This window comes from Tateyamaria omphalii (genome assembly GCF_019802125.1).
Lineage (GTDB): Bacteria > Pseudomonadota > Alphaproteobacteria > Rhodobacterales > Rhodobacteraceae > Tateyamaria > Tateyamaria omphalii_B.
On record NZ_JAHVHT010000001.1, the window covers coordinates 1,235,840 to 1,292,812 of the forward strand.

General features: G+C 59.6%; 54 protein-coding genes and 1 tRNA gene (1 of these 55 running past the window's edge). 14 read left to right on the forward strand and 41 right to left on the reverse strand.

What is annotated here, in order from left to right; translation table 11 throughout:
• From KUV51_RS06170 to KUV51_RS06230, 13 genes are all read right to left on the reverse strand, one after another.
• On the reverse strand, positions 1-801 hold the 5' portion of the coding sequence (locus KUV51_RS06170; protein WP_222520692.1) for an MFS transporter. 489 nt of this gene lie to the left of the window's left edge; the window shows 801 of its 1,290 coding nt (coding positions 1-801); the start codon lies at positions 799-801; its stop codon lies off the left edge, out of view.
• A 799-nt stretch (positions 802-1,600) separates the two neighbouring features.
• Positions 1,601-2,290 (reverse strand): phosphate regulon transcriptional regulator PhoB, encoded by a 690-nt coding sequence (gene phoB / locus KUV51_RS06175; RefSeq protein WP_222520693.1) that lies wholly within the window; start codon positions 2,288-2,290, stop codon positions 1,601-1,603.
• Positions 2,291-2,302: 12 nt separating this feature from the next.
• Entirely contained in the window at positions 2,303-3,004 is a 702-nt protein-coding gene (phoU, locus tag KUV51_RS06180) for a phosphate signaling complex protein PhoU (protein ID WP_039686968.1), read from the reverse strand.
• Between the two features lie 12 nt (positions 3,005-3,016).
• Entirely contained in the window at positions 3,017-3,814 is a 798-nt protein-coding gene (pstB, locus tag KUV51_RS06185; protein WP_222520694.1) for a phosphate ABC transporter ATP-binding protein PstB, read from the reverse strand.
• Positions 3,815-3,824: 10 nt separating this feature from the next.
• Positions 3,825-5,153, reverse strand: coding sequence for a phosphate ABC transporter permease PstA (pstA, locus tag KUV51_RS06190; protein ID WP_222520695.1), 1,329 nt, complete (start codon positions 5,151-5,153; stop codon positions 3,825-3,827).
• Positions 5,153-6,625, reverse strand: a complete 1,473-nt coding sequence (gene pstC, locus KUV51_RS06195) for a phosphate ABC transporter permease subunit PstC (RefSeq protein WP_222520696.1) — start codon at positions 6,623-6,625, stop codon at positions 5,153-5,155. The genes pstA and pstC overlap by 1 nt, the downstream gene beginning before the upstream one ends.
• Before the next feature lie 111 nt (positions 6,626-6,736).
• Positions 6,737-7,777 (reverse strand): substrate-binding domain-containing protein, encoded by a 1,041-nt coding sequence (locus KUV51_RS06200; protein ID WP_222520697.1) that lies wholly within the window; start codon positions 7,775-7,777, stop codon positions 6,737-6,739.
• Positions 7,778-7,907: 130 nt separating this feature from the next.
• Positions 7,908-8,969 (reverse strand): sensor histidine kinase, encoded by a 1,062-nt coding sequence (locus tag KUV51_RS06205; RefSeq protein WP_222520698.1) that lies wholly within the window; start codon positions 8,967-8,969, stop codon positions 7,908-7,910.
• Between the two features lie 12 nt (positions 8,970-8,981).
• Positions 8,982-10,169 carry a trans-sulfuration enzyme family protein gene (locus KUV51_RS06210; protein WP_261385667.1) on the reverse strand — a complete coding sequence of 396 codons (1,188 nt, stop codon included), beginning with the start codon at positions 10,167-10,169 and terminating at the stop codon, positions 8,982-8,984.
• Positions 10,166-10,489 (reverse strand): hypothetical protein, encoded by a 324-nt coding sequence (locus KUV51_RS06215; RefSeq protein ID WP_222520699.1) that lies wholly within the window; start codon positions 10,487-10,489, stop codon positions 10,166-10,168. Before KUV51_RS06215 ends, KUV51_RS06210 begins: the two co-directional genes overlap by 4 nt.
• Positions 10,489-11,016, reverse strand: a complete 528-nt coding sequence (locus KUV51_RS06220) for a gamma carbonic anhydrase family protein (RefSeq protein ID WP_222520700.1) — start codon at positions 11,014-11,016, stop codon at positions 10,489-10,491. Before KUV51_RS06220 ends, KUV51_RS06215 begins: the two co-directional genes overlap by 1 nt.
• Positions 11,013-11,663 (reverse strand): guanylate kinase, encoded by a 651-nt coding sequence (gene gmk / locus KUV51_RS06225; RefSeq protein WP_222520701.1) that lies wholly within the window; start codon positions 11,661-11,663, stop codon positions 11,013-11,015. The genes KUV51_RS06220 and gmk overlap by 4 nt, the downstream gene beginning before the upstream one ends.
• Positions 11,664-11,667: 4 nt before the next feature.
• A complete protein-coding gene (locus KUV51_RS06230) occupies positions 11,668-12,582 on the reverse strand; it encodes a YicC/YloC family endoribonuclease (RefSeq protein WP_261385668.1) in 915 nt (304 codons plus the stop codon).
• Between the two features lie 175 nt (positions 12,583-12,757).
• Here KUV51_RS06230 and KUV51_RS06235 point away from each other — a divergent pair, with 175 nt between their 5' ends.
• Positions 12,758-13,459: a PAS domain-containing protein gene (locus tag KUV51_RS06235; protein WP_222520702.1), complete on the forward strand. Its 702-nt coding sequence runs from the start codon at positions 12,758-12,760 to the stop codon at positions 13,457-13,459.
• 59 nt (positions 13,460-13,518) lie between these two features.
• On the opposite strand, the gene KUV51_RS06240 is transcribed toward KUV51_RS06235, so the two are convergent.
• Positions 13,519-14,892, reverse strand: a complete 1,374-nt coding sequence (locus tag KUV51_RS06240) for a class II 3-deoxy-7-phosphoheptulonate synthase (protein WP_222520703.1) — start codon at positions 14,890-14,892, stop codon at positions 13,519-13,521.
• Positions 14,893-15,069: 177 nt separating this feature from the next.
• Between KUV51_RS06240 and KUV51_RS06245 the strand changes: the two genes are divergently transcribed.
• Complete coding sequence (locus KUV51_RS06245) at positions 15,070-16,074, forward strand: GlxA family transcriptional regulator (protein WP_222521265.1); 1,005 nt, start codon at positions 15,070-15,072, stop codon at positions 16,072-16,074.
• Positions 16,075-16,620: 546 nt separating this feature from the next.
• On the opposite strand, the gene KUV51_RS06250 is transcribed toward KUV51_RS06245, so the two are convergent.
• From KUV51_RS06250 to KUV51_RS06260, 3 genes are all read right to left on the reverse strand, one after another.
• Entirely contained in the window at positions 16,621-17,346 is a 726-nt protein-coding gene (locus KUV51_RS06250; protein ID WP_222520704.1) for an RlmE family RNA methyltransferase, read from the reverse strand.
• 117 nt (positions 17,347-17,463) lie between these two features.
• Positions 17,464-18,588, reverse strand: coding sequence for a Ppx/GppA phosphatase family protein (locus KUV51_RS06255; protein ID WP_222521266.1), 1,125 nt, complete (start codon positions 18,586-18,588; stop codon positions 17,464-17,466).
• 81 nt (positions 18,589-18,669) lie between these two features.
• Positions 18,670-19,347 carry a sulfotransferase family 2 domain-containing protein gene (locus KUV51_RS06260; RefSeq protein WP_222520705.1) on the reverse strand — a complete coding sequence of 226 codons (678 nt, stop codon included), beginning with the start codon at positions 19,345-19,347 and terminating at the stop codon, positions 18,670-18,672.
• Between the two features lie 210 nt (positions 19,348-19,557).
• On the opposite strand from KUV51_RS06260, the gene KUV51_RS06265 reads away from it, so the two are divergent.
• The 10 genes from KUV51_RS06265 (at position 19,558) to KUV51_RS06310 (ending at position 27,061) form a co-directional block, all read left to right on the forward strand.
• The gene (locus tag KUV51_RS06265; RefSeq protein WP_222520706.1) at positions 19,558-19,854 is read left to right on the forward strand and encodes a virulence factor; all 297 of its coding nucleotides are present in this window, start codon (positions 19,558-19,560) and stop codon (positions 19,852-19,854) included.
• Positions 19,855-19,885: 31 nt separating this feature from the next.
• Positions 19,886-20,815, forward strand: a complete 930-nt coding sequence (locus KUV51_RS06270; RefSeq protein ID WP_222520707.1) for a methylenetetrahydrofolate reductase — start codon at positions 19,886-19,888, stop codon at positions 20,813-20,815.
• 165 nt (positions 20,816-20,980) lie between these two features.
• Positions 20,981-22,063 carry a methyltetrahydrofolate cobalamin methyltransferase gene (locus KUV51_RS06275; protein WP_222520708.1) on the forward strand — a complete coding sequence of 361 codons (1,083 nt, stop codon included), beginning with the start codon at positions 20,981-20,983 and terminating at the stop codon, positions 22,061-22,063.
• A 181-nt stretch (positions 22,064-22,244) separates the two neighbouring features.
• Entirely contained in the window at positions 22,245-22,532 is a 288-nt protein-coding gene (locus tag KUV51_RS06280) for an STAS domain-containing protein (protein WP_222520709.1), read from the forward strand.
• On the forward strand, positions 22,529-22,894 hold the full coding sequence (locus KUV51_RS06285; protein ID WP_222520710.1) for a response regulator: 366 nt from the start codon (positions 22,529-22,531) through the stop codon (positions 22,892-22,894). Before KUV51_RS06280 ends, KUV51_RS06285 begins: the two co-directional genes overlap by 4 nt.
• A gap of 8 nt (positions 22,895-22,902) precedes the next feature.
• The gene (locus KUV51_RS06290; RefSeq protein WP_222520711.1) at positions 22,903-24,990 is read left to right on the forward strand and encodes a chemotaxis protein CheA; all 2,088 of its coding nucleotides are present in this window, start codon (positions 22,903-22,905) and stop codon (positions 24,988-24,990) included.
• A gap of 3 nt (positions 24,991-24,993) precedes the next feature.
• Positions 24,994-25,452 (forward strand): chemotaxis protein CheW, encoded by a 459-nt coding sequence (locus KUV51_RS06295; RefSeq protein WP_222520712.1) that lies wholly within the window; start codon positions 24,994-24,996, stop codon positions 25,450-25,452.
• Positions 25,452-26,315, forward strand: a complete 864-nt coding sequence (locus tag KUV51_RS06300) for a CheR family methyltransferase (RefSeq protein WP_222520713.1) — start codon at positions 25,452-25,454, stop codon at positions 26,313-26,315. The genes KUV51_RS06295 and KUV51_RS06300 overlap by 1 nt, the downstream gene beginning before the upstream one ends.
• A 9-nt stretch (positions 26,316-26,324) precedes the next feature.
• A complete protein-coding gene (locus tag KUV51_RS06305) occupies positions 26,325-26,711 on the forward strand; it encodes a response regulator (RefSeq protein ID WP_222520714.1) in 387 nt (128 codons plus the stop codon).
• A gap of 83 nt (positions 26,712-26,794) precedes the next feature.
• Positions 26,795-27,061 (forward strand): hypothetical protein, encoded by a 267-nt coding sequence (locus KUV51_RS06310; RefSeq protein ID WP_222520715.1) that lies wholly within the window; start codon positions 26,795-26,797, stop codon positions 27,059-27,061.
• An 18-nt stretch (positions 27,062-27,079) separates the two neighbouring features.
• Here KUV51_RS06310 and KUV51_RS06315 read toward each other — a convergent pair whose 3' ends face one another.
• From KUV51_RS06315 to KUV51_RS06345, 7 genes are all read right to left on the reverse strand, one after another.
• Positions 27,080-27,592 carry a chemotaxis protein CheD gene (locus KUV51_RS06315; protein WP_222520716.1) on the reverse strand — a complete coding sequence of 171 codons (513 nt, stop codon included), beginning with the start codon at positions 27,590-27,592 and terminating at the stop codon, positions 27,080-27,082.
• Positions 27,589-28,647, reverse strand: coding sequence for a chemotaxis protein CheB (locus KUV51_RS06320; protein WP_315898795.1), 1,059 nt, complete (start codon positions 28,645-28,647; stop codon positions 27,589-27,591). Before KUV51_RS06320 ends, KUV51_RS06315 begins: the two co-directional genes overlap by 4 nt.
• Before the next feature lie 147 nt (positions 28,648-28,794).
• Positions 28,795-29,349: a sulfopyruvate decarboxylase subunit beta gene (gene comE, locus KUV51_RS06325; RefSeq protein WP_222520718.1), complete on the reverse strand. Its 555-nt coding sequence runs from the start codon at positions 29,347-29,349 to the stop codon at positions 28,795-28,797.
• Positions 29,346-29,852, reverse strand: coding sequence for a sulfopyruvate decarboxylase subunit alpha (gene comD / locus KUV51_RS06330; RefSeq protein ID WP_222520719.1), 507 nt, complete (start codon positions 29,850-29,852; stop codon positions 29,346-29,348). Before comD ends, comE begins: the two co-directional genes overlap by 4 nt.
• A gap of 19 nt (positions 29,853-29,871) precedes the next feature.
• Positions 29,872-30,846, reverse strand: coding sequence for a zinc-dependent alcohol dehydrogenase (locus KUV51_RS06335; RefSeq protein ID WP_222520720.1), 975 nt, complete (start codon positions 30,844-30,846; stop codon positions 29,872-29,874).
• A 54-nt stretch (positions 30,847-30,900) separates the two neighbouring features.
• Entirely contained in the window at positions 30,901-32,208 is a 1,308-nt protein-coding gene (gene hisD, locus KUV51_RS06340) for a histidinol dehydrogenase (protein WP_222520721.1), read from the reverse strand.
• A 203-nt stretch (positions 32,209-32,411) separates the two neighbouring features.
• Positions 32,412-34,637 (reverse strand): NADP-dependent isocitrate dehydrogenase, encoded by a 2,226-nt coding sequence (locus KUV51_RS06345; protein WP_222520722.1) that lies wholly within the window; start codon positions 34,635-34,637, stop codon positions 32,412-32,414.
• 304 nt (positions 34,638-34,941) lie between these two features.
• Between KUV51_RS06345 and KUV51_RS06350 the strand changes: the two genes are divergently transcribed.
• Complete coding sequence (locus tag KUV51_RS06350) at positions 34,942-35,316, forward strand: hypothetical protein (protein WP_222520723.1); 375 nt, start codon at positions 34,942-34,944, stop codon at positions 35,314-35,316.
• A gap of 4 nt (positions 35,317-35,320) precedes the next feature.
• Here the strand turns inward: KUV51_RS06350 and KUV51_RS06355 are convergent, their stop codons facing one another.
• From KUV51_RS06355 to KUV51_RS06425, 15 genes are all read right to left on the reverse strand, one after another.
• Positions 35,321-35,875 carry a pyridoxamine 5'-phosphate oxidase family protein gene (locus KUV51_RS06355; RefSeq protein WP_222520724.1) on the reverse strand — a complete coding sequence of 185 codons (555 nt, stop codon included), beginning with the start codon at positions 35,873-35,875 and terminating at the stop codon, positions 35,321-35,323.
• Positions 35,868-36,908: a lipocalin-like domain-containing protein gene (locus KUV51_RS06360; RefSeq protein WP_222520725.1), complete on the reverse strand. Its 1,041-nt coding sequence runs from the start codon at positions 36,906-36,908 to the stop codon at positions 35,868-35,870. The genes KUV51_RS06355 and KUV51_RS06360 overlap by 8 nt, the downstream gene beginning before the upstream one ends.
• A complete protein-coding gene (locus tag KUV51_RS06365) occupies positions 36,898-39,267 on the reverse strand; it encodes an FtsX-like permease family protein (RefSeq protein ID WP_222520726.1) in 2,370 nt (789 codons plus the stop codon). Before KUV51_RS06365 ends, KUV51_RS06360 begins: the two co-directional genes overlap by 11 nt.
• Complete coding sequence (locus KUV51_RS06370) at positions 39,264-39,935, reverse strand: ABC transporter ATP-binding protein (RefSeq protein ID WP_222520727.1); 672 nt, start codon at positions 39,933-39,935, stop codon at positions 39,264-39,266. Before KUV51_RS06370 ends, KUV51_RS06365 begins: the two co-directional genes overlap by 4 nt.
• Positions 39,932-41,263 (reverse strand): ABC1 kinase family protein, encoded by a 1,332-nt coding sequence (locus tag KUV51_RS06375; protein ID WP_222520728.1) that lies wholly within the window; start codon positions 41,261-41,263, stop codon positions 39,932-39,934. The genes KUV51_RS06370 and KUV51_RS06375 overlap by 4 nt, the downstream gene beginning before the upstream one ends.
• 124 nt (positions 41,264-41,387) lie before the next feature.
• A tRNA-Ser gene (locus KUV51_RS06380) sits at positions 41,388-41,477 on the reverse strand.
• Positions 41,478-41,535: 58 nt separating this feature from the next.
• Positions 41,536-42,255, reverse strand: a complete 720-nt coding sequence (locus KUV51_RS06385) for an alanyl-tRNA editing protein (protein ID WP_222520729.1) — start codon at positions 42,253-42,255, stop codon at positions 41,536-41,538.
• Complete coding sequence (locus tag KUV51_RS06390; protein WP_222520730.1) at positions 42,252-44,663, reverse strand: DUF3772 domain-containing protein; 2,412 nt, start codon at positions 44,661-44,663, stop codon at positions 42,252-42,254. Before KUV51_RS06390 ends, KUV51_RS06385 begins: the two co-directional genes overlap by 4 nt.
• Positions 44,663-45,697, reverse strand: coding sequence for a cysteine synthase A (locus KUV51_RS06395; protein WP_222520731.1), 1,035 nt, complete (start codon positions 45,695-45,697; stop codon positions 44,663-44,665). Before KUV51_RS06395 ends, KUV51_RS06390 begins: the two co-directional genes overlap by 1 nt.
• 68 nt (positions 45,698-45,765) lie before the next feature.
• Positions 45,766-46,875 carry an NUDIX domain-containing protein gene (locus KUV51_RS06400; RefSeq protein ID WP_222520732.1) on the reverse strand — a complete coding sequence of 370 codons (1,110 nt, stop codon included), beginning with the start codon at positions 46,873-46,875 and terminating at the stop codon, positions 45,766-45,768.
• A gap of 4 nt (positions 46,876-46,879) precedes the next feature.
• Positions 46,880-47,320, reverse strand: a complete 441-nt coding sequence (locus tag KUV51_RS06405) for a TrgA family protein (protein ID WP_222520733.1) — start codon at positions 47,318-47,320, stop codon at positions 46,880-46,882.
• Positions 47,321-47,338: 18 nt separating this feature from the next.
• On the reverse strand, positions 47,339-48,547 hold the full coding sequence (locus KUV51_RS06410) for an SAM-dependent methyltransferase (RefSeq protein ID WP_222520734.1): 1,209 nt from the start codon (positions 48,545-48,547) through the stop codon (positions 47,339-47,341).
• A gap of 75 nt (positions 48,548-48,622) precedes the next feature.
• The gene (locus tag KUV51_RS06415) at positions 48,623-50,020 is read right to left on the reverse strand and encodes a cryptochrome/photolyase family protein (protein ID WP_222521267.1); all 1,398 of its coding nucleotides are present in this window, start codon (positions 50,018-50,020) and stop codon (positions 48,623-48,625) included.
• Positions 50,021-50,119: 99 nt separating this feature from the next.
• Positions 50,120-51,346, reverse strand: a complete 1,227-nt coding sequence (locus tag KUV51_RS06420) for an aminotransferase class V-fold PLP-dependent enzyme (protein WP_222520735.1) — start codon at positions 51,344-51,346, stop codon at positions 50,120-50,122.
• A gap of 89 nt (positions 51,347-51,435) precedes the next feature.
• Positions 51,436-53,130 carry a BCCT family transporter gene (locus tag KUV51_RS06425; protein ID WP_222520736.1) on the reverse strand — a complete coding sequence of 565 codons (1,695 nt, stop codon included), beginning with the start codon at positions 53,128-53,130 and terminating at the stop codon, positions 51,436-51,438.
• 446 nt (positions 53,131-53,576) lie between these two features.
• Here KUV51_RS06425 and KUV51_RS06430 point away from each other — a divergent pair, with 446 nt between their 5' ends.
• Positions 53,577-55,418, forward strand: a complete 1,842-nt coding sequence (locus KUV51_RS06430) for a BCCT family transporter (RefSeq protein ID WP_222520737.1) — start codon at positions 53,577-53,579, stop codon at positions 55,416-55,418.
• A gap of 29 nt (positions 55,419-55,447) precedes the next feature.
• On the opposite strand, the gene KUV51_RS06435 is transcribed toward KUV51_RS06430, so the two are convergent.
• Both KUV51_RS06435 and acuI read right to left on the reverse strand, forming a co-directional pair.
• On the reverse strand, positions 55,448-55,864 hold the full coding sequence (locus KUV51_RS06435; RefSeq protein ID WP_222520738.1) for an HIT family protein: 417 nt from the start codon (positions 55,862-55,864) through the stop codon (positions 55,448-55,450).
• Between the two features lie 41 nt (positions 55,865-55,905).
• On the reverse strand, positions 55,906-56,892 hold the full coding sequence (gene acuI / locus KUV51_RS06440; RefSeq protein ID WP_222520739.1) for an acryloyl-CoA reductase: 987 nt from the start codon (positions 56,890-56,892) through the stop codon (positions 55,906-55,908).
• Positions 56,893-56,973: the final 81 nt, after the last annotated feature.

Here is a 56,973-nt window from a genome sequence, read left to right on the forward strand (position 1 = left end):
ATGGGTCGGCCAAATCACCTCAACCGGATTGGTCGCCATCAGGAAAAACGCCAGAGCTGCCAAAAGCACTGACAACGCCGGATGTCTCAGAGCGAGAAGACCTGCGTCTTTGATCACGAGAGGTACAGTTGCAAAACCCTGTTTCAAAGCTTGAGGGTTCAGCGGGCGCGGCTTTTCCTCGATAACGACCAAGGTGTAAACGAACACACCAAGCATCACTGCCAAGCTCGCCGCATAAGACACATCATAGACGCTGAAACCCGGTCTCTCTGCCAACGAACCTAGAAGATCGGGCAGAAGCCCCCCCAAAACGGCGCCCACAGCCAAGCCCATGGCGTTGGCCCATTGTGCTTTTGCAAGAGCGGGTTGAACATCCACATTCGGGGCCGTGGCTTTGAACGTCTCAACGAACCAAGCGTCGAGCGTGCCCGACCGCAGCGCACGTCCAAAACCGATGAAAGCAAATGAGAGCGCGAGAACATAGAAATCGCTTGTCGAAAGAAAAAGTGCGAGTGAGACCAAACTGGCGACGACCGCGGCCAGAAAGACCGGCTTGCGTCCGATGTTGTCGGCCAATCCGCCGAACGGGAGCTCCATTGCCATGGTTGTAAGTGAGTAAATCCCAAAGAGCAGCGAAATCTGGAAAAGGTCCATACCTCGATCCGTCAACGCAAGCGCAACGACGGCAACCGTCAAACCCATCGCAAAACGATCGAGAAACTGGTGGACCTGAAACACCCGAATGTGCCGTCTCGCCTGAACGGTCAGCGCAGCGATGGAGAACTCTAATTCGGTTGCCATGGTCGCACCTTCGTCGTTGCAGGCAACTTGCACAATACCTCGGCGGAGCCGAGGCACGTGGCGCGCACCAAACCAGTCGTTCGAATCTGATTGGGGCAGGGGACTGATTGGTGGTACTTTGAGGCTATCGCTGTCTTCTCGCTCCGGAGCATTTCTCTCAGCCTAGCCGAACACAAGGCCGCATCCGCATTGGTGCAACCGGACGTGTCTCCGGATCCGCACGACACATGTATCACCGCTCAGCGTTCATTGACGGAAGGGCGTTCACATCAAAGGCGTCGTTGACGCAATTTTCTGGCCGAAAGTGATATTGAAAGCATCATGATAAGAGCGGCCGACACCACAACCAACCTGGCACTCGGGATTTCAACCGTATTCGGTGCATCGCCAGAGTCACGGATAGAACTCCAACAGAGCCATGATTTACCATCGATAAAAATAGACGACCGGCTTCAGGCGGGGTTGCGTCGGAGTGTCCCTCACCATGGCAATCAATAGCTACGGCAGTCCGGAATAGGAATGACAGAGAGCCGGTTGTTCGCCGGATCGGACCATTGCGGCAAGCCACTTGAATGCCAACGTGGTCAGGCCGACACAGTTTTTTCGTTGAGACAGCTCAGGGTTCCCCAAACCGCCAAATCGCAACGATTTCATTGGGGAGAGAGGCTTATCCATTCAGTCCCAAAGTATTGAAAATCCCACAGCGTTTCATACAAGCATCTCAAAGCCTTATAATCCACATTATGTAATTTAAAAAACGGGTGAAAATGACTTGAGTCAGTGATTTACAATGCACAGTTCATCCCAGTGCGTATCCAGCCCCACGTACAGTCCGCACTGGATCTGTTCCACCAAAATACGTCAATGCTTTGCGCAAGCGACCGATATGCACGTCCACTGTCCTCGTGTCGACATAAATGTCGCGCCCCCAGACACGGTCGAGCAATTGCTCTCGGCTCCAGACCCGTCCCGGTTTTTCCATGAACGTGCTGAGCAAGCGGAACTCCGTCGGCCCAAGTTTCAACTCGTCCGTGCCGCGCGTCACCTTGTGGCTCTCGGCGTCCAACACGATATCGTCGAATTCAAGCCGTTGGCCAACGGTCGAAGGACGCACGCGGCGCAATTGGCTTCGCACACGCGCCATCAGCTCGATCACGGAATACGGTTTGACCACATAGTCATCGGCACCCGTTTCCAGCCCACGCACCTTATCCACTTCCTCTGACCGCGCCGACAGCATGATGACCGGAATGCTCCGTGTCTCTGGTTTGATCTTCAGCCTGCGACACACTTCGATCCCTGACAGGTTCGGCATCATCCAATCCAGGACGATGATGTCCGGCATGTCCTCATCCACAAGCAGCAAGGCTTCGTCACCATTCTGCGCGCGGCTGACGGCAAAGCCTTCTGCTTCGAGGTTATACGCAAGCACTTCGCGTTGTGCGGGTTCATCTTCGACAACCAGAACACGGGGCTGATCGGCGGGCATGGGACTGTTCTCCTAGGCCTGAAGCGAGGTTTTGTCCGCCTTCTGGCGGTTTTCATCGGGCGTCGTTCCGGTAACCAGATACACGACCTGTTCGGCGATGGATGTGACGTGATCGCCCATCCGTTCGATGTTCTTGGCGATGAAATGCAGGTGCATACAGGCCGTGATGTTGCGCGGATCTTCCATCATGAAGGTTAGGAACTCGCGGAAAAGCGCGTTGTACATCTGGTCGACTTCGGTGTCGCGGTCGATCACATCCTGTGCCAGTTCTGCATCGCGCGCGACATAGGCATCAAGCGCGTCTTTCAGCATCCTCTCGACCTCTTTCGCCATCCGGCGCAAAGCGGCAGCACTGTCGTTCACGGGCGCCATCTGCGACAAGACGCTTGTGCGCTTGCCCATGTTTTTTGCATAGTCTCCAATGCGTTCCAGGTTGGCGCTCACCTTGATCACGGACAGCACGAGCCGCAGGTCAATGGCCGTAGGCGCACGCAGCGCGATGACGCGAGCGGCTTCTTCGTTGATCAACTCCTCGAGCTCATCAATCGCCTTGTCGCCCTTGCGGACCTGCTCTGCACGCTCTTCGTCGCGCGTCTCCAAGCTGATGGCGGCTTCCAGAATGGCGTTCTCGACCAGCCCGCCCATCTTCATGATCTGCGCCTGGATCGCTTCGAGGTCCCGGTCAAAGGCCGAGGCGATGTGTTGGTCTTGCATGTCTTCTGCTCCTTAGCCGATACGGCCAGTGATGTAGCTTTCGGTGCGCGGATCGTTCGGGTTGGTAAAGATCTGACCCGTCTCGCCATATTCAACAAGGTTGCCGAGGTGGAAGAAGGCTGTCTTCTGGCTCACCCGCGCCGCTTGCTGCATGGAGTGCGTGACGATCACCACCGAATAGCTTTGGCGCAACTCGTCGATCAGTTCCTCCACCTGTGCTGTTGCGATGGGATCAAGCGCTGAGCATGGCTCGTCCATCAGCAGCACCTCTGGTTCCGTCGCCACAGCCCGTGCAATGCACAAACGTTGCTGCTGACCACCAGACAGACCCGTTCCCGGCGCATCGAGACGATCCTTAACCTCGTCCCAGATCGCACCACGACGCAGGGATTTCTCAACCAATTCATCAAGTTCTGCCTTGTTCTTCGCAAGGCCGTGGATGCGTGGGCCGTAGGCCACATTGTCATAGATCGACTTCGGAAACGGGTTGGGCTTTTGGAACACCATCCCGACCTTGGCGCGCAGCTGTACCGGATCGACCTTGGGGTCATAGATGTCTTCGCCGTCGATCAGGATATTCCCTTCCATCCGGGCAACATCAATTGTGTCGTTCATCCGATTGATACAACGCAGAAAAGTCGACTTACCACAGCCCGATGGACCGATGAATGCCGTCACCGTCTTGTCGTCAATCTCGACATCCACGTCCTTGATCGCGTGATTGTCCCCGTAGTAGACCTGCACGCCTTTGGCCGCGATCTTGACGTCGTTTTGATCCAAGTCTCTCTCCACAATTCTCATGTCGTTCATGGGCTTGCCCCTACCAGCGGCGTTCGAACCGGCGCCGCAAGATCACGGCGATGGTGTTCATGGTGACCAGGAACAAGAGCAGCACAATGATGCCGCCCCAGGCCTTTTCGGTAAAGACCGCGTCGGAGCGCGCGGCCCAGTTGTAAATCTGCGCCGGCACGGCCGAGTTCGGCTCAAGGAACCCTTCCACAAATGTGTCCGGATAGCGCGCCACGAAACCGACCATCCCGATCAGCAGCAGTGGCGCGGTTTCGCCCAACGCCTGCGCCAGCCCGATGATGGTGCCGGTCAGGATGCCGGGCGCCGCCAGCGGCAGCACATGGTGGAACACAGCCTGCATTTTCGAGGCACCTACCCCAAGTGCCGCATCCCGGATTGACGGTGGTACGGCTTTGAGCGATGCGCGGGTCGAGATGATGATCGTCGGCAGCGTCATAAGCGTCAGGACCAGACCACCAACAAGCGGCGCCGATTGCGGCAGATGCGCGAACTGGATGAACACGGCAAGGCCCAGGATACCGAAGACGATGGATGGCACGGCGGCAAGGTTGGCGATGTTGACCTCGATGAAGTCGGTGAAGCGGTTCTTGGGTGCGAATTCCTCAAGGTAGATCGAAGCGGCGACACCAATCGGCAAACTCAGCACCAGCACCACAAGCATCATGAAGAACGAGCCCAGCACAGAGGCGCCAATGCCAGCTCCGCCTGGGTTGTCCACGCCCGTATCCACGCCGGTGATGAAGTTCCAGTTGAACACCTGTTTGACCAGACCCGCCTCTTGCATGGCGTCGATCAGGTCGAAATCTTCCGGCATGAAAAAGCGGTTGCCACCTTGCAGGTCCTCACGGGTGAAGGTCCCCTTCAAGTAGCGATCCACACGCGAAGAGGCCGCAAGCTCGAACCCGATCTGCTCGCCGATCTCATCCTCGTTGTCGCGGTAGTAAGCGCGGAGGTCGCCACCGACTTTCCCGAGCAGACGTTCAACGGCCTTGTTGTCGAACTCGATCTCGACCCCTTCGGCTTCCATCGTGTCCGACAGCGATGTGATGAAGTAACCGGTGTAGATCGCCGTCTTCAGCATCGCCTCTTCGGCTTCGTCATACTGTTCTTGCGTCAGTGTGAAGGGCACCTCGACCACAGCCTGGCGGAAGGCGGGCAGCCCTGCGCTCAGGATCGCCGACAGAAGGGCCAGCAGGAAAAACAGGCCGGTGCAGATGGCTGCAATCCCATAGGCGCGGAACCGTCGTTCAGATGCGTTGCGTTTCTTTGTCCGCGCATCTTCCTGCTTCAGCGACTTGGGTGCGCGTGCGTTTTCGGGGGTCATGGCTGCGTCAGTCATTACTCATATTGCTCCCGATATTTGCGCACAATGTAGAGGGCGAGGACGTTCAGCCCGAGCGTCATGATGAAGAGCGTCATGCCAAGAGCGAAAGCCACCAAAGCTTCGGGCGAGGCAAAGTCGCTGTCGCCGGTCAGCTGCGATACGATCTTGGCGGTCACGGTGGTCATGGCTTCGAATGGGTTGAGGCTGAGCCGGGCCGCGGCCCCTGCCCCAAGCACCACGATCATCGTCTCGCCAATGGCGCGGCTGGCCGCCAACAGGACTGCGCCTACGATACCTGGCAGCGCGGCTGGTAGCACCACCTGCTTGATGGTCTCGGATTTGGTCGCACCCAGGCCGTAGGATCCGTCGCGCATGGCCTGCGGGACGGCGTTGATGATGTCGTCGGACAAGGAACTGACGAAAGGGATCAGCATGATGCCCATGGCCAATCCAGCCGTCAGAACCGCGCGTTGCCCTTGCATCCAACCCAGACCGTCATTGCCAAAGACCGACAACAGGATCGGCCCGATGGTGAGCAATGCAAACAGGCCGTAGACAATGGTCGGGATGCCGGCGAGCACCTCAAGAAGCGGCTTGGCGATGCTGCGCATCCTGGGGCCAGCGTATTCCGACAGATAGATGGCCGCAAACAGCCCGATGGGCACGGCCACGAGCAGAGCAACGAACGAAATGTAAAGCGTGCCCCAAAGAAGCGGGATTATCCCAAGGCTCGAGGCTCCGCCCCGACCCGAGAAGCTGGGTGCCCATTCGAGCAGGAAGAAGAATTCCGATGCGGGATACAGTCGGAAGAATTCGACAGTGTTGAAGATGAGCGAGAGTACAATTCCGACCGTCGTCAGGATCGCGACAGAGGCGGCAGCGATCAGCAGCGCCAGAACACCCTGTTCCACAGTGTTTCGCGCGCGAAAGGTTTTTTGTCCTTCGCTCGCTCCCCATGCCGCGCCTGCGAGCGCAACGATCAGCACTGCAATTGTCATCAGCAGATTGGAGGTTCCGCTCATCGCGCGATAGGCTTGTGCGGCTTCCAAAACGGGCTGGGTGATCTGGCCGGTTACCACCTGGCCCGCGTCGCGCAGCACCTGTGTCAGCTCGGCGACATCGGATTGGCCGTTCCGCGCGGCATCATTGTCCAGCAAACCGGCGGCTACTGCGTTCTCGAGACCATCGGCGGTCCGGCGCACTTCGGCCATGACAAGCCCGATGTTCGAACCCTCGGCAATCTCGGCCTCGGGGATCATTTGAGCGATGCGATTGTCGATGAACAGCGGCTGCGCCAGCAGCCAAAGGACCATGAGGCCAAAGGCGGGCACGACCGATTTCATGAGGGCATTCGAGCCGTAGTAGATAGGCAGCGAGTGCAGGTTGCGGCTGTCGCCACCCGCGCTGGACAGCGCGCGTCGGCGCCCCAGGACGAACCCCACAACCGAGATCGCCAGCACGATCAGCGTGAGCCAAATGACAGGCATATGTCCCCCAAAGTGCAAAAGCCGCGTCTCAAGCGGTCTTGAAAGCCGAAAACTGGGCGGCAATGGCACCGCCCAGTCAAGTGTCTTGGCATCGTATGATGCAAGGTCAGATCAGGATCCGTTACCCATGGTCTGCTCGTCCGCGATCATGGACTGCGTTGCCGCCAGTTCCGGATCGGACACCAGACCGTAGGAGGCCAGCGGGCCATCCGGGCCTGCCAGAGCGTCGGACACGAAGAACTCCGCATATTCCTTCAGGCCGGGGATCACACCGATGTGGGCCTTCTTGATGTAGAAGTACAGCGGACGCGACACCGGATACTCACCGGATGCGATGGTCTCCGTCGAGGGCGCGACACCCGACATGGTCGCCACTTTCAGCTTGTCGGTGTTGTTCTCGTAGAAGGCCAGGCCGAACACGCCGATGGCGTTTGCGTTTGCGTCGATCGAGGCCAGCGTTTCGGTGTAGTCACCGTCGATGTCGACCGAACGACCGTCGGTACGCACGCTCAAGCAAGCATCTTCCGCGTCATCCTCGGACATGCCGCCCGCGATCATGGCTTCCATGGCGCCTGTGGCTTCACAACCAGCCGCGATCACCTTCTCTTCGAACACTTCACGTGTGCCGTGCTTGGTGCCGGGGATGAAGGCGAGAATGTCGGCCGCGGGCAGGTCTGCGTTGAAGTCGGACCATTGCGTGTGCGGGTTGTCGACCAGTTCTCCGTCGACCATCACTTGCGGTGCAAGGGCGTTGAAGATGTCGGACGGTGTGAAAGCGGTGTATTCGGGGCCAGCGATCTGGCTGGCAAAGACAATGCCGTCATAGCCGATGCGCACTTCGATGATGTCGGTCACGCCCGCTTCGGCACAGGCCTGGATTTCCTTTTCACGGATCGCGCGCGATGCGTTCGCGATGTCCGTGTGCTCGGTGCCGACGCCCTGGCAGAAGCGCTTGAGGCCAGCCGAGGAGCCGCCTGATTCCACGACCGGTGTCGGGAAGTCGGTGTTGTCGCCAAAAAGCTCGGCCACGATGGAGGCGTAAGGCAGAACGGTGGACGACCCGGCCACTTGAACCTGGTCACGCGCCACAGCGGCTGTTGCAGCCATGGCCGAGAGGGCCAGCGCCGATGTGGTGAGTTTCACGAAGGACATGAATGTCTCCTGTCTGAACATTTCTCGTGATCCCCCCTATGAGGACCTTGGCGCCCGTCTAGGGCTCGCGCGCAATGCTTTTGTGACAGATACGTAACAGTTTTATGACAGACTGCGGAGTGCCCCGACGTCAGCGCAGGTTTTCGTGCATCGGCAGAACGACGGTAAAGGTCGCCCCCTCCCCCAAGGTGCTTTCAACCCGCAGGCGTCCACGGTGCCGGTTGATGATATGCTTGACGATGGCAAGGCCAAGGCCAGTGCCGCCAAGCGCGCGACTGCGGTGATCATCGGCGCGGTAGAAGCGTTCGGTGATCCGTGGCAGGTGGACCGGATCGATTCCGGGGCCATAGTCCACGATCTGCACCCGCACACCCGGTGCGCGCAGCGCAGGCTCTCGGCCACTGGTGGTGACACGGACAGTGACACGCCCGCCAGAGCCACCATATTTGATAGCGTTTTCAATGAGATTGGTGAAAACCTGCTTCAACTGGTCCGCGTCAGCCATGATGTGTACGGGGTCTCCGTTGAACTCCCGTTCGAACGTGACACCCGCCTCTTCGGCCAAAGATCGAAGGGTGCGCAATGTCGAGTCGAGGATGTCATTCAGCACCACAGCCTCGGTCGGGCGCACACGCTCGTCGCCTTCGACCCGATTGAGCGACATGAGGTCGCCCACGAGCCGGTTCATGCGCTCGGCTTCGTCCTGCATGATGTTCAGGAACCGCTCTGCCGCCGCCGCATCGTTTCGGGCCGGGCCGCGCAGGGTCTCGATGAAGCCCATCAAGGCCGTCAACGGTGTCCGCAATTCGTGGCTGACATTGGCCACAAAGTCGCGCCGCATCTGGCTGGCTTGCTCGACATGGGTGATATCCTCGAACACCAGGATCGCTGCCCCTGCCGCATTGCGTCCCACGCCAGGCACCGCTCGCACACTGACACGGAACGTCGTATCCTGCGCGCCGTCATTGCCAAGGTAACTGGTGCCGCGCGACTGTCCGTCTTGCAGGGTGGCCTCTATGGCGTCCAACAGCGCAGGTTGCCGCAGCATCGTGACATAATTCCGCCCCAGCGCCTGCTGGCCAATCAGCGTCAGCGCTTCCGTATTTGCGGCGATGATGCGCTCGGTGCCGTCAATGGCCAGCGTCGGCAAAGGAAAGGCTGAGAGCAGCGCGTCCAGAACATCGTTGCCCATGGGCTTGCTCCTTCAGCCGGACGCCGCCGCGACCGCTCGGCTGAATACCTCGCAAAGTGTCGTAGGGTCTTCGAGGCCGACCGAGACACGGAAGAACCCTTCGGACATGCCAAGCTCCGCCCGTTTCTCCGCCGTCAACGCGCGGTGCGAGGATGATGCTGGGTGCGATATCGTCGTGCCCACATCCCCAAGCGTTGGGGCAAAATTCAGACCTTCGGCCCCGCGGGCAAAGGCGTTCGCCGCCGCGCGCCCGCCGTCGATTTCAAAGCTGACCATGTTGCAATACTGGCCCTTCAGCAGCGCCTCGGCCCGCGCGTGATCCGGGTGGTCCCGTCGCGCCGGATAGATGACGCGCTTGACGCCCGGCAGACCCGCCAAGTGTTCGGCCAATACGGCGGCCGTTGCCTGTGCCCGGTCATAGCGCAGATCGAAGCTGAGCAGTCCGCGTTCGGCCAGCCAGCAATCAAACGGGCTGGGCGTCATGCCTGCGGTCACGGTGAATACACGCAGGCGGTCGTTGACCTCTTTGTCCCTGGCCGCGACGTAGCCCAGCATCACGTCGGAGTGGCCCGACAGCAGCTTTGTCAGCGAGTGGATTACGATGTCCGCCCCGTGATCGAATGCCTTGAACGCGCGGGGCGTTGTAAAGGTGTTGTCGATGACGAACAGAATCCCGGCTTCCTTGGCAAGCGCCGAAAGACCCAGCACATCGGCGACGCGCAACGTCGGGTTCGAGACAACCTCGACCAGGATCATCTTCGTTCCAGGGCGCAGAGCGACCCGTACAGCCTCGACATCGCCCGGATCAACCATCGAGGTTTCGATCCCCAATCGCGGCAGATCCTCGGCCATCATGCGCAGGCTGCGCCCGTAGAGCTGGTTGCCGCCAATCACGTGATCCCCGGACTTGAGCAGGCCCAGCAGAACCGCAGATACGGCCCCCATGCCCGATGAGGTCAACACACCTAGATGCGGTGCGCCTTCCATCCGGTCGATGGCTGCAGCTACGACATCCGCATTCGGGTGCCCTTCCCGGCTGTAAGTGTAGCCGTGCAAGTCGCCGTCGTATTGTGCATCGAGCATGTCGGGTGTGTCCGAAGCGTAAACAACCGACGGGCTCAGCGCTGTGACCACCGGGCGCGAGGCACTTTCAGGCAAGGGCGTGGGACGCATCAGCGACCCCTTGGTGTTCGAGGTCATTCCAGGAACTCCGTAAAATAGGTCTGTGAACTGAAGGTGATGTCGACGCTCAGCCAGCAAGGCCGCGGCAAATGGGCCGAGATCACGTCGACCAATTCCTTTTGCAAGGCCGCGGTAAACGCCGCGCCACGGTGCGGTTTCGCCAGCAGCGCAACGGATGCCTTCAAATGCGTGTGCAGAAAGTCCGGCGCGGGATAGGCACGGCCCTTGGTCTCCCCGGCCCCATCGTCGTGGCGCAGGATGCAGGCTTCGACCTCTTCCAGAATGGCCTTTGGATCAAGGTCCAGGTCACTGGAATAGCTGAGTTCGCAATGCGGCATCAGCCCATCACCTCGACCATGGTATCGCGGAACTTGCGCATGTTTTCCTGATAGTGCAGCGCCGACGCCCGCAGGCCCTGAACGGCCTGTTCGTCCAGCTCGCGCACCACCTTGCCCGGCACGCCCATTACAAGTGATCCATCCGGGATCTCCTTGCCCTCGGTTATCAGCGCCCCCGCCCCGATCAGGCAATTCTTGCCGATCTTGGCGCCATTCAGGACCGTAGCCCCCATACCAATCAGGCTGTTTTCCCCAATCGTGCAGCCATGCAGCATGACCTTGTGCCCGATCGTGCAACCCGGCCCGATGGTGAGCGGAAAACCCGCGTCGATGTGCATGACACAGTTTTCCTGCACGTTTGTACCTGCCCCGATGCGGATGTCCTCGTGATCCGCACGGATGGTGCAACCAAACCAGACGCTCGCCCCCTCTTCCAATATGACTTTGCCGATCAGATTGGCATCCGGGGCGACCCACGTGTCGTCGGCTATCTGTGGGCGGTCATCGCCAAGTGCGTATAGGGTCATGTCAACTCCTCGAACTCGGATTGCAGGGCGCGCACGTGGCCGGTCAGTTGTGGCTGCTGCAAACGCCGAAGCCGGGTCGCGCTGATGATGGTTTTCAACTGGTCCTCGGTCGCGTCGAGATCGTCATTGACCAGAACATAGTCATAGCCACCCCAATGGCTGATTTCGTCCCAGCTTTTCTGCATCCGGCGCGAAATGGTGTCTGCATCGTCTTGCGCCCGTGTTTCCAACCGCCGGCGCAGCTCGGCGATAGAGGGCGGCAGGAGAAAGATCGACAGGGTATGCTGGCCCAGGACCGAGTTGGTGATCTGCTGCGCGCCTTGCCAGTCGATATCGAACAGTACATCTCGGCCCTGGTTGATCGCGGCCTCGACCGGCCCCTTCGGCGAGCCGTAGAAGTTGCCGAAGACATGTGCGTGCTCCAGCATTTCGCCCCCGGCGACGTCACCCTTGAACTCCGCCTCGGTCACGAAACGATAGTGCTCGCCATCCACTTCGCCCGGACGCGGCTTGCGGGTCGTGGCCGAGACCGAGAAGCTCAGCCCCGGATCCCAGTCGCGCAAACGGCGGGCCAGCGTGCTCTTGCCCGCACCGGAAGGCGAGCTGAGTATGATCAAGAGACCGCGGCGTGTCGGGGCATCTGTCATTGTCTTATTCCACGTTTTGTACTTGCTCGCGCATCTGATCGATCAGCGCTTTCAGTGCCAGACCTACTGCAGTGAGGTCAGAGTTCTGGGCCTTGGAGCACAGCGTGTTGGCCTCGCGGTTGAACTCCTGCATGAGGAAATCAAGTTTCCGGCCCACCGGCCCGCCATCGCCTATAAGCGTTCGTGCGGCCAGAACATGGGTGTGCAGCCGATCAATCTCTTCGGTCACGTCAGCCTTGACCGCGAGCAGGGCCAGTTCTTGGGAAACGCGATCCGGATCTGCTCCATCTGTTTTTTCCAGAACGCGCGCCAGGTTCCGCTTGAGTGTCGCGGCCACCTCATCCTTGCGTGCTTCGGCAAGGGTCGCGGCTTGCCTGGTCAGCGTCTCGACTTCGGAGAGTTGTCCCAAGAGAACGTTTTGCAATGCGGTCCCTTCGCTGCGGCGCATGTCGTCAAAGGCATCCAGCAGTGCCGGTACTTCGCCAACCAACGCCGCACGCAGAGGAGCCGGGTCGTCTTGGGCAGGTCCGGTGTCCATGACACCGCGCATTGCGGCGATATCCGTGGCGCGCGACGGGGCGAGCGACAGTCCACGCTCCATGGCTTCTGCTTCGATCTCAAGCAGGTTTTGGACAACCGCCTGCATCACATCCGTATTCAGTGATAGCCCGACCGCGGCATCGTCCCGCGTGATCCGCAGCGACAGCGTTACGTTGCCCCGCTTTGCTCGAGCCGCAACCAGGGGGCGCAAAGCGGCTTCAAGACCATCGATCCAGTCCGGCACACGGAGCCGCAGATCGAGCCCCTTGCCGTTTACACTGCGGATATCCCAAGCCCAGCGAAACGGTTGGGACGCGCCCGTTAGAGCCGCAAACCCTGTCATCGAACGCAGGACGCCTTCGTGTTGTTTTTTCGTCATGCCCAAGCGTTTAGGCGTAAGTGGGGGGCTGGGCAAGCCACCTGCCCCATGCCCGTAGAGACAGCTTGAGGTTAACCAATCGTTAGCTTTCTGCGCGCGATGCCAATCAAATTTGATATGTTTTGCATCAAAGGCACTGCATTGCGTGCCGAAGACGAAGTGAGAGTATGTACAGATGGACAAATCCGAGCTGAACCCGCACAATGTGTTGGCTATGACAGAGTTTCGTGCAGAGATTGGTTTTTCCGCGATTTCCCAGGTTGAGGCCTATTGGGAAGGACTACGCGGTGCCCGCGTTATGCCCAAGCGGTCCGAGATTGACCCAAGGGGCATAGAGTCTGCCCTGGAATACACCTTTGTCCTTGAGCGGATTGCACCCGGCATGGCACGCATTCGCATTGCCGGCAGCCACCTGGGCGACCTGATGGGGATGGAGGTACGCGGAATGCCGCTTACATCGCTTATCACCCCGCCCTGTCGCCGTCAGATTGCTGATGCGATCGAAGATGTCTGTCAACGTCCTGCGGTGTGTGAGTTGCGCATGAGCGGCGAGACCACGATCTCGAAGCCGCAGATGGACGCCAGATTGCTTCTGCTGCCGCTCAAGAGCGATTTGGGCGATGTCAGCCGTATTCTCGGCTGCATGGTCGCTCATGGAGACATCGGCCACACGCCAAGGCGCTTCAATGTGGTTGGCGCTCGTATACGGCCCATCTCGGCACCATCGACCGCACCTGTACCGGTAAAACCCGTGGCCCAAACGGATACGCAGAATGCCAAGGTCGATGGGTTTGCGGAGAGCCAGAAGAATTTTGAAACGACGACACCGCGGTCTGACGTTCCCTATCTGCGCCTGGTGAAATCGGACGACCGCTGAACAGAGCGACCAGCTGATGTATGCGCGCCGAACCGGAAGGTCCGGCGCGTTCTCTTTTGTCAGCTTGCGGCGCGCGCCTTGGACCGCGTGGACCGCAGTTGCGAAAGCTCTTCGGCCACGAGAAACGCCAGTTCCAGCGACTGCGACGCATTGAGGCGCGGATCGCACGCCGTGTGGTAACGGTCGCTCAGGTCTTCCTCGGTCACGGCGCGGACACCACCGGTGCATTCGGTCACGTCCTGTCCGGTCATTTCGAAATGTACGCCGCCTGGCACCGTGCCTTCGGCCGCGTGAACCCCAAAGAATTCCCGGACTTCCCGCAGCACGGAGTCGAAAGGTCGGGTCTTGTAGCCGGTCGACGATTTGATCGTGTTGCCGTGCATCGCGTCGCAGACCCAGACGACATCCGCGCCCTCTTCCTGCACGGTCTTGATCAGGCGCGGCAGGTGTTCGCCAACCGAACCGGCGCCGAAGCGCGCGATCAGTGTCAGGCGACCGGCTTCGTTTTCCGGGTTCAGCTTGGACATCAGAACCTTGAGGTCCTCGGTCGTCATGCTTGGCCCGCATTTCAGACCGATGGGGTTTTGAACGCCGCGGGCGAACTCGACATGTGCGCCATCGGGTTGGCGGGTGCGATCGCCGATCCAGATCATGTGACCGGAGCCCGCCAGCCACTTGCCAGTCGTCGAGTCGATGCGCGTCAGTGCTTCCTCGTATTCCAACAGAAGGGATTCATGGCTGGTGTAGAACTCCACGGACGAAAACTCGTGCGTGGTGTCCGCGTCAATGCCAGCTGCAGCCATGAAGTCGATCGTATCCTGAATGCGCGTGGCAATTTCGCGATACTTCTCGGTCCCCTGCCCGTCTGCAAAGCCGAGGGTCCAGGAATGCACCATGTTCATATCGGCGAAACCACCGGTCGAGAACGCGCGCAGCAGGTTCAGCGTCGCTGCGGCCTGGGTGTAGGCTTGCAGCATCTTCTGCGGGTTCGGAATGCGCGCCTCAGACGTGAAGGCGAGATCGTTGATGATGTCACCGCGGTAGCTGGGCAGTTCCACACCATCCACAACCTCGGTCGGGGCCGAGCGCGGCTTGGCGAACTGACCGGCCATACGGCCGAGCTTGATCACGGGTACCTTGGCGCCATAGGTCAGCACCATTGCCATCTGAAGCATGACCTTGAACGTGTCGCGGATGCTGTCAGCGCTGAATTGGTCAAACGCTTCGGCACAATCGCCACCTTGCAACAAAAAGGCGTTGCCACGGGATGCATCGGCGAGATGAGCCTTTAGCCGCCGCGCCTCGCCTGCAAAAACAAGCGGAGGATACTTGGAAAGCTGCGCCTCGACCGCGTTCAATGCCGCAGTGTCGGTATAATCGGGCATCTGGATCCGGGGCTTGGCGCGCCAGTCAGATTTCGTCCAATCGCTCATCTTATCTCTCCGCAATAAGCTGTTAGCGGTCACGTGACCGTAGGCCTCTATACAAAAGGTCTCTGACGGACACCATATCACAATTGCAGCCTCTTGACGTGGCGTTTGCGCCGTGATCAGGCTGACGAAACACCCGGGTTACACTCGCCCGGCAATGACAACAGGATGCGCGCCGCGATGTCGCTTTCACGCTCGGCCATGGAGACCCGCAAAGAGGTCGACAAACCCAAACGTTTTGTTTTTGTCCTGCTCGACAATTTCACGATGCTTTGCTTTTCCGCGGCTTTGGAAAGCCTGCGGATCGCCAATCGCATGGCCGATAAAGATCTGTATGCCTGGAAGATCGTAGGTGAAGGCGGTGATGTGGCATACTGCTCGGCAGGGACCGGTTTCAAACTGGATGACGATCTGGACGAGTTGAGCCGTGATGATGTGGTTATGGTCTGCGGCGGTATCGACGTTCAGGCGGCAACCACCAAAAGGCTCCTGGGATGGTTGCGCCGTGAGGCGCGGAAAGGTGTGCCCATGGCTGGCCTGTGTACGGCTGCCTACACGCTGGCCAAGGCGGGGCTGTTGGATGGAAAGCGTGCCACCATTCACTGGGAAAACCAGGACAGCTTTGCCGAAGAGTTCCAGGAAGTCGAGCTGACCAAATCCGTCTTCGTCATAGACGATAAGCGATTGACCACTGCGGGGGGAACATCCTCCATCGACCTGATGCTGAAGCTGATTGCAGACGATCATGGCGAGGAATTGGCAAATGCCGTGGCAGATCAGTTGATCTATTCCTCGATCCGCACGGACCAGGACACCCAGCGCCTGTCGGTGCCGACCCGGATCGGCGTGCGTCACCCCAAGCTGAGCCAGGTCATCCAGATCATGGAACAGAACATCGAAGAACCGATCAGCCCCTCGATCCTGGCGAAGGATGTGGGCATGTCCACCCGACAGCTCGAACGTCTGTTTCGCCGCTATCTGAACCGTAGTCCGAAACGCTACTACATGGAGCTGCGCCTGCAAAAAGCGCGCAATCTCCTGATGCAGACGGATATGAGTGTGATCAACGTCGCGCTCGCATGCGGCTTTGCGTCACCGTCCCATTTTTCGAAGTGCTACCGCGCGCACTACGATACGACCCCCTATCGGGAGCGCGGCACACATGCTGCACGGTTGTCGATTTGAGCGTTGGAAATGCCCTTTCCTTGCCACGGGCCGTCCACAAATAAGCCGGTTTTGTCTGTCAGACCCGCAACATGTACCGTTTTTTCAATGATATTCCGCGTCACACGCGCCTATTTGAGCTGATGCGCCAACAAAGGCTGGCCAAGGTTGCGACGTCCTATCCTGTTCGCGCGCATAGCACTTCCTTGGATAGTCTGCGTGCAACGGCGGTGGCGTCACTAAAACGCTAAGCATTGCTACAACGGCGTAAAACCGGAGCAGGTACAGCAGCGCCCCATTCGCATGCGTATACTTCTGTTGAATTCACGAGCAAGGTGCCTGACGATCCGGCTGTTAACTCGACAGCATTCGCCTAGCCGCCCACCATAGATGTCCATGCATGATCCCAGTTCGCCGCGCCATCGCCGCGTTTTTGAGCTGCTTCGGCAGCGCGATAGTGCGGTGGTCGCGACAGGGGATCAGGTTACGCGCATCAATGCGCAAGATAGCTCTGCCGACCTTGAAAAAATCAAATCGACTGCCCTGCAATCCTTCGATCGTACGGAATCAATCCGGATTGCCGCGAAATCCCGTCGCAACCACAAACTTTTCTGAGCTGTCCGCCCGCGATGATGGCGGCTTGACGTTCGCCACTTTGGCGAAGCGCTGCTTGAGCAGTTTTTGCAGGCTGCCTTCCGCCCCGCCGGCAAGAACCTTTGCGACGAAAGTCCCGCCATCATCCAGCACGTCGAAGGCAAAGTAGGCTGCCGCTTCGCAAAGCGAGATGATGCGCAAGTGGTCAGTCCGCTTGTGACCGGACGATGCAGCGGCCATGTCAGACATCACGACGTCTGCCTTGCCATCCAGCCACTCCTTGACCTCCAGGTCGGCGTCGTCCTCCATAAAGTCCAACTGGTGCAATTCGCAGCCTGCGATCGGTTCAATCTCCTGCAAGTCAATGCCGAGTATCGTGCCGACGGCCTTGCCCGACTTCTCTCCCAATGCGTTCACGCGCTTGACCGCGACCTGGCACCAGCCACCGGGGGCTGCACCCAGATCAACGACGCGCGCACCGGGAACAAGAAAGCGAAACTTGTCGTCCAGTTCCATGATCTTGAAGGCCGCCCTGCCCCGGTATCCTTCCGCCTGCGCGCGCTTGACATAGGGATCGTTCAACTGCCGTTGCAGCCAGCGGGTGGAAGACAGTTTGCGCCCGCGGGCGGTCTTGACCTTGACCTTCAGGTCGCGCTGCCCGCGTCCTGAGGTGTTCTTTCCTGAAGGTGTCTTGGCCACGTCGTCATCTCATCCTTTTGCCGCCGCGATACCCTGCCGGGCCGTGCGCATCAAGAGAAGGTCAATATAGTCGCTGTTGTGCCGAATTGCAGGTTTCGTGCCCGCTTCTGCCCTGTATCACGCGGTCTGATCCTCCAGAACGCCATCGGCGCTCATCTGGGCATACAGCAGCCCTTCGCGCAGGCCCCGGTCGGCGACCGAAAGCCGATTTGTCGGCCAGCAGCGCATAAGAGCCTGCAAGATCGCGGCCCCCGACATGATCAGGGCATGCCTATCCGACCCGATCCGCGGATCTGCGCGCCGCCCGCCTGGTCCCATGGCGAGGTAGGAACGGATTACGGTATCGATCTGGCCCGACGTCATCCGCAACCCGTCCACCTTGGTCCGGTCATAGCGTTTGAGACCCAGATGGGACGCGGCAACGGTCGTCACCGTTCCTGATGTCCCGATGATCTGGAACCGCTCGGTCGGCTCAGTCGCGTGATAGGGGGAGAAATCGGACAGGTTTTCTTCGAAAAACCAACTCATGAGCGCAAAGCGGGCTGAATCGTCGTCCACGTCATTGAACTGCTCACGCAGTGTCGCGACGCCCAGCGGAACGCTGATCCAGTCGACAACCCGCGCTTCCGGAATATCCGATGCCGCCTGCTTGAACCCAGAATGCAAGCGCATGATCGCTTGCGGTCGGTCTTCCCGCGCAACCGCCGACAGATCAAGCCAGACCAATTCGGTCGAACCACCGCCAATGTCGACCACCAGCAGGTTCTCGGTCTTTGGACTGACGAGTGGCGCGCAGGAGATCACGGCGAGACGCGCCTCCTCCTCCGGTTCAATGATGTCGAGCCGCAAGCCGGTCTCGTGATGCACACGCTGTACGAACTCGCGTGCATTGACCGCGCGGCGGCACGCTTCGGTTGCCACCAAACGCATCCGCTTGACCTTGTGGCGTTTCAGCTTCTGCTGACAGATGCGCATCGCCTGAACCGTGCGTGTCATGGACCCGCGCGACAGCTTGCCCGACTTTTCCAGGCCCAATCCCAGCTGCACGGATTTTGAGAAGCTGTCAACGACATGAAACCCCGCGCCTCGCGGCTCGGCGATCAACATACGACAACTGTTCGTGCCCAGATCAAGCGCGGCATACAGCTCGGGCGATCCTGGGGCACGCGGCACGGGCTTGCCCCCCATTCGAGGGGCTTTGGTCTTTGTCGCGCCCGCACCTTGGGGACGCTTTGGCGCCATCATTCGCGCCTTTCATAACGGGTTAGCCTGACGATATGTCGTGCGACGCATTCGTGCAAGTGGCTTGAAATGCAGCGGCAATCAGGCGACTGCGTGGACCCGTCCGCGGTCAAATGGATTGTCGTAGTAAGGCGCAAGATGCGCGTATTCATCCTCAAGTAGCACTTCCAGCACACGCTGGGTTTGCGGCGCAAGATCACCGAGATCCAGGCGCCGGTCGCTGGAGTTGAAATGCGGAATTGCGACGTCGCGTCCGGTGTGATTGCTCAGCGCATCGCCAAGCTGCTGCATCTCGCCGGTCCGGTAGACTTTGGTAAATGCAGACCAATCGGTGCCGGTAAACAACGCCGTGGGCAACGTGTGGTGTTTTATGTCGGACGAGGTTGCAACGTAGGCGCTGAGATTTTGAAAGAAGTAGTCCGGATCGGGTTCGGTCGGCAGATGCACCCTACCCCGGCGGATTTTTCGACAATGAGTCAAGATTTCCAATCCCTCCACCCGGTTCGTGTAAACAGCCAAAAGCCGCTTCAATGGATCGCGCACCACGGTAAATTTGAAGTGGTTCTCCAGGTAATCCCAACGATGCTTTCGAAATCGCATGGTTGGATAGATTGCATGAACCTGCTTCTGACCAAGATCCTCGGCGGATTGCTGCGATTGCAAAGGATCCAGAACGGCAAGCGCCGCCTTCACCGACGAACACGCAGCCTTTGGCACAGCCATATAGGCCAGCCGATGGGAATCGACCCGAATAACCATAATTTCCTGCCCGACATTTTTTGTCTAATTGTCGACACATTACCGCAACTGCCGCACGGCCAAACACGAGCGTATGTGAAAGTGGCCATCTGTTGCATTTCCGACTCACCTCTGCGCGCGCGTCGCAAGTGCAGCGTCCTTTGTCGAAAACGGGCCGCAGCGTGCCTATGTCGTCGCGTATGCAGGGCGCAACATGTACGGAGGAATCACATGCCTGACGTCACAATCGTTTACTGGCGGGACATCCCCGCGCAGGTAATCGTCGGCAAAGGGCGTCGTGGTGCCAAACGCCAGCTTGAAGAGCGGTTCGAACAGGCCATTGATCGCGCGGCAATGAAAGTGAACGCGAAGGACGCCGACGCCTACCTTGCCGAGTGGCGCAAGGCGGCGCCCTACCCGGTCGACGGAGATCCGGCCGAGGTGGCCGAGGCCGAGGCCGTGCGGCTGGAAACGGAATATGATCAGGCCCGTATCAAGGCGCTGATCGACAACGAGGGGTGGGCCTGATCCCGGGCCCCAGCATCTGGGAGGTGCCGCCATGGCATTGCTGAACTTCAAACGCGTTGACGGCCCCATCGCCGGCACCCTTTCGCCCGAAGTCGAAACGTTCTTGCAGGGGTATTCCATCGAGGTCATGCCGCGCACTGCGCAGAAGGTCGACGATTTTCGTGCAATCTTGCCTGCAGGTACACGCGTCTACATCGCCCACATCGAAGGCACCCCGATCGAGGACATGGTTGCCACAGCCAAGCGCGTCGCAGCCGAGGGTTTTCCGGTCATGCCTCACTTTCCGGCGCGTATCATCAAGGATCAGGCGACTCTAGAAGACTGGGTTGCCCGTTACCAGGGCGAGGCCGGCGTCGATCAGGCCCTGCTGCTGGCCGGCGGTGTTGATCAGCCGCATGGCGATTTTCACAGCTCCATGCAGCTCATGGAGAGCGGTGCCTTTGATCGCGCGGGCTACAAACGCCTTCACGTTGCCGGACACCCTGAGGGCAACAAGGACATCGATGCAGACGGCGGCATGAAGAACGTCGATGAAGCCATTCAATGGAAACAGAAATTCTCCGAACGCACCGATGCGGACATGGCTATCGCAACGCAGTTTGCGTTCGAGGCCGACCCGATTATCCGATGGGCGGATTCTCTAAAGGCAGCTGGCATTGACCTGCCGATCCACATTGGCATTGCGGGTCCTGCCAAGCTGCAGACCATGATCAAGTTTGCCATTGCATGTGGTGTCGGCCCGTCCCTGCGTGTGCTGCAACGTCGCGCCAAGGATGTAACCAAGCTGCTTTTGCCGTTCGAACCAACCGAGGTGGTCTCAGAACTTGCTGCGCACAAGGCTGCGAACCCCGATTTCAACATTGAACAGGTCCACTTCTTTCCGCTTGGCGGCATCAAGACAAACGCCAATTGGGCCATCGAGAATGGCGGTGCCTCGGCCGTTCCGGCGGCCGCAGGATAAACCTGCTCATAACAGTCCTGAAAAGGTTTCAATCCCGGCACTCTCGCGCAGATCATCTCTGCGCGGTAGGTGTCTTATCCAATTCGCGAGATGTCGTTTTGACCGGCGCAGCTGCGCCGGAATCGGATCAACACTTCGCCGAACCCATGCACAAAGGCAGCGCCCATGACCCGCACAGTCATCGAATCCAAAACCAAGACCGCGCTTATCGGTTTTGACCAACCCTTTTGCGTGATCGGTGAGCGGATCAACCCGACGGGCCGCAAGATCCTCAACGAAGAACTGGAACGCGGCGACTTCAGCCGGGTGCAGTCGGACGCATTGTCCCAGGTGGCGGCGGGTGCCACAGTGCTCGACATCAACTCCGGTGCCGTGTTCTCGAACAAAATGGCCGAGGACCCGCGTTACGCCGACAACAACTTTGTCGAGCCTGAGCTGATGAAACAACTTGTCGAGACTGTGCAAGCCGTCACCGATTGCCCCCTCTGCATCGACAGTTCGGTGCCGGGTGCACTGGAAAACGGCCTTGCTGCCGCCGAGGGGCGCCCCCTGCTCAACTCTGTCACCGGTGAGGAAGAGCGGCTGGACCTCGTCCTCCCGCTGGTCAAGAAATACAACGTGCCCGTCGTGGCGATTTCCAACGACGATACCGGTATTTCCGAAGACCCCGATGTGCGCTTTGCAGTTGCCAAGAAGATCGTCGAGCGTGCCGCTGATTTCGGCATTCCGGCCCATGACATCGTGGTCGACCCGCTCGTGATGCCCATTGGCGCCATGGGCACTGCTGGCCTCCAGGTTTTCACACTCGTGCGACGCTTGCGCGAAGAGCTTGGTGTCAATACCACCTGCGGTGCATCCAATATTTCATTTGGCCTGCCCAACCGTCACGGCATCAACAATGCTTTCCTGCCCATGGCCATGGGCGCAGGCATGACCTCTGCCATCATGAACCCGGTCGCCCTGCCCATCGGGCAGAAGAAGATCGCCGAGAAGCGGGCCGAGGTGGAAGCGGCAGGCATTGTGCTGCCCGACGGGATGGAGGACGAACTCTTTGTCCAGATGTTCGGCATGGGCTCCACCAAACCCCGCGCGGGCAAGGAAATGGAAGCGATACGTGCCGCCAATTTTCTGACCAACAACGACGAAGGCGGCGGCGAATGGATCAAGTTCAACCGCGTGCCGCCCAAGGCCGGTGAAGAAGGGCGCGGGCGCGGTGGGCGCGCCGGTGGGCGCCGACGCCGCGGCTGACAATCAAGCGCTTTATTGCATTCACGCTCCGCCCGGCAAATGTCCGGGCGGTTTTTTGTTCGGACGTTGGCGGCTGACAGCGCATTTTCGGTAACCCGGTCTTAACGGAGCGTCCGCTACACGGCAGGAGCAGTCGCTTACCGGAGAGACAAGATGAGCCGTCAATTGCCAACAGCTTGCCATGGCCGCAATGAATGACGTGATCCCCCTGCCCGCGCGGCTCGACGCGGTGGCAGCGCCCATACTCGCCGCTGACTTGCTCACCCGCGATCTTTGCAACGATCTTTGCCTTGATGCCAGCGAAACGGTGCATATCGGCGCCATGGCTGCGCAGGTTCTGCTGAGCTTGCGTCGTACGGCTGATGCCAATGAAATTTCGCTTTCGATAGACAACCTTCAACCACGCCCGCGCCAACAGCTTCAGCTTATGGGCCTGACCGAATTGACGACCCGGAAGGATGCGACATGAGCCTTGAGATCCTGGCGGTAGACGACAGCCGCACAATGCGAGACATGATCCGACTGGCGCTGGAACCTGTGGGGTTCACCGTACACACGGCCGACGACGGCGTGCACGGCACCGAGGTTTTGGAAGACATCGATCCCGATGTGATCATAACCGACATCAACATGCCACGCATGGATGGGTTTGGCTTCATTGACGCTGTTCGCGATGGCAACAGGCACAGAACCACACCAATCTTGGTGTTGACGACCGAGGCAGCGCCGGAAATGAAAATGCGCGCGCGCAGTGCTGGCGCAACGGGCTGGATCGTAAAGCCGTTCGATCCGACCAAACTGGTCAAAGCCCTGCAAATGGTTGCCGGTTAACAGCGTCCATGACGGCCTCCGACCCTCTGGCGGACATCCGCGCCTCGTTTTTCGTGGAATGCGAAGAGTTGCTCGAGGCCTTGCAAGACGGCCTATATGCCCTTGAACATGGCACAGGCGATGGCGAAACCATACACGTTGTGTTCCGTGCAGTGCATTCGATCAAAGGCGGTGCAGGTGCATTTGGTCTCGAACATCTGGTACAATTTACGCATCAGTATGAGACGGCTTTGGATGCTGTCCGCAGTGACAGGCTCGCTGTCACCCCCGATCTGCTGAAACTGTTCTTTCGGGCCGCAGACCACCTGTCGGATATCATCCGGTCAGCCCGGGAAGAACAGCCCTTTGCGACATCAATCAGTGCTCCCTTACTGTCTGAATTAACCGCGAGAGTGTCCTTGGAAGCCAATCAAGAAGCGGCAGAAGACATTGATTTTGCGCCGATTGCCGTCAATTTGGACTTTTCAGAAGATCCGCTGTCCGCCAAAGGCGCACAACTCAATCACTTTCAAATCTCATTCACTCCGGAGCCGGAGCTTTTCGATACCGGCAATGATGTACCCCACATTTTTGCAGCGCTTGCGGATTTGGGTGAGCTGGATGTGCAATGCGACACCAGCCGCTTGCCTACCCTGCATCAACTTGCGCCAGAGGCCGTCTATCTAAGCTGGTCGCTGTCGCTTGCCACGGTAGTTGAAGAGGCAGAGATCGCTTCGATCTTTGAGTTTGTGGAGGGGCTTTGCGAGTTGGACATCTCGCTTCGCGTTACGAGTGACGCGAACGCGCTTGGGTCAGAACCAGTCACTTCAGACGCAATGACGCCCTCGACCGAACCGGTTGATGCCGAACCACAATCCAATCCGCAGCAGTCCCACCGGGACACAAGACAACAAACAGTTGTGCGCGTAGATATCGAGCGCGTTGAGAGACTTGTTAACCTGGTCGGCGAGCTGGTGATCAATCAGGCCATGCTGTCGCAAAGCATGCAATCGGCCGGTATCTCGCCGCATTCCGAAGCCATGAACGGGCTTGAGGAATTCCAGCGCCTTACACGCGACATTCAAGACAGCGTAATGATGATCCGTGCGCAGCCAGTGAAATCGTTGTTCCAGCGTATGTCGCGGATTGTACGGGAAACGTCTGCGTCGGTGTCCAAGGATGTGCGGCTGATCACGGATGGTGAAACCACGGAAGTCGACAAAACGGTCATCGAGCGGCTTGCGGATCCACTGACGCACATGATCCGAAACGCCGTTGATCATGGGATTGAGACACCTGCGACGCGCCTGGCACATGGAAAACCGGAACAGGGTGAAGTGCGGCTTAGCGCTTCTCATCGTTCCGGCCGCGTGGTGATCGACGTGTCTGACGACGGCGGCGGCATCGACCGTGACAGAGTGCTGCGCACCGCCAAGGACAAGGGTCTTGTACCGCCGGACGCGAACCTTGCCGACACCGAGATCGATAACCTGTTGTTCATGCCTGGATTTTCCACGGCATCCAATTTGTCTGACCTGTCCGGGCGCGGTGTTGGAATGGACGTGGTGCGCACGGCGATCCATGCGCTTGGTGGCCGCATCACGATCAATTCGGAGCCAAGACAAGGCACGTCGTTCAGCATTTCACTGCCACTGACGCTCGCCGTTTTGGACGGAATGGTCGTTGACGTTTCGGGTGAAACCCTTGTCGTTCCCCTGAACGTGGTCTCGGAAACACTGACGCTGACCGAGAACAACATAGAAATGGTAAGCCCTGGTCATTGGGTCGTTCGCAATCGAAACGGCTTTCTTCCGCTTTTGGACTTGAGTGCCGTGCTCGGATATCGGGCCGAACGCGCGGACTTTACTGACCGGATCGCGTTGCTGCTGACACTCGAAGACGATGTGGGCGTCGCATTGGTCGTGGATGAAATTCACGATCAGCGACAGGTCGTAATCAAAGGGCTGGATGACAGTTTCTACCGCGCGCCAGGTATCGCGGCAGCAACAATTCTGGGTGACGGTCAAATCGCACTGATCCTTGATCCGGCCGATATCGTGGCACATGCCTGTTCTTTAGGCGCGCACCCCCCGGCACATCATAGAATGGAGGCTTGAAAAATGAGCGTCATGGACGCGGCACGGCCCGTAGAATTGCTTACGTTCAAACTCGGAGATCAGGAATACTCGCTTGATATCATGAGTGTCCGCGAAATCCGTGGCTGGACCCGAGCGACACCCATGCCGCTCGCTCCCAGTTTTGTGCGCGGTGTCATCAATTTGCGTGGCACCGTCCTTCCAGTGATTGACCTCGCTGAACGGCTTGGTTTGCAAAAATGCGGTCAAAACAGCCGAAACGTGATCATCGTTGTAAAGTGCCACGGCCATATGACAGGGCTGCTGGTTGATGCTGTCTCGGATATTGTAGCGCTGCAGCCAGACGAGATGCAGGATCCGCCAGATACGGGGACATCGGACACGCCGAACGTCGTCAAGGCGCTTACGCTCATTGACGATCGTATGATACGGGTTCTGGATGTCGCACAGATCGTCACTCATGCCGAAAGTGACGCGGCTTGATGCGTCAGACACCTGTCCAACCTGATATGGATGACCAGCAATTTGAACGGATTGCTGCAGTCACCTACCACGAAAGCGGCATCAGGCTGGTGCGTGAAAAGAAACTGATGGTGCAGTCCCGCCTTCGTCACCGGCTGCGCGCGTTGAACATGGACGCATTTTCCAAATACGCAGATTATGTCGCATCAATGCAAGGTGTTGGCGAACGCCGGTTCATGATCTCTGCGTTGACGACCAACGTGTCACAGTTTTTTCGTGAAGCGCAGCATTTCGATTTGCTGTCCAACACGTCACTGCCCGCATTTCGCGAGCGAATCCGGCAAGCAAAACGCATACGAATTTGGTCAGCGGGCTGCTCAAACGGCCAAGAGCCATACTCCATTGCAATGCACTTGCTTTCGAGGGAGCCGAAACTGCGCGAAGCAGATTTCAGAATACTGGCCACCGATATTGATCCACGGGTTATCGCCCATGCACAAACAGGTCGCTATACCCGGTCACAGTTGAGTGGAGTCCCTGCGGAACACCTCAAACGCTTTACGGTCGAACATCCGGATGGGAGCGAGGACCGCTCCGTCAACGAAACGCTAAAAGCGATTGTTTCTTTTCGGGAATTGAACCTGTTTGCCGATTGGCCGATGCAATTTCAGTTCGATGCTATCTTTTGCAGAAATGTGGTCATCTATTTTGATCAGAAAACGCAGGAGAGACTCTGGTCGCGCTTCAATAGGGCGTTGTGTCCAGGGGGGCTTCTCTTCCTTGGACATTCCGAACGCATTGCCACCCCCGCAGCCCATGGCTTTCGATCAGTGGGCCCAACAACATACACCAAGCCCGGCAGCACCCCTGTGAAGCCGCATTAGGAGACCGGCATGGCCTTGCGAGATCAAATTCGAATCATGGTTGTTGATGACATGTCGACAAGTCGTGGCCTTCTGGTGCAGGCGTTAGAGGCGTTGGGCGTGCGCCATGTTTTCAGCGCTCCTGACGGCGCGAGTGCGATCCAATTGTTGTCCAAAACACCGGCGCATCTTGTCATATCGGACTACAATATGCCGAACATGGACGGGTTGAGACTGCTGCATACGCTGCGCAGTGGTGAAAAAACCAAGGGGGTCGGTTTCATTCTGATCACGGGTCGGGCCGAACAGCAAATCATCGATCATGGCCGAAAGCTGGGAATGAACAACTACCTCAAAAAACCTTTTGAAGCCGTTCAGTTGCGCCAGTGCATCGAAACTGTCGTTGGTCCTCTTTAATGCAGGCGAAGCATGATCAGGATGTTGCAATCAGTCGGGCGTTGTCTCGGATGTCCTGCATTCTGAACCAAATGAACGGTGACATGTGTCGTGTTACAAAGCTGGTGTCAGATTTGTCGGTGGCTGGTGATACTGCACTGAACGATATGCAGATTTCGCAACTGCAAATGCTCGACCGTATGTGCCAATCGCTGAGCGATCTGTCGATCATCTCGCAGGTTTTGGCATCTGGACAAACCTGCATGTCGGATCAGTCGGCCCGTCTGCAATTGCCGGAGACCCGCGCAATCCTTTCGACTGACTGTGAAACGAATGTCGCAGCCGCGGCAGGGTCAGTCGAACTCTTCTGACGGTCCAAGCGTCCAGCCTTAGAAAAGCTCCAACCCGTTTCCGGCTGGTATCGGCAGTGTCGCTTCAGTATCGCGGACCGCGGTATCCGTCATCTTCTGCATGGCGCGCCCACTGCCCGGCCAGAACCGGATGTTACGCGCCAAATTCCCGCCCAGTGAATGGGTGATGAGCGGAATTTCCTCTTGAGCCAAATAGTCCAGCGTAAACTGCACATTCTGCGCCCCGATATCTGACAGTCCAGTTACCATCCGTGCTCCGCCAAACACCTTGGCACAGAGACGGCTGCGATCTGCTCCGAGTTTTACTAGATCGTTGATCAACAATTCCATGGCATTGATGCCGGACAGTGTTCTGCGCGCATCGCGCCCCGCCGCATGCGCCAGAAGCATGTGGTTCATACCACCGACCCGGGAAACCGGGTCCCACAAACAACATGCAACACATGATCCCAGAAGCGTTGAGATCACGATATGCGGCCCCGTACCCGTCGCGTGTTCGCCCTGAGTGATATGAAGACTCTGATCGGTCATGGAGATGGTTTATCCGGAAACAGCATTTCCATCATGCGGACGGAAAGGTCGCAGAGGTCCCGCTCCTCCTCGATGGCATCCATCGCAAGGGCGGCCGCGGGCATGCCATAGACCGCGCAGGTCCTCTCTGATTGGCCCAGCGTGCGCGCGCCACCGCGGCGCAACATGAGCATACCCTTGGAACCGTCACTACCAAGGCCGGTCAAGATCATCGCACCGACTTGCGCACTCCACGACGCGGCTGACCCGAAAAGGACATCAACGGAAGGACAAAAGAGATCTTCTCGCCCCCGTTTGATCATCTGAACGTGCCATGCTCCGCTGTGCCACATCAGTCCGGTCTGCATGTCTTGTGCCGGCGCAAGACGAACTTGCCCTGCCGCCAGGCGTTCTCCTTCACTGGCGAAATCCACACATTGCTTCAGTTGCCGGTCCAGACGTTCGATGAAACGTTCAAGAAATGCTTGCGGCATATGCTGAGCGATGACGATAGGCGGTCCATTCGCGGAAAATTGCGGCAACATGCTTTCCAGCGCGGTTACACCGCCGGTCGACGCGCCAATCAATATGATCTTGTCTGACGCGAGCGATGTCTCTGCACCATCCGTCACATCATGGCGCGCCGCGGCAACAATGCAGTCGCACAGCCGTGCCAGTGCTTCCGGCGTCGGCAAAGACGGTTTTGCAAGACACATGGCCGCACCCAAGTCGCGCGCGCGTCTGGCCTGCTGACCATTCTTGCGCATCTGATTGCTCAGCATCACGACAGGCATCGGACGCAAACGCATCAAATGTGACAGAAATTCAATCCCGTCCATTCCCGGCATTTCTACATCCAGTGTCAGGACGTCGGGGTCAGTCTGCTTGATCACTTGCCGCGCTTCTTCCGCCGATGCCGCGGCGCCAGCCAATTCAAGCCTTGGGTCGCCGGAAATCATACTCCCCAGCCATCTTCGCATCACCTTGGAATCATCAATCACGACGACGCGATGCGGCGGTCCTTCCGGCACGTGATGTGCATGCTTGCCCGACACCTCACGATGTCCAAACTGCACGAAGCTGCATGCGTTCAGCTAAATTTGAAAGTGGTACGAACACCTATCCACCAAGAGGCCAACGCTGTGGTGTTCAGGTTAGGGCATGACGCGTGAACGCCATGTTAACAGCGGCGCCCACGTCCCGGTGAGCGCCGCTGCATCAAATCAGGCGCTTACGGCTTTCATGAACCGATCCTTGATGACCACCGGGTCCATCGTGATCACAGGCATCTTGGCGTTGCCGCTATCACATTTGACCACCATCACGGTCATTTTCCGGTCCGCAATCGCCTTTTCCAGCGCAGGGCCCGTATCAACGTCCATGACCTCAACAACATTCTCGCATCCAGCAGCACGCGCCATTCCCGCGAGCGATGTCTTTTTGCCCGTATAGGTCGGCTGATCCCCGGTCGATCCATACGATCCGTTATCGATGATCATGAGGATGTAGTTGTCGGCCACATTGTTGGCGATTGTCGGCAACGTACACAGGTTGGTCAGAACGGAACCATCCCCGTCAATGGAGATCACGGTTTTGTCCTGAGCTAGCGCAAGTCCCAGCCCGATGGAGGATGCCAGACCCATTGTACCAAGCATATAAAAGTTCGTTGGCTGATCGTCGATGGCATGCAATTCTTGGCTTGGGATGCCGATATTGCAGACCACCAGTTGGTCACGAAGAATGGGAGCGATTTCCTTGAGGATTTCAGAACGGATCATTGGTCGCCATAGCCTCCCCAGAAGTTGGCGTCGGTCAGGATCGCCACGGGTTTGTTGCACATGAAGGTGTATTTCAGGATCATATCCAGTTCCTCCACGTCCTTCTGATGATGGAAGTGGTAGGTGGGAATGTTCATCTGCGCGAGCAGCGCCTTGGTATGCACGGCCATCTCGACCTGGCACGCCACCGGTTCGCGAAGCTCACCGCGATATGAAATCAGCATGGGCAGCGGCATCCGGTAGTACTGGATCAACGTCGCCAGCGTATTGATCGTCACGCCGATCGCGGTGTTTTGCATGATGATGGCCGGGCGCTTGCCCCCCATCCAGGCTCCTGCGCACAGGCCCATCCCCTCGTCTTCCTTGTTCGACGGAATGTGGAAAATGTCATCACGGTTGTCGATTTCCTCGATCACCCCGGCCAACTGTTTGCAGGGCACGGTGGTTACGAATGAAATGTCATTCGCGACAAGGTCATCGGTTATCTTTTTGTCTATGTCCATCAGTGTGCAGTCTCCGGCATCAGGGGTGCAGAATAATCTTTGGTGCTGCGACGCGTCCGGCGCGCAGATCGGCAAAGGCCATGGCTCCGTCAGACAGGTTGCGCTGTTCGGTCCAGTCGAGCGGACCCAGACGGCCATCGAAAATGGCGACGCAGGTGTCACGGAAGTCTTGGGGTGTGTAGGTATAGGTTCCTATGAACGTGATCTCTTGCAAGGTCATTCGGCGGATATTGAGGCCGCCAAGATCCTCGCCCAGTCCGATGTGCACGATCACGCCGCCCGGTTCAGTGAGTGATGAGGCGATGTCGCGGGTTGCCGCATAGCCAACCGCGTCAACGACCATGCCGTATTCACCTGTCCCCGCGGGGACAGACGGGATAAGGCATTGATTTTCAACGAACTGGCGTCGCGTTTCGTTGGGTTCTGCGATCGTCACGTCGTCCAGTCCCTGCGCCTTGAGCGCAAGCGCCGCTGCGACCCCGATAGCGCCGCCCCCGAGCACAAGTGCGGTGCGGGCAGCGCCCGTGTCCAACGCAGCCAGACCTAGCCGTATGGAGTGCCAGCTGACGGCCAGAGGTTCAGCAAGTGCTGCCTTGTCGAAGGGTACGTGATCCGGCACCGTGACCAGATTTTCGGGCCGCATGGCGACGAGTTCGGCAAAGGCCCCTTCGCGCGGGGGCATGGAGATGATTTTGCGGTCCGGGCACAGGTTGTCGCGCCCCGAGGTGCAGTAGCGACACACGCCGCATCCCACCAACGGGTTGATGGTGACCCGTTCGCCGTCACGCCGCCCGCCGACAATCGTGCCAGCCGCTTCATGCCCCAGGATCAGTGGCGCCGGACGCCGATCATCATGCCCCAGATAAGCGTGCATATCCGATCCACAGATGCCGGACGACGCGATGCGCACCAATTCCTGATCCGGCGCGGCACTGGCATCCGGCACGTCCCTGAAATTCAGGGTCTCCACCCCGTCATAAACCAGCGCTTTCATGTGGCAGCCTCCCGCACGCCAGCATAGCAGCGTGTCGAACCGCGTGAACCGGCGTCACTCATTGGCGCTGAGGTCAAAGTTTTCACCAGGGAAGTACTTTGCGAGGCGCACATCGGCAGCCCGTGCGTGACCTTCCATCCCTTCAAGCCGTGAAATCCGTGCGGTAGCCTCAGCAACCCGTTTTGACCCTTCGCGCGTTGCACGCTGCCATGTCACGATTTTCATGTATTTATGGACAGACAACCCGCCTGTGTAGTTCGCTGCACGCGATGTCGGCAGAACGTGGTTCGTGCCGGACGCCTTGTCGCCGTACGATACCGTGGTTTCTTCCCCCAGAAAGAGCGACCCGTAGCACGTCAATCGGTCGAGCCACCAATCCAGGTCTTCCGCCTGTACCGTCAGGTGCTCGGGCGCGTAGTCGTCCGAACACGCCGCCATCTCTTCACGGTCTGCGCACAGGATCACCTCGGCATAGTCGCGCCAGGCAGCCGTCGCGTTCTCTCGGTTCAGCTCGGGCAGATCGTCGATGAGCTTTGGCACCATGCCCATCACGGTCTCGGCCAGATCACGGCTGTCGGTGACCAGCCAAACGGGCGAGTTGTAGCCATGCTCGGCCTGGCTGACCAAATCGGTTGCCACGATGTGGGCGTCGGCCTGGCTATCGGCAAGGATCAGGCTATCGGTCGGACCTGCAATCATGTCGATGCCAACGCGGCCAAACAGGATGCGCTTGGCTTCGGCTACGAATTGGTTGCCCGGACCGACAAGGATGTTGGCTTTGGGCAGTCCAAAGAGACCGAAAGTCATGGCCGCCACGCCCTGCACACCGCCCATCGCCATGATCTTGTCTGCGCCACAGATGTGGGCGGCGTAAACGATGGCCGGGGCCACGCCCACGCCGGGCCGCGGCGGCGAACAGGCCGTGATGTGCTTGCAACCCGCGACCTTGGCCGTGGTCACAGTCATGATCGCGCTCGCCACATGGCTGTAACGACCGCCGGGCGCATAGCAGCCCGCCGCATCGACCGGGATTGCCTTTTGACCCGCGATCAGACCCGGAACGACCTCCATCTCGACATTCGCGACCGTCTGCTTCTGCGTTTCGGCAAAACGGCGCACGTTGTCGTGGGCAAACTGAATATCGGCCTTCAGCTTCTCGGGCACGAGGGCGCATGCAGCTTCGATCTCTTCGTCGGTCAGAAGAATATTGCCGTCGTACTTGTCGAATTTCGCCGCGTATTCCAGCGCTGCCTCGTCCCCGCGCTCTTCGATGTCGTTCAGGATGCCGGTCACAATGTCGTGGACATCGGACGCACCGGACGTTGCCGTGAGTGTTGCTTTCTTGAGGTATTCGCGTGCCATTTGGTGCCCTGATCAGCCGGTCGTTGGGCGCACGCTAGGGCGAGGCCACCGGCAGGTGCAAGGTCCGCGCGGGGCGCTTCATTGAGTTTCAAAAACAGGTCGGCCCATCTTTCGAAATTCAAAAGATGGGCCGCTGTTTTGTCTCATTTTTAGCTACTTTGCAGTTGCAGCATTCACATCCTGAATATTGGAGGTGGACGGACTCAGCCGTCGATCAGGGCATTCAGGGTAGCGGACGGGCGCATAACGGCGGCGACTTTCGCATCGTCCGTGTTGTAGTAGCCACCCAGATCCACCGCAGCACCGCGACCTGCCATCATCTCGGTCGAGATGGTGTCAGCCTGCCCGCCCAATGCAGTGGCCAACGCGGCGAAGGTTGCCGCCAGCTCTGCATCATCGGTTTGTGCAGCCAGCGCTTCGGCCCAGTAAAGGGCAAAGAAGAAGTGGCTGTCGCGGTTGTCGGGCTGGCCGACCTTCCGGCCCGGCGATTTGCCCTCGCCCAGCAACTTGATAATGGCAGCATCCGCCGCATCGCCCATGATGGTGGCCTTGGTATTGCCATGCGCCTCTCCAAAGAAGCGCAGGCTTTCTGCGATGGCGCAGAATTCGCCAAGCGAGTCCCAGCGAAGGTGGTTTTCTTCCATCAACTGCTGCACGTGCTTGGGCGCAGAGCCACCTGCCCCCGTCTCGAACATGCCGCCGCCGTTCATCAGTTTGACCACTGACAGCATCTTGGCCGAGGTGCCGACCTCAAGGATCGGGAACAGGTCGGTCAGGTAATCGCGCAGCACGTTGCCGGTGATCGCGATGCAGTTGTCGCCTTTGGTGATCACCTCAAGCGCGTGGCGCGTGGCGGCAGCCGGTGCCATGATCTGGAAGGTGTCCGTCTTGCCCTTCTCCGCCAGGATCGGCGTGATCATCTTGATCAGTTCGGCATCGTGGCCGCGCGTTTCGTCCAGCCAGAAGACCGACGCGTAGCCTGTTGTCGCTTCGCGCGAAATCGCCAGATCAACCCAGTTCACAACGGCTTCTTTGCGGGTAGACGCCATGCGCCAGATGTCACCCGTTTCCACGTCGTGGCTGGTCAGCACGTCGCCATTGGCCGCGATCACCTTCACGCTGCCGGCGGCGGGAATTTCAAAGGTCGTCGGGTGCGACCCGTACTCTTCAGCCTTTTTCGCCATCAGGCCGATGTTCTGAACGGTGCCTGCTTTGGTCACGTCCAGCGCGCCATTGGCTTTGAAGAAATCGACCGTTTCGGCATAGACCGGGGCATAGGAGCTGTCGGGGATCACGCAGTTCGTATCGCCTTCGTTGCCGTCCGGCCCCCAACCCTTGCCGCCCGCGCGCAGCACGGCGGGCATTGAGGCGTCGATGATCACGTCCGACGGCACGTGCAGGTTGGTGATGCCCTTGTCGGAATTTACCATATACATCGGCGGACGGTCGGCCATGACCGCGTCGATCTCGGCCTGGATCTCAGCGCCCTTGTCCATGCCTGCGATGACTTCGAGCATGGTGCCAAGACCCGAGTTCGGGTTCACGCCCGCGGCGGTCAGCTCCGCCCCGTACTTGTCGAACACTGGCTTGAGATAGGCGCGCACGGCGTGGCCGAAGATGATCGGGTCCGACACCTTCATCATCGTGGCTTTCATGTGCAGCGAGAACAGCGTGCCGTCAGCCTTGGTCTCGTCAATCGCTTTTGCAAGGAAGTCCATCAGCGCGGCGCGGGACATGAAGGTTGCGTCGACAATCGCGCCCTCGGGCATGTCGATGCCGTCCTTCAGCACGGTGACTGCGCCGTCGGCGGCGGTGTGCTCGATCTTCAACGCGCCGGCTTGGGCGGCAGTCAGCGTTACCGATTTTTCGTTCGACCGGAAATCGTTGGCGCCCATGGTGGACACCTTGGTCTTGCTGTCTGCTGTCCATGCACCCATCGAATGCGGGTTGTCCTTGGCATAGGCTTTGACCGCGGCAGGCGCGCGGCGGTCAGAGTTACCTTCGCGCAGAACCGGGTTCACGGCCGAGCCCTTGATCGCGTCATAGCGGGCGCGGATGTCCTGCTCTTTGTCCGTCGCCGGTGCTTCGGGGTAGTCGGGAATGTCGAACCCCTGCCCCTGCAATTCCTTGATCGCGGCCTGAAGCTGCGGGACCGAAGCCGAGATGTTCGGCAGTTTGATAACGTTCGCCTCTGCCGTTTTCACCAGCTGGCCAAGAGCCGCCAGATCATCGCTTTGTGCCTGTTCGGCCGTCAGCCGTTCGGGGAACGTTGCAAGAATGCGCCCGGCCACCGAGATATCGCGCGTCGACACGTCGATGCCCGCAGCGGAGACGAACTTGCGCACGATGGGCAAGAGCGAGGCCGCGGCGAGTTGCGGTGCTTCGTCAGTGACGGTGTAGATGATATCGGGTGCGGCGTCTTGGGACATGGGGCGATCTTTCGCTTGTTTCGGGTTCTTGGCGCTTGGCGTGTCGCTCTGCACACCATTGTATACCGTGCACATAACGGCTCGCGTCCAAAGGCTCAATGCCAGTCACGCAGGCGCGACAATTCTATCCGATCTTCCGTACTTGCGCGCGCAAATTGTGTTCAAGCCAACTGCCCGAGCGCAAAGCATCCACTGTGCCAGCTTGAGGTTCTAAAATCCTCGGAATGGTTGAAACTACTCAAAGTTTTCACGTTGCACAGTTGACGGACATGCTTCCTGGCGCAATGCTCAAGAAATGAGCGGAATGAAAACGATAATCGCCGCCGGAGCAGTCGTAGTGGGCATGGCAAGCGCCGCCGTGTCACATGATGCACTCGCCTACACATTTGCCGAGTGCACCGGACGCTTCTCTGCGGAAATGGAACATGCATGGCTGATGAACGACCCTGGCGCGTCGGATCACGAAACCGACCGGGCGTCCTTTGCCTTACTCACATCTGCGACGATGGCGCCCGGCGAGGGGCGCAGCATTCTCAACCACCGGATCGAGGTGAAGCTGGCGCATGCAGCGCTCTTGCAGCAGGCATCGTTTGGGACCACACCGAAACGAGCCCACTCTGCGCAACAGGTTGCTCAGCGACATATAGCGGCCTGCCGCACTCTGCTTCTGGGCAGCTAGGCCGCTACGGCGCACGCCAGTTGCCGACCCAATTGTCGTGGCGCGCATATTCGGCACGGCGGTGCCGGTCTCCCAGATGCACGAGGTCGATATGATCGATCATGCAGCGCAGAACGGCGAAGCGATCTCGCTCCGGCGGTTTGTCGTAGGCGTGGACATGTTCGATTGGCGTGCCGGGATCAGGCACAGTTCCATACGACACGCGCGAGGACGGCGGCACCTTGGCCCAGGCATCTTCAACGCCCTCTCCGCTCAGGATTTCAACCCTGGTTGTGAGCCGGATCTGCAGGTTCGATTTCGGGATCCAGATGTGGAGCGCTGCGATGGGCGAAGCGCGCAAGGCTGTCACCTTGGGCGTGACGATGTCCGTATGAGCCTCAACCACTGCCTCTTCCTGCGACGCGCGCCTTAACGCAACCGTCCGCGCCTCGGGCACACCCGCAGGAGATACAGTGGCAAAGGTCGGGTAGCGTGCCGGCGACCTGCTGTCGGCCACACCCCTGCGCAAGAGCTGCCACGCATCATTCAGAAAGGCTGCAAGATCGTTGGGATCACTCATAGCCTGTCATCTCCAAGTATCCTACTCCGCTGTGGCTGCCGGAAATCGAAACGGGTCCTTCCCAATATGGAATTGTCAACGGCATCCAAGCCGCGCCGTTCAGTGCGGCGACATGTGCATCCACCCCGCGATCCGGCAGACGCACGCGCCATCTGGTGGGCACGTCCCGTCCGGCCACGGACGTCACACCGAGCGGTTCAGCAGTGAACGCACCGTCGGGATAGGCGGTGGTCGTCCCATCGGCAGCAATCCAGGTGGAAGCCGTGAATTGGCTGCCATCTCGCTGACGCAATTGAAACCCCATCATCTTTTCCCCATTGTCGAAGGACAGCGAAAACCAGTCCCACCCGGTCTGCGTCTCGGACAGGGGTTGGGACGACCACTCCCGGTCCAACCAAGCGTGCCCCGTGACCTCGACCGGCCCGGTTGGAAGCTGCAATGTGCCTGTGATCTGGTAAAAGGGCTGTGAATAGTAGTAGCTGGATTGCCCCTCCGCCGACTTGACCGAATACCCGCCCTGCCCCTGAAAGACCAAGGGACCCTGCGCATCCAGCACCATGTCATAGGCAAAATCCGGTCCCTGCGCGCGCAGTGCAAGCTTGTCGATGCTGGGCCCTTCCATGGCCCATTCGTCGATCCACGCCCGAAACGGCTCTGCCACAACTCCGGCCACGCCCGTTCCACCGCGCGCAAACCGTTCGGTCGCAAAATGCGCGTTGGGCGTGGTGACTGCGGCGTGGGCAAACCAGACCTGAGGCGATTGCCACCCCTCATCCTCGCCGGGTGCAAGCGCGGACCGGAACAGTGTCCATTGCAGCCCGTAGGATGTGCCATTGGCGTCGGTCAGGTTCGCCGTCAGATACCACCACTCGATCCTATAGTCAGGATGTGGCCCGTGATCGGCCGGGAAATCGAATTCCGGGTCAGGCTGCGGAATGGCGAAGCCCTCGGCGTCACTCCCGAGACCCGCAAATCCTTGGGCGAAAGACGCGAAGGGCCACAACAAAAGGAGCAGGGCGATCCTAACGTTCATGGGCAAACACCTTGAGCAAAGCGTTGGGCGGGGTGCGCATCAAACGCCACGCCGGCCAGGCCGCTGCTGCGCTGGCAGCAAGAAGGGCGTAGATCCCGAGCCGTCCATAGTCGACCGGAAACAGGAACATGGGCAGACGCCACCCAAATGCCTCGACATTGATGATCGCCAGCAGAACCCAGGCCAGGCCCAAGCCCACCGGTATCGCGAACACAAACACGACCGCAGCAAAAACCACGGTTCGCAAAAGCTCCAGCCGCCCGATACTGCGGCGTGTCAAGCCAAGCGCCCAGACAGGCGCGAGTTGCGGTATGCGCAGATCGGCGAGGGTCAAAAGGCTCATGAGCATGGCGAAGCCTGCAACGCCGAGGGTCAGGACATTCAAGGCGGCCGTGACGGTAAAGGTGCGTTCGAACACTTGAAGCGAAAACGCCTTTAGCGCGGCCTGGTTGGTGATGGCACTTTCAGGCAGGTTCAATTGGTCCGTCAGAATTTCGCGCACCCCTGCCGCATCGTCGGTACGAATACCGAACTGACGTGGTTGCACGTCGGGATAGAGCATGCCGAACAGGCTTTCGCCCACGATCACCTGGCCCTTGGGGTTGCCGTAATCCGCGACAATCGCCGCGATGGGCAGGGAGCGGCCGGGCGTGATTTCGACCTGATCATCCAACCATAGTCCGGATCGGCGTGCCAACTGCTCGTTCACAACCACCGCAGTCCCGGCCGCAACAGCATCCCAGGCCTCTGCCCGTTCATCCAGAAAGATCCAATTGTTGCGATAAGTTGGCCCAACGCGCACCCCGAACAAGCGGGCTGGTTGGTTGGCGACTTGCATGTCAACCACCAGCAACGGCAACACATCCGCCCCAGCAGAGGTCAGTCGCGCTTCGATCTCTTGAGCGGCTGCAGCACCGTCCGTTTGCACATAGAGCTCTGGCGCAAGGCGCTGGTCGAGAAAGGATACGAATGTCAGGCGGAAACTCGACACCATCGTCGCCACGCCGATATTGGCCGAGATAGCCAACAACAACGCCATGAGCGCAAGGCTGAGCCCCGGCAATTGCTGCCGGGTGTCAGCCCAGAACCAACGTGCCACGGGCGACCGTGCGCCATTCTGCGCAAGCCGCAACAGGGGCGAAATCACAACGGGAAGGATCAGTGCCGCACCGATCAGGAAACATCCCAGCAAAGCGAAACCAGCCAGCAGCCCCTGCCCGAACCCTGCCAGAAAGCCGGCCGCAGCAAAGAGCACCAGTGCGCAGCTCCCCTGTACCAAATGACCGCCGCGCGATGTCATCGCCCATGCCCGAGGGCGTGCGCTGGCCAGCAACGGCATACGGGCAATCCGCCACAGGCGTGCGGCAGCGGCGGCGAGCGCACCCAGCACAGCGATCGCGAGCCCGGATCCCCACCAAGAGAGCCGGAATTGCAAACTGCCCGACACCTCCGCTCCGTAAAGTCCACGCAACGTGATCGCGACATCCGGCAGCAACGCAGCAGCGACAACGTAGCCCAAAATGATACCCAACCCGGCACCGATCAGGGCAAGAAGCAGAATTTCGATCACCATGAGCACGATCAACTGTGGCAACGGTACTCCGAGCGCACGCAGCGTCCGCACCACCCCCCTGCGTTGTTCAAAGGCGAGGCCGATGGTGCTGTACACGATGAACAGCCCTACCGCGAAGCTGAGCAAGCCAAAGGCCGTCAGGTTCAGATGAAAGCTGTCAGTCAACTCGCCCACATCAGCAGTCTGGCTGGCGGGTTGCAACCTCAGATGCGGTGTCACGTCTGCCAGATCTGGCCGCACAAGCGGTTGAGCAGGCAGCACGAGCAATCGGTTCAGGTCGTCCCGGCCAAGCAACCGCTGCGCAACTCCGATATCCGTCACAGCCAGGTTCGGTGCAATGCCCGTATCGATATTCACAGATATGTCGGGCGGTAGGTTTGCAGCCGTTTCTTCGCTCGCAATCACCTGCACATCGCCGAGAAGAAGGGTCGGATCCCCGCCTTGTCCCGTTCCGAAACCAGCCGGCGAGGACAGCGGATCGAACCCCAGTATGCGCACGCCATCAAGCCGTCCCTCGATGACCGGAGCCACCAACCAACCCGCACGTCGCAGCGTAACAAAATCCGCCTGCGCGATACGGTCACCGCTTACAGGCACAATCTGATCATACTGCCCTTCACCCAGTGTAGCGGCCGCTGCATCATAGCTGGCTCGGGCCTCGGCATTTATGGCCTGCACGCCCGACCAGAGTGCCGTCGCAAGAGCCAGTCCAGCCAGAAAAGCAAAGAGCTGGAGCGGGTTGCGCCGCCAATGCGACATCAATGCCGCAAGACAGGCACGCGTCACGCCAGTTGCCCCCGGCTGAGATGCAGGCGACGATCCATGCGGGCGGCGATGCCCGGCGAATGGGTCACCAGCAAAAGGCCCGCCCCCGTGTCCGCAACAAGAGCCAGCAACTGTTCCAGCACCTCATCGGCCGTGCCTTCATCCAAATTACCGGTTGGTTCATCTGCCAACAAAACGCGGGGACGCACGGCCAGTGCACGTGCGATGGCAACACGCTGTTGCTGACCACCCGACAATGCCTCAGGGTATTTTTTCAACTGCTCGGACAGGCCCAGCTTTTCCGTCAAATCGTCAATGAACGGTGCATCCACTCGCCCTGCAAGCCGCGCTTGAAAGGCGATGTTGTCGGCCACGTTCAGCGACGGGATGAGGTTGAATTGCTGAAAGACCACGGCCAGCTCCTTGCATCGGACCGCGGCGCGCTCAGTGTCGGACATGGGCACAAGATCCTTCCCCGCAACCAGAACCTCACCTTCGTCCGCCGTCTCCAGACCGCCGGCGATGTGGAGAAGCGTGCTTTTCCCACTGCCGGACTCGCCTGTCAGGGCAAGGGTCTCTCCGGCCGAGAGGTTCAGTTCAATGCCCCGAAGAACCGGCACCGGACCATCCACACCGGGAAACGACTTTGCTACCCCTGCCAACTGCAGGATGGGCCTTGTATTCGTCATGCACGCCCCGCATGTGGGGCGATCAAATCGGCGACCGGTACACGCGCGTTCAGACGACGCGCCAAAAGGAACATGCCTGCAACCTTGCGCTGGACATACAGCAGATCCATCGGCACCGGCGGGGGCACAAACCCGTCCCGTGCCAAGGCTTCGCCCATCTGTTGGAGCCGAGACGACAGGTCGGATACGCCGAGATCCAGCAGCGGATACCGGCGCAATTCCTCGAAGACGAGCATGATCATGTCGAGAATACGTGTGCGAAATGGAGCGGCCACACTGCGGGGCACAAGGCCCATTTCCGCGACAATCTCCGACACATCGTCACGCGCGTCGTCAAATCCCGCCCTGATCAGATCGCGCATGTGCACGGCAAGCTCCGAAGGCACGGCGCGGGTCGCACCGAAATCAAGCAGAACGATACGACCCGTCTCTGGGTCAAAGCGATAGTTGGCAAAGTTCGGGTCCGTTTGCATCACGCCGAAGTCGAACAGCTCACGCAGAACGAGACTGCAGAGGTCGCGCATCACCCGATCCCGAACCTCCTGTGAATCCTCCACCACACTTTCGATCGCTTCTGACCGTATATACGTCATCGCCAGCACGCGCTTGGTGCTGAGCGGCGCATGAACCCTTGGCAGCACAAAGCAATCATCGGTGCCCAAGAGATCTGAAAAATGCTCAAGATGCGCGGCTTCTGCTTGGTAGTCTGCCTCTTCTCGCAATTGCGCGCGGGCTTCATCCAGGTACGGATCAAGGTCGAATCCGTCTGGCAGCAGACCAGAAAGGCGGATCAGACGGGCGATGTTGGCCACATCACTGTCAATGCTCCGGGAAATCCCGGGATACTGCACCTTGATGGCCAATTCGGTTCCGTCCGGAAGCCGCGCCCTATGCACCTGCCCGATGGATGCTGCCGCAATGGGACGCACGTCGAACTCGGCAAAACGCGCGCGCCAACCAGATCCCCATTCGGCATCAAGCACATCGCGCAATTGCTTGGGGGGCATGAAATCCGCATCCGCCCGCAGCCGCGCCATAATGTCAGCGAGCTCAGGAGGCAGCACATCGCCTGTGTCCATGGATACAAGTTGCCCGACCTTCATTGCTGCACCACGCATCCGCGCCAATTCGTCCGCGATGCGGTGCATGTTGGCCGGGGTCAGAAGCAGATCACGAGCGTTGGGACGTGTTCCCTGTCCCAAATGTCTCGCTCCGTCCAATGCCATGCGCCCGGCTACACCTGCCGCCATCGCCCCCATACGACCGAAGCGCGACAACCGGCCTGCTGGCACCGCCAGCGGGCGGGAAAGGTTGGAATGATCTGCCATCTGTCTCTTTTGTCCTTGCCTTGCCCGAAAGCTAAGCGGCGCAGGGCGGAAATCAAACACAGACATGCAAGATGTATGGGTGCCTATGTGACGCGCATTACCATCGGGTTGAGCTGAGGAATGGTGGCGGACAGGAAGGGATTCGAACCCTCGAGACGGTTTCCCGCCTACGCACTTTCCAGGCGCGCGCCTTCGACCACTCGGCCACCTGTCCACCGCCGTCTCTATCGAATGAAGGCACTGGGATGCAAGCAGGTTCGTGGCGAAAATTCTCAGCTGTCGAGATGCAGATAGACCCGGCGGTTCATCCGGCCCTTCTTTTCGATCTTGCCGATCCGCAGCGCACCAATCTCGCCCGTCCTGGCCACATGGGTGCCGCCGCAGGGCTGCAGATCGATAGTGTCTTCCGTCTCACCGATGCGGATCAACCGGATCTTGCCGGCGCCCCGGGGCGGTTTGACCGACAACGTCTTGACCATGTCGGGATTGGCATCAAGCTCGGCTTCGGTGATCCATTCGGAACTGACCCGCGCATCCGCAGAAACATGTTCGTTCAAGTAGGCCGCAATCGCCTCCTTGTCGTCCGGTGCGTCCGCCATATCGAAGTCAAGTCGCCCGCGCCCCGCCGAAATCGATCCACCGGTAACGCCGAAGGGCAAGGCAACAGACAACAGATGCAGTGCGGTGTGCACGCGCATATGCGCAAAGCGCCGTTCCCAATCCAGCGATTGCACCACATGGGTCCCGACAGGCGGCAGGGCGCGAGGCTCCGCCGGAACCAGAATGATGTCGTCACCCTCCCCCTTCACGGTGGTCGCGATGGTCAATTCGGCAGTGTCCCAAGCGATCGATCCGCTGTCCCCAGGTTGTCCGCCACCGGTCGGATAGAACACGGTCTGGTCCAGCACGATGCCACCCTCTTGGGTATGGCCCGTGACCACGCCCTGCGCGTCCCGCGCATATGCGTCATCCCGAAACAAGGGCTTGGTCATCTGGCATCTCCATCGCTGTCTTCTGCCGGTGGGTCCGGTTCCAGGTCTTCTTCCTGCATGTGTTCCGTCGAAGGCGCCTCGACCGATGCAGGTTCATTTGCGGGTTTGGATTGCAAGACCTCGGGGTTCCGCAACCACACATCCCGTTGGGCAAAGGGTATCTCGATCCCCTCCTGCTGAAAGCGCTCGTTGATCTGATGGTTGATCTCGTTCTTGACGGACAGCATCCAGTTCACGTCGCGCAGAATGATCCTGATCTCGAAATCAAGGCTGTCGGCCCCGAAGCCCATGAACAGGACGGCCGGCGGAGGGTTCGCCAGTGCCATGGGATGGGCCTCGGCAATCTCTTTCAGGATCCGTTCCACGCGCCGTGTATCTGTTCCGTAGGCCACACCGACAGGAACAATGGCCCGCCCGACAGTATTGCCGCGCGTGTAGTTGGTTACGGTGCCCGAAATCAGGTCTGCATTGGGAACGATCACATCCGTCCGGTCAAAGGTCTCGATCCGTGTGGAACGCACGGAGATCGAACGGACGTAGCCCATCTGCCCGCCAACCTCGATCCAGTCGCCCTCTGAAATGGGGCGCTCGATCAACAGGATGATGCCCGACACAAAGTTCGACACGATAGTCTGCAAACCAAAGCCGATGCCGACCGAAAGTGCACCCGCCACGATGGCCAGGCTCGACAGGTCGATGCCGGCAGAGGTGATGGCGATCAGCGCGGCAAGAAAAATCCCGACATAGCCCAAACCGGACACAATCGCGACCTGCCCGCCCGGATCGAGCTTCGTCTTTGGCAAAACGGATGTCTTCAGCGCGTTCTGCACCGCGCGGGTCAGCACGTACCCGATGCTGAAAACGATGATGAGGGTAAAGAAACTGCCGGGCGAAATCGTCACGTCACCGATCGTCAGACCAGAGCGCAAGGCGGCCCAAACCTCGGTCAAGTCGGTGACGCGAGCCCCCCAGATCAGTGACAAGGGGATGATGGCGATCAGGACCAGCAGGAAGCTGATCAGGGTCGGCACCAGACTTTCCCGCGCACCTTCACCGGGGCGCAACGCGGCGTAGACATCGCGGACAAAGCCCTGAAGCAGAACGACAGTCCCGATCAAAGCAAGCGTCAGGATCGTCGGATAGATCAGGAACTTGGATGCCGCACCAAAGCCGAACGCGGCGAGGAACGGGGCCAGCAGCCCAACGGCAACTACGCCTCGGCCGATCGTGCCTGCGATACGGTCACCATATGCAACGGTTTGCTCCGGGTCCTTGCTGCGTTCGCGCACCTGACGGCGCAACAACCATCCCAGCCGCACTAGGATAAGACTCGCAACAATGACCAGCGGGAAGTGCAGAACTGCGTCTGATCCTGCATCGTAGCGATCAAAGTCGGACACGCCGGTCAGCAGGACGGCCAGACCAAAGACGCAGGCCAGGATAACGGCGTAGACGCGCCCTTCGCCACGGCGGTTGTCCGGGATGGCGACGGGCAGGCGCAGCGCATCATCCTGCGGGAACAAACGGCTCGCCAGCCAGCGCGAGAAGAACAGGACAAGGCCAAATATCTCCAGGCCATCCAGCAGCAGATCGCCTCTTGGTCCAAACAGTTCTGTCGCGCGGACCGCGCGGATAAAGGCAAACAGGCCCAGCATGGGCAGAATGATCTGTCCCAGCGATACCACGAAACTTGCGACCCCGGCGCTTGATCCCGTACCACCACGTTGGATGCGCATTGCCAGCAATTCTGTCCAATGGCGCGACCGTACCAGCAGCACACCGCCAACAATCAACAAGAACAGGACAAGCGGAAGGTTGTCGCTTGCGTTGGATCTGCGCGACGGGTTTTGCCAGGCTTGGCGCGTGCCCGAGACAAGCGCCGTCAGGGATTCATGGGCATGTCGCAAGGCGGCGGGCCAATTGTTCGGGTTGACCGGCCACGGGCCCATGTTCAGCAGCTCTTCGGTCTGCCTGTCCCGCAGGATACCGTCGATTTCGGCAATGATCCCGTTGGCCCGGCTAAATGCCTCTTCCGCTGTGCGCCTCGGCGTGCTCAACCGTTCGCGCTGTTCGGTCAGTTCCGCACGACGGTTGGCAATCTCAGGCGGCTCCTCCTGCCCCTCTTCCGGCGCAGGTCCCAACGCAGCGATCTGGTCGCGCAAAGTCTGCAGTCGGCTTGCATTGGCGTTGAGTTGGTTCTCAAATCGAATACGCCAGTCAGCCACCTCGGCGCGCAAGGTTTCGAACGCCTGGTTCGAGGCCTCGGCAACTTCCACCGCCCGTTCAGCCCGCGTCGCTGTGTTTTCCCACGCCTCGTAGTCCGGCCCGTTGTTCTGGGCGGCAGCAAGACCGGCAAACAGAACGACGAAGGCCGTCAGAAGCGCCGTGCGCAACCACGCCAAACGCATCAGACGTCCTCGAACACACCGGGAATGCTGGACGGTCCCTGTTCCAGCCACTCCGGCACCGGCAGATCCTTGCTGCGCAGGAAGTCCGGGTTAAACAGCTTCGACTGATAGCGCGTGCCGAAGTCGCACAGTATCGTCACGATGGTATGACCCGGCCCCAGATCCTTGGCGAGCCGGATGGCACCCGCCACGTTCACGCCGGATGACGCGCCAAGGCACAAGCCCTCGTGCTCAAGAAGATCAAAGACAATCGGCAACGCCTCGGCGTCCGAGACATTGTAGCTGTAGTCAGGTGTGAAACCTTCGAGGTTCTTGGTGATGCGCACCTGTCCGATGCCCTCGGCGATAGAGCCACCCGCCATCGCGATCTCACCCGTGGTGTAATAACTGAAAAGCCCAGCCCCATCCGGGTCTGCCAAGCCGATCTTGACCCCTTTGGGCTGCAACACCTCGGCCACGCCGGCCAGTGTGCCACCAGAGCCGACAGCGCAGATGAACCCATCCACCTTGCCATCCGTCTGTTCCCAGATCTCCGGCCCGGTCGTTTCCACATGCGCCTTGCGGTTCGCGACGTTGTCGAACTGGTTGGCCCAGATCGCACCATTCGGCTCCGTCTTGGCAAGTTCTTCGGCCAAACGCCCGGAATAGCGCACAAAATTGTTCGGGTTCCGATAGGGCGCCGCTGGCACCTGCACCAGTTCGGCCCCGGCAAGGCGCAACATGTCCTTCTTTTCCTGGCTTTGCGTCTCGGGGATCACGATGACCGTCTTGAACCCCATCGACGCACCCACAAGCGCCAAACCAATACCGGTGTTGCCAGCCGTGCCCTCGACAATCGTACCGCCGGGGCGCAATGCACCGCTCGCAACAGCATCCTGAATAATGGACAGCGCCGCGCGGTCCTTGACGGACTGGCCCGGGTTCATGAACTCGGCCTTGCCCAGAATGGTACAGCCCGTCTCCTCGCTCGCCCGCCGCAGCTTGATCAGGGGCGTATTTCCAATGGCCGCGGCCAGATCAGATGCGTAGCGCATGAGGCGTTCCTTCCGTCGTTCGTTCAAAGGTGTAGCGATGCAATGAAGCGACCTCAAGCCGCGTCCGGTTACGATCCGCTGCGCAACCGATCACGATGTCGGTGCAGCCAGTAGGTCAGCATGCCCAACGGCGCATTGGCAATGTAGCGGTCGTCGGCCATGGCAAGCAGAGCCTCAAATTCCATGACTTGACTGCGGATATTTTCGCCCTCAGACACTTCACCGCCGATGCCCGCAACGCCGTCGGGCAGATCACACAAACCCACAAACATGTGAAAGAAATCCGTGGTCGCACCGGGCGAGGCATAGCATTCGCCGACGGGTTCCAGCACAGCAAAGTGCAAGTTTGCCTCCTCCAGCCCCTCACGCCGAGCCGCGTCTGCGGGAGTTTCGCCCGGGTCAACCAGCCCGGCCACCGGCTCCAACTGCCAACGCACAGGATCATCACGGCCCACAGGCCCCATGCGTATCTGCTCGACCAGCAGCACCCGGTCCCGCACAGGATCGTAAGGCAGGACGAGGGCCGCATCCGAGGACACGAACACGCCGCGATCCACCGGTTCCGACATACCGCCGTCAAATGTCTCGTGCCGCAGCACGACATCTTCCATGGCAAAGAAATTTACATAGCCCTGCTGCCGCGACACGATCTCGACCCGACCATCCAGGACATCGCGACCATGACGACCCGATTGCGCCAGAACCTTGCTCCAGGCCCGCGCGCGGATGCGGGGAAAGCGTGCCGCAATCTCGTCCGGGCTCAGGTGACCATAACCCGCCATGACCTCGCGCGCCGCCCACACTGTCATATCGGCCCACTTCGCCCGCCAGACATCAAAATCCCAGAGCGTTTCTGCGGCCGATACACCCTGCCCCGGCACATAAACACGTGCCTCGTCCCCCGAAGAAAGGCGGACAGATTTCAGATCGTAGTCGAAGCCACCCTCGTAGTAATTCAGGCGCGCAAGCTCATCGTCCGTGATGCCGCGCACGACGACGCCCTCGGTCACAGCATCAGCCGCCTCGATCAAAACGGGGTACAGACCATCCAACGACGCACGCGCAGCGTATCCCGGCAGTTCTGCCGCCTCAAAATCACCTACGCTTTCACCGCGTCCGAGCACGCAATCCAACAGAGGCACGTGTCGCAACGTGCCGTAAAAGAACAATGACTTCATCGCTTTACCGCCAGGTGCGCCAAGCGTACTCGGTCAGAACACCGGTAATGACCCCACCCGCCAACAACGTCGCCCAGATCGGGATCGTCGCCATCAACAGCGCCCATTCCGCGCCAATCTGAAAGATCGCGACGATCGCTTCAAAGGCACCATCGTAACGGTTCTTCATCGCAATACGCACCATCTCGTTGCAGGATTGGATAAACAGCGCCCAGAACACCATCACCACCGGCCCGGTCAGTCCAACGTTCACCGCAGATGTCATACCACGGCCTGCGCGCCCGCCGATCACCATCCAGCCAGATATGAAGCCGACAGCCACATTTACATATGTGAACCAGCCGAAATTGGTGTCTTCCTCGAAGAGTGGCATGATCATGCCAGATACGATGAACGCAAGGATCGCCAAGCCCAAGCCACCGACAAGTTTGGCTGCGTCAGGCATCGGTCAGGTCTTCCATATCTATCCGGGTCGTTTGATCGTGATCTGCGTTACGTCGCAGTTGGCACTTTCAAAGGTCGCCGCGCAAGAGGTCAGGTAAAAATTCCACATCCGCCGGAAACGGTCATCAAAGCCCATCTCGGCAATCTCGTCCCACTTCTGGTTGAACGTCTCGTGCCACCGGCGCAGCGAGATGTTGTAGCTCTGGCCGAACTCGATGGACCGCTCAATGCCCAGACCCGCCCTTGTGATCTGTTGGCGCAGCACCGTGGGGCTGGGCAGCATCCCGCCCGGAAAGATGTACTTCTGAATGAAGTCCACACCGCGCTTGTAGACCTTCCAGCGTCGGTCTTGCACGGTAATGATCTGAAGCGTGGCGTTCTTGCCAGGCTTCAGCCGCGCCTTCACCGTCTCGAAATAGACGGGCCAGTATTTCTCGCCCACAGCTTCGAACATTTCGATCGACGCGATGCCGTCATAGGTGCCACGCTCATCGCGGTAGTCCTGCAACTTGAAATCCACCAAGTCGGAAAGTCCCGCTTTCTCAATGCGTTCCCTGGCATACTTGAACTGCTCTTCGCTGATGGTCAGCCCCGTAACCCTCAGACCGCGCTCTTTCGCGGCATATTCGGCAAAGCCACCCCACCCACATCCGATCTCGAGGATATGATCGCCGGGTTGCGCCCCCATCTGGTCCACCATGCTGGCGTATTTGGCGCGTTGCGCCGCCTCGTGGCTTTCCTGTCCCGTTTCGAACAGGGCCGAGGAATAGGTCATCGTGTCATCCAGCCACAAGCCGTAGAAGTCGTTGCCCAGATCGTAATGGTAGCTGATGTTCTTGCGCGCTTGCTCGCGGTGGTTGCGCTGCAGCCAGAACCGGAACTTCTCGAAGCGGCGGACAAGCCCCATTCCCGGAAAGCCGTCATAGATGTCTTCATTGTCGGCGTGGACCCAATCCATGAAAGCCTGCAGGTCCGGCGTGCTCCACCATTCGTCCAAATAAGCGTCGCAAAACCCCAGATCACCTTCGCGGATCAGGCGTGCAAACAGGTCATCGTTGTGGATGTGCACCTCGGCCACCGGGCCGGGGTTCGGACCCTCCGCGCGGAAATGGCGGCCATCGGGCAACACGAAGTCGACCCGTCCATTGTTCATCCCCTGCGCCATGTCAAAGACACGGGCGAAATAGCGCGGCAAGTTTGACTGGCCGTCAGTTGTTGTCAGGATCATACACGCTCCCCGTTCGCGTTTTTGTCAAGTTAGCTAGACACTTCGCACCGCGCAACCATGCGCACGCGGTTGTCATCAGAAATCACGGTTTTCATAAGCACTTAGCGCCCGTTTGCGCCCTTCATCGGCAGGAACGATCGGGTCGGGGTAGTCGTCATCGGGCGCCATGTTCCACGACCGCGGGATCGCGTCGAAATAGGACAGCGCCTCAGCCGCCTTGTTGCTGCGCCCTTCGGCGATCCAGCGGCTGACGTAGTCGCGGTTCTTGTCAAACTTGTCGAGCTGGGTGACCGGGTTGAACACCCGGAAATAGGGTGTCGCATCGGGGCCGGAGCCCGCTGACCACTGCCACCCCATCGCATTGCTGGCCGGATCCCAATCGATCAGGCAGTCCTCGAACCACTTCTGCCCGATCCGCCAGTGACACATCAGATGCTTGCACAGATACGATGCCACGATCATGCGACCCCGATTGTGCATCCGGCCGATCACATACATCTCGCGCATGGCGGCGTCGACGAACTGGATGCCGGTACGGCCCTGTTTCCAGGCTTTGACTTCGGCTTTCCGCTCGTCCTCGTTCCAGGGAAACGAATCCCAATCCTCTTTCCAGTTCTGATCCACGATACGCGGCGTGTGGTGCATCAGGTGATACGCAAATTCGCGCCACACCAGCTCCTTGAGGAAGGTCTCGGCCCCCGCCTTGCCTTCGTCAAGCGCGCGCACGCTCGCGTGCCAGCACTGGTGCGGGCTGATCTCCCCAAGCGCGAGATTTTCCGACAGGTTCGAGGTGCGATCTTCGGCCGGGATGTCGCGCCCGTCATCGTAGCTGGCAACTTTCGAGGCCATGAAAGCGCCCAGCCGGGATTGGGCCGCACTTTCACCCAGCCGCACATATGGGCGGACAATATCCGCACCGCGGTTCATCGCAGCGCCTAAGTTCCACTCATCGAGCGCCTCACTTTCCGGCCAGGCATCCGGCTTGGCAATGCTGCCGGGCGTGGACACGGGCGCATCGACATCGCGATCCTTCACTGACCGCCAGAAGGGCGTGTAAACCTTGTAAAACCCGCCCGTTTTCGTCTCGGCTGTCCAGGGCTCGAACATCAGGTGCCCGCCATAGCTGCGCGCGTCGATGCCTGCATCCTTCAGTGTCTGCTTGATCTTTGTATCACGCTCCACGGCCTGCGGATCGTATAGCCGTGACCAATGGACGGCCCCTGCCCCCGTTTCCTCGATCAGCTTTTGCAACACGTCCAGCGCGTCACCCGAACGGAAAATCAGCTTGCTGCCCTTATCGGCCAGCGATTGTGAAAGGTGCTCGACCCCCAGCCCCCAACGCCATTTCGGGGCGGCGCCCAGATCATCGACGCTATTGTCCCGGATCACCACCGGGATCACCGGTCGGCCACTGTCGCAGGCGGCTTTCAAGGCGGGATGATCGCTGAGCCGCAAATCGCGACGAAACCACATGATGATCGGTGTGCTGCTCAACGCCGCATCCTCTTTTTCTTACCGGGACTTACGTAGCCCGCGTGCAGTTGGATCAAGATGTCGCAGGGTGCCTTTGCGTCAAAGAACGGCGTCGAGGGCTGTCAGCAGTTGGTCGATCTCCGCATCGCTCGTGTAATGCGTGAAACTCAAGCGCAGCACGCCGCGGTCCGGGTCGACACCCATGGCTTGTAAAGCGCGCACCGCGTAGAAGTCACCGCCACCCGCCATGATGCCGTGCTCTGCCAATTCCGCAGCGACAGCCACAGGGTCGCGGCCCAGATCCAGCGCTACTGTCGGAGCGCGCGCAACCGCGTCGGTTGGGCCGATCACGCGCAGGTCGTTTCGGTCTTTCAGGGCGGCCATCACGCGGGCGAGCGCCTCAACTTCGCGGGCGCGCATCAGGTCGTGAACGGTTTGTCCCCGCGGGGACACTTGTGTGCCACCCCCACCTATATGGTGATCGTAGAGGTCATCCACGTAATCTGCCATGCCTGCACAGGCCGCGACCTGTGCGTGGTCAGGGCCTGCCGGGGTGAACCGCTTGTAGAGCGTTCCCGCGTTGAAATAGTGACCTTGGTTCGGCAAGAGCTCTCCCAAGGCGCGGCGGATGACCATCAGGCCCTGGTGGGGGCCGTAGGTCTTGTAGGCCGAAAACAGATAGATGTCGGGACCAAGTGTGCCGACATCGGGGAAGCCGTGGGGCGCGTAGCTGACGCCGTCGACGCAGACGAAGGCCCCGGCGGCGTGGGCCAGTGCGGTGATTTCGGTCACCGGATTGATCTCTCCCACCACGTTCGAGCAGTGGGGAAAGCAGACCAGCCGCACCTTTTCATCCAGCAGGTTTTCCAAAGCGGCAGGGTCCAGATGCCCGGTACCGGGATCGACCTGCCATTCGCGCACCTCGAACCCACGTTCCGCAAGACGGCGCCAGGGGCCGGAGTTCGCCTCGTGATCCTGGTTGGTGACGATGATCGCCTCACCCGGCTGCATCATCCCGGCAAATGCATTTGCCAGCACGTAGGTGTTTTGGGTGGTTGAGGGGCCAAAGCTCAGCTCATCCGTTTCCACACCCAGAATGGCGGCCATACGTGTCCGCGCCTCGTCCATCTCCTCACCGCCCAGTCGCGACGCCTCGTAGTCCGCGTAAGGCTGCACCTTGCGCTGCGTATAGAAGCGAAAGAGCCGGTCGATGACCTGTTTGCAGGTATAGCTGCCGCCTGCATTCTCAAAGAACGCCTGTCCTTGCAGGGAGGGTTCGGAAAACGCCGGGAACTGGGCGCGGACGAAATCTAGATCAAGGGACATGGGCGGGCCTTTCAACGTCACGCCCAGAGTACGAAAAAGGCCCCGGCACGCAAGCGCCGGGGCCCATGATTTACGCGTGTGACTGCGTGCTACTCGGCAGGCGACAGCCCGTTGCCCGTGGCGCCCGGAATTTCCGAGTGCACGGCCGGGACGCCTGCAGCCTCGCGGCGACCGTCATTGTAGATCGCCTTGATCAGGGCCAGACACATCAGCGCCATTACGATCGAGAACGGCAGCGCCCCGATCACCATGGCGGTTTGGATGGCCCCGGTCCCGCCGGAGATCAGCAGACCCGCCACCACAAGACCCAGGGCAGAACCCCAGAACAGGATGTGCGGACGTGCCTTTGGACCTTCGTCACCGGCAGCGTTGATCGTGTTCACGATCAGCACAGCGGAGTCGGCGGACGTCACGAGGAACGTCATCAGCAGGACAACGATCACGACCGCCATAGCCCAAGCCAGGAACTGCGCGATGGGCGCCAGCATGAACTCGGTCATGGCAAAGATCTTGTCGCCATTGGCCGCGTCCAGAATGACACCACCTGCATCGCCGTTCAGCTCGAGGTCGATGGCGGTGCCACCGGCCCAGGAGAACCAGACAAAGCACATCAGAGACGGCACGATCATCGCACCCAGCACGAACTCGCGGATGGTCCGACCGCGCGAGATGCGCGCCAGGAACAGGCCAACGAAGGGTGCGAACGCGATCCACCAGGCCCAGTAGAACACCGGCCACCAGCCCTGCCATTGCGCCAGCAGGAACGCTTCGGAGCCTTCGACACCGTCAGAGGCGTAGACGTTGAAGCTGAGCCACGGCAGCGCGATCAGGTAGTCCCAGATGCCCACAAAGAAGGCCGCAGCACCAAAGAACGTCGCCCCGAACAGGATGAAGAAGCCCAGCAGGAAGATGGACAGCACCATATTGATGTTGGACAGCCATTTGATGCCCTTGCCCACGCCGGACAGCGCCGACAGGGTCGAGGCGCCCATGATGACCAGAAGGGCCACGATGATGCCGAGTGTGGTTGCGGAACCGCTTTCTTCCATCAGGCCACCGATGCCGATCCGGGTCAGGCCAGCCACGAACTGCTCAACGCCGAAGCCGAGCGTTTGCGCCACCCCGAGGATGGTCGCCACAACGGCCACGATGTCGATCAGGTTGCCCAAAAAGCCCGAGAGCTTGGCACCGAAGAGCGGTGTCAGCGACGAGCGGATCGTCAGGGGCAAACCGCGGCGGTAGCTGAAGAACGCCAGCGCCAAACCGGCGATGGCGTAACAGGCCCAAGCGCCAAGACCCCAGTGCAGGAACGACCAGACATAGGCCTCGCGCACGTTGTCCGCACCCAGCGCTGTCGTGGTGCCTTGGATGACGGACGGGTTGTTCTTGAAGTGTGCCACCGGTTCGGCCACGGCCCAGGTCAGCATGCCCACGCCGATCCCGGCGCCGAACATCATGGAAAACCACGAGAAGTTACTGAATTCAGGCTTTTCACCAGGTTGGCCGAGGTTCAGCTTGCCTGCGGTCGGCCAGATGGCAAGGCCAAGGCAAACCAGCACGAAGAATGTCACCACCCAGATGTACCACGCGGCGAAGTTTTCGAGGATGACGCTGTTCCAGTCGCCTAGGATCGTGCCAGCCTCGGTTGGCCAGACGATACACCAGACGACAAGTAAACTGATGATGATCTTACTGATCACCGCAACATTGACGCTGAACCCGCGATAAAAACCGCTGTCGGCGGTCTTGATCGGAAGCTCCGTCAAAGGAGGTTGAATAGACATGGTTACCTTCCTGTTGTCATTTTTATGACAATAGAAAAGCATGGGTCCGCGCATTGGCGAAGGGTTAATTGCTGCATTCGGCGTCGTAATTGGCGCAAGATCGCCGGTTTTGTGTCGTATATGAAATTCGAGTAGGCAATTTCAGTCTTCTTCGCCAAGACACGCTTAAGAATGCGCCTGATCCGGCACTGTCCCCGTTGCGTTTGTCTCATTTTTTCAAGATTCGGACGCAAAATCGGTGTTTGACCGACAAAAAACGTCAAATACCAGCGGGCTGCCGTCGCAGAATCACCAGTTTTCGCAAGCAACCCTGCCACCCTTATGCACGTAGCGCGCGAAGATGCGTTTCAATGTGAGCGACGTGCACATCCACGAGAGTTTCGCCCGCAGATTTGCCGGTCAGACAGACACCGGATCAGACAAAAAAATCACAGGGAGCCAGTTCAATGGCGATACGAGAACCGTTTACGGATCTTGAGATCAACACTCAGGATTCCGGATTTTACAAAGGACATAGCCTGCCCATCGCGCTGATCTCGAAAGTCACGATGGTGGCTTTGGTACTGTGGGCGATCCTTTGGCCTGTTACGGCCACCCAGACGCTGGATGCGTGGAATTGGGCCACGCTGCAGGATTTCAATGCCTTCTACATCATTTCGGTTGGCTTCTTTGCGTTTTTCCTTTTCGTGCTGGCGGCCCTGCCCGTCGGCAAACGCAAGCTGGGCGGCGAGGACACGCAGACGGAATTCACCACCTTTTCATGGTTCGCGATGATGTTCGGCGCGGGTTTGGGCGTAGGCCTGATGGTCTTTGCCACGGCAGAGCCGGTGGGTCTGTGGGGCTCGAACCCTGTGATCCTGGCGCAAGGTGCCGATCCGAACAGTGCCGACGCCGTGCAATCGGCGTTCCGCTATTCGTTGCTGCATTTCGGATTTCATGCCTGGGCTATCTACGTGATCACCGGGCTGAGCCTGGCCTACTATGCCTATACCCGTGACATGCCCCTCACGATCCGGTCGGCGCTGACCCCGCTTCTGGGCCGCTTTGCCAATGGATTTCTGGGCCATGTCGTCGATGTGCTGGGGGTTGTGGCAACGATCCTCGGGGTTGCGGTGACCATCGGTTACGGGGTGAGCCAGTTTGTCGATGGTGTTTACAACGTGACCGGGATGGAGTGGTTGATGGGCGATGCGGCGGAGGGTGCAGCCCCCAAACCCTCAACCGTGGGACTGCTTGCAGCCCTTGGCATCATCATGGGTATGTCGATCCTGTCGGCGGTGTCTGGTGTCGGGCGCGGGATCAAGTATCTGTCGAACCTCAACCTCGTTCTGTCGATGCTGCTGCTCCTGACCTTCGTTGTCTTTGGTTCGTTCCTCTTTGCGCTCACGACCTATGGCACAGCCTTGGCGGACTACCTTTGGAACTTCATCCCGCTCAGCTTCGAAGCCTACAGCCCCCTGTCGCAAGAGGCGTTCACAACCGCCCTGCCCGCCCAGGCCGAGCCGCTTGCCGGCGCACTCTACGCCGGGGCCACGGATGCGTGGGGCAGCTATGATGGCTTTGTCGCCGGGCTCGAGGGCGAGGCAGCATCGCTTGATCCGTCCGCTCAGGCCGCAGCCTATGAGGCGGGTGCCCAAGGGCGCCTGTTTGGTTGGCAGTCGGGGTGGACGACGTTCTACTGGGCGTGGTGGATTGCCTTCTCGCCCTTTGTCGGACTGTTTCTGGCACGCATTTCCAAGGGGCGCACGGTGCGCGAGTTCATCCTGGGCTGTGTCATCGCACCGTCACTGGTGTGCTTTGCATGGCTGACGATCCTTGGTGGGACCGCGGTCAACAACGAGCTGCAGGGCGTGGCCGATGGTGCCATCATTGCCGCCTCAAACACCAACAAGCTGTTTGTGTCGCTGGAGATGATCCTGCCGGACTGGCTGTTGGGTGCTGTGATCCTGATGTGCGTGGTACTGATCATGACCTTCCTCGTGACATCGGCAGACTCGGGCATTCTGGTGATGAACACGATCATGTCCGGCGGTGCGCAGGAAACGGGAATCCGGCACCGCATCGTCTGGGGCCTGATCCTGACCGGTGTGATTGCAAGCCTGCTGATTGCAGGTGCGATTGATCCCAACAATGCCGACGCGCTTGCGCCCCTTCAGGACGCGATGATCGTGGGCGCCCTGCCCTTTACCTTCGTCATGGTGCTGATGGCGGTGGCGTTGGCAAAGGCGTTGATCAACGACAGCCGCCGGGAAAAGGCGGATGACGCGGTGGGCCAACCTGCCGAGTGATGCCGTAGGGTGCGCAGTTAATGCGCACCCTACAGGGCTGCGCTGATCTTTTCGGCGTGGCCCTTGATCACATCCATATCGCCCATCGTGCCAGGTGGGCGCATGGAGACACCTTCGTGCCGCGGGTGAATGTGGAAATGCAGGTGAAAGACCTCTTGCCCGCCTGCCGTTTCGTTGAATTGCTGAAGGGTGATCCCGTCGGCATCAAATGCCGACTTGGCTGCATTCGCCACTTTCTTGACCGTTGACATGACCGCCGCCAATTGCGCGTCGGATGCGTCGAGCACATTGCGGCACGGCGTCTTGGGGATCACAAGGCAATGCCCGTCCGTGCGTGGCATGATGTCCATGAAACACAGGGTGTCATCATCTTCATAGACCTTGAAGCATGGGATCTCCCCCCGCAGGATCTGGGCGAAGATATTGTTGTCGTCATAGGCGGTCATGCGGGTCTCCGAATGGGTGGTCGAAGACCCGTTTAGACCGATCAGGCGTTCACGTCGACCACGACGCGGCCCTTGACCTGACCTTTCAGAATGTCTGCCCCCAGTTGCGGCAGGTCGGACAGGGTTGCGGGCTGCACCATGGCCTCGAGCTTGTCCATGGGCAGGTCCTTGGCGATGCGCTGCCACGCGCGGACGCGGTTGTCATAGGGCTGCATCACGCTGTCAATGCCCAGAAGGTTCACGCCGCGCAGCAGGAAGGGAATGACGGTGGCGGGAAGGCCTGCGCCTCCCGCAAGGCCGACGGCCGCAACGGATGCACCATACTCCATCTGCCCCAGCACGCGCGCTAGCATCGCGCCACCGACGGCATCAACGCAGCCGCCCCACGTTTCGGACTCCAGCGGGCGCTTGGTGGTTTCGTTAATCTCTTCCCGCGCGACGATCTGCGTCGCGCCGAGAGAGGTCAGGTAGTCCGCCGTCTCAGGCCGACCGGTCACGCCAGCGACCTTGTGGCCGAGGTTGGCCAGGATCGCGGTGGCTACAGAACCGACCCCGCCAGCGGCGCCTGTGACCAGCACCGGTCCCGGCTTGATCCCGTGATCTTCCAACGCCATCACGGCGAGCATCGCGGTGAACCCAGCCGTGCCCACGGCCATGGCTTGCCGTGTGTCCAGCCCGTCGGGCAGCGGCACCAGCCAGTCGGCCTTCACCCGCGCCTTCTGCGAGTAGCCGCCCCAATGCGCCTCACCGACGCGCCAGCCTGTCAGCACGACCTTGTCGCCGGGCTTGTAGCGGTCATCGTCCGATGCCTCGACGGTGCCTGCAAAATCGATGCCCGGCACATGCGGATACTTGCGCACCAGACCGCCTCCTGGGCCAATGCACAAACCATCCTTGTAGTTCACGGTCGAGTATTCGACCGCCACGGTCACCTCAGCCTGTGGCAGATCGTCCAGCGACAGTTCGGTCACCGCAGCGGACGTCTTGCCGCTTTCCTCATCCTTGTTGACCACCAGTGCATTGAACATGTCGCTCTCCATGTCGCGAAGGGTCCACCCCTTCTCTGTTTCAAAAAAATCCCGGGGAGTCTGAGGGGCTGGCCCCTCAGT

What these genes read in the sequence shown, in the direction of transcription:
- pstA (WP_222520695.1), bottom strand. Translation starts at nt 5,153, where the DNA reads ATGACTGACGCAGCCATGACCCCCGAAAACGCACGCGCACCCAAGTCG.
- KUV51_RS06345 (WP_222520722.1), bottom strand. Translation starts at nt 34,637, where the DNA reads ATGTCCCAAGACGCCGCACCCGATATCATCTACACCGTCACTGACGAA.
- KUV51_RS06355 (WP_222520724.1), bottom strand. Translation starts at nt 35,875, where the DNA reads ATGAGTGATCCCAACGATCTTGCAGCCTTTCTGAATGATGCGTGGCAG.
- KUV51_RS06370 (WP_222520727.1), bottom strand. Translation starts at nt 39,935, where the DNA reads ATGACGAATACAAGGCCCATCCTGCAGTTGGCAGGGGTAGCAAAGTCG.
- KUV51_RS06405 (WP_222520733.1), bottom strand. Translation starts at nt 47,320, where the DNA reads ATGCCTGACGCAGCCAAACTTGTCGGTGGCTTGGGCTTGGCGATCCTT.
- KUV51_RS06270 (WP_222520707.1), top strand. Translation starts at nt 19,886, where the DNA reads ATGGCATTGCTGAACTTCAAACGCGTTGACGGCCCCATCGCCGGCACC.
- KUV51_RS06255 (WP_222521266.1), bottom strand. Translation starts at nt 18,588, where the DNA reads ATGGCGCCAAAGCGTCCCCAAGGTGCGGGCGCGACAAAGACCAAAGCC.
- KUV51_RS06215 (WP_222520699.1), bottom strand. Translation starts at nt 10,489, where the DNA reads ATGCCGCATTGCGAACTCAGCTATTCCAGTGACCTGGACCTTGATCCA.
- KUV51_RS06395 (WP_222520731.1), bottom strand. Translation starts at nt 45,697, where the DNA reads ATGCGCTACGCATCTGATCTGGCCGCGGCCATTGGAAATACGCCCCTG.
- KUV51_RS06415 (WP_222521267.1), bottom strand. Translation starts at nt 50,020, where the DNA reads ATGTGGTTTCGTCGCGATTTGCGGCTCAGCGATCATCCCGCCTTGAAA.
- KUV51_RS06425 (WP_222520736.1), bottom strand. Translation starts at nt 53,130, where the DNA reads ATGTCTATTCAACCTCCTTTGACGGAGCTTCCGATCAAGACCGCCGAC.
- acuI (WP_222520739.1), bottom strand. Translation starts at nt 56,892, where the DNA reads ATGTTCAATGCACTGGTGGTCAACAAGGATGAGGAAAGCGGCAAGACG.
- comD (WP_222520719.1), bottom strand. Translation starts at nt 29,852, where the DNA reads ATGGACATAGACAAAAAGATAACCGATGACCTTGTCGCGAATGACATT.
- pstB (WP_222520694.1), bottom strand. Translation starts at nt 3,814, where the DNA reads ATGAACGACATGAGAATTGTGGAGAGAGACTTGGATCAAAACGACGTC.
- KUV51_RS06390 (WP_222520730.1), bottom strand. Translation starts at nt 44,663, where the DNA reads ATGCGTTTGGCGTGGTTGCGCACGGCGCTTCTGACGGCCTTCGTCGTT.
- KUV51_RS06205 (WP_222520698.1), bottom strand. Translation starts at nt 8,969, where the DNA reads ATGGGCAACGATGTTCTGGACGCGCTGCTCTCAGCCTTTCCTTTGCCG.
- KUV51_RS06430 (WP_222520737.1), top strand. Translation starts at nt 53,577, where the DNA reads ATGGCGATACGAGAACCGTTTACGGATCTTGAGATCAACACTCAGGAT.
- KUV51_RS06305 (WP_222520714.1), top strand. Translation starts at nt 26,325, where the DNA reads ATGGCCTTGCGAGATCAAATTCGAATCATGGTTGTTGATGACATGTCG.
- KUV51_RS06285 (WP_222520710.1), top strand. Translation starts at nt 22,529, where the DNA reads ATGAGCCTTGAGATCCTGGCGGTAGACGACAGCCGCACAATGCGAGAC.
- KUV51_RS06350 (WP_222520723.1), top strand. Translation starts at nt 34,942, where the DNA reads ATGAAAACGATAATCGCCGCCGGAGCAGTCGTAGTGGGCATGGCAAGC.
- KUV51_RS06420 (WP_222520735.1), bottom strand. Translation starts at nt 51,346, where the DNA reads ATGTCCCTTGATCTAGATTTCGTCCGCGCCCAGTTCCCGGCGTTTTCC.
- phoU (WP_039686968.1), bottom strand. Translation starts at nt 3,004, where the DNA reads ATGCAAGACCAACACATCGCCTCGGCCTTTGACCGGGACCTCGAAGCG.
- hisD (WP_222520721.1), bottom strand. Translation starts at nt 32,208, where the DNA reads ATGGCACGCGAATACCTCAAGAAAGCAACACTCACGGCAACGTCCGGT.
- KUV51_RS06300 (WP_222520713.1), top strand. Translation starts at nt 25,452, where the DNA reads ATGCGTCAGACACCTGTCCAACCTGATATGGATGACCAGCAATTTGAA.
- KUV51_RS06275 (WP_222520708.1), top strand. Translation starts at nt 20,981, where the DNA reads ATGACCCGCACAGTCATCGAATCCAAAACCAAGACCGCGCTTATCGGT.
- KUV51_RS06335 (WP_222520720.1), bottom strand. Translation starts at nt 30,846, where the DNA reads ATGAAAGCGCTGGTTTATGACGGGGTGGAGACCCTGAATTTCAGGGAC.
- KUV51_RS06200 (WP_222520697.1), bottom strand. Translation starts at nt 7,777, where the DNA reads ATGTCCTTCGTGAAACTCACCACATCGGCGCTGGCCCTCTCGGCCATG.
- phoB (WP_222520693.1), bottom strand. Translation starts at nt 2,290, where the DNA reads ATGCCCGCCGATCAGCCCCGTGTTCTGGTTGTCGAAGATGAACCCGCA.
- KUV51_RS06260 (WP_222520705.1), bottom strand. Translation starts at nt 19,347, where the DNA reads ATGGTTATTCGGGTCGATTCCCATCGGCTGGCCTATATGGCTGTGCCA.
- gmk (WP_222520701.1), bottom strand. Translation starts at nt 11,663, where the DNA reads ATGACAGATGCCCCGACACGCCGCGGTCTCTTGATCATACTCAGCTCG.
- KUV51_RS06245 (WP_222521265.1), top strand. Translation starts at nt 15,070, where the DNA reads ATGTCGCTTTCACGCTCGGCCATGGAGACCCGCAAAGAGGTCGACAAA.
- KUV51_RS06240 (WP_222520703.1), bottom strand. Translation starts at nt 14,892, where the DNA reads ATGAGCGATTGGACGAAATCTGACTGGCGCGCCAAGCCCCGGATCCAG.
- KUV51_RS06435 (WP_222520738.1), bottom strand. Translation starts at nt 55,864, where the DNA reads ATGACCGCCTATGACGACAACAATATCTTCGCCCAGATCCTGCGGGGG.
- KUV51_RS06280 (WP_222520709.1), top strand. Translation starts at nt 22,245, where the DNA reads ATGGCCGCAATGAATGACGTGATCCCCCTGCCCGCGCGGCTCGACGCG.
- KUV51_RS06310 (WP_222520715.1), top strand. Translation starts at nt 26,795, where the DNA reads ATGTGTCGTGTTACAAAGCTGGTGTCAGATTTGTCGGTGGCTGGTGAT.
- KUV51_RS06410 (WP_222520734.1), bottom strand. Translation starts at nt 48,547, where the DNA reads ATGATCCTGACAACAACTGACGGCCAGTCAAACTTGCCGCGCTATTTC.
- KUV51_RS06375 (WP_222520728.1), bottom strand. Translation starts at nt 41,263, where the DNA reads ATGGCAGATCATTCCAACCTTTCCCGCCCGCTGGCGGTGCCAGCAGGC.
- KUV51_RS06400 (WP_222520732.1), bottom strand. Translation starts at nt 46,875, where the DNA reads ATGAAGTCATTGTTCTTTTACGGCACGTTGCGACACGTGCCTCTGTTG.
- KUV51_RS06290 (WP_222520711.1), top strand. Translation starts at nt 22,903, where the DNA reads ATGACGGCCTCCGACCCTCTGGCGGACATCCGCGCCTCGTTTTTCGTG.
- comE (WP_222520718.1), bottom strand. Translation starts at nt 29,349, where the DNA reads ATGATCCGTTCTGAAATCCTCAAGGAAATCGCTCCCATTCTTCGTGAC.
- KUV51_RS06360 (WP_222520725.1), bottom strand. Translation starts at nt 36,908, where the DNA reads ATGAACGTTAGGATCGCCCTGCTCCTTTTGTTGTGGCCCTTCGCGTCT.
- KUV51_RS06220 (WP_222520700.1), bottom strand. Translation starts at nt 11,016, where the DNA reads ATGACCCTATACGCACTTGGCGATGACCGCCCACAGATAGCCGACGAC.
- KUV51_RS06315 (WP_222520716.1), bottom strand. Translation starts at nt 27,592, where the DNA reads ATGACCGATCAGAGTCTTCATATCACTCAGGGCGAACACGCGACGGGT.
- KUV51_RS06385 (WP_222520729.1), bottom strand. Translation starts at nt 42,255, where the DNA reads ATGACCAAGCCCTTGTTTCGGGATGACGCATATGCGCGGGACGCGCAG.
- KUV51_RS06295 (WP_222520712.1), top strand. Translation starts at nt 24,994, where the DNA reads ATGAGCGTCATGGACGCGGCACGGCCCGTAGAATTGCTTACGTTCAAA.
- KUV51_RS06265 (WP_222520706.1), top strand. Translation starts at nt 19,558, where the DNA reads ATGCCTGACGTCACAATCGTTTACTGGCGGGACATCCCCGCGCAGGTA.
- pstC (WP_222520696.1), bottom strand. Translation starts at nt 6,625, where the DNA reads ATGCCTGTCATTTGGCTCACGCTGATCGTGCTGGCGATCTCGGTTGTG.
- KUV51_RS06235 (WP_222520702.1), top strand. Translation starts at nt 12,758, where the DNA reads ATGGACAAATCCGAGCTGAACCCGCACAATGTGTTGGCTATGACAGAG.
- KUV51_RS06210 (WP_261385667.1), bottom strand. Translation starts at nt 10,169, where the DNA reads ATGACCTCGAACACCAAGGGGTCGCTGATGCGTCCCACGCCCTTGCCT.
- KUV51_RS06230 (WP_261385668.1), bottom strand. Translation starts at nt 12,582, where the DNA reads ATGACGAAAAAACAACACGAAGGCGTCCTGCGTTCGATGACAGGGTTT.